This is a genomic window from Mycoplasmopsis lipophila, from assembly GCF_045276895.1.
GTDB classification, from domain to species: Bacteria; Bacillota_I; Bacilli_A; order Mycoplasmatales; family Metamycoplasmataceae; genus Mycoplasmopsis; species Mycoplasmopsis lipophila.
The window spans coordinates 576,713-634,383 of sequence record NZ_CP174165.1 but is presented as its reverse complement, the minus strand read 5'-3'; the positions used below and the strand labels follow the sequence as shown (position 1 = coordinate 634,383).

The 57,671-nt window shown below is 22.7% G+C and carries 53 protein-coding genes, 2 tRNA genes, 1 rRNA gene and 1 other RNA gene (1 of these 57 cut by a window edge); 34 read left to right on the top strand and 23 right to left on the bottom strand.

The annotated features are described in order from the left end of the window. The 4 genes in view from ACJA27_RS02820 to ACJA27_RS02805 are tightly spaced (at most 12 nt apart) and all read right to left on the bottom strand, a layout consistent with a single transcriptional unit that may run on beyond the window. A protein-coding gene (locus ACJA27_RS02820; protein WP_406617790.1) for an MYPU_1760 family metalloprotease crosses the window boundary here: on the bottom strand, positions 1 to 1,222 show its 5' portion. 746 nt of this gene lie to the left of the window's left edge; the window shows 1,222 of its 1,968 coding nt (coding positions 1–1,222); it begins with the start codon at positions 1,220 to 1,222; the stop codon falls past the left edge of the window. A 12-nt stretch (positions 1,223 to 1,234) separates the two neighbouring features. Further along, positions 1,235 to 2,188 (bottom strand): DNA polymerase III subunit delta, encoded by a 954-nt coding sequence (gene holA / locus ACJA27_RS02815; protein ID WP_406617789.1) that lies wholly within the window; start codon positions 2,186 to 2,188, stop codon positions 1,235 to 1,237. Between the two features lie 7 nt (positions 2,189 to 2,195). Continuing rightward, positions 2,196 to 3,599, bottom strand: a complete 1,404-nt coding sequence (locus tag ACJA27_RS02810) for an MAG0480 family ComEC-like protein (protein WP_406617788.1) — start codon at positions 3,597 to 3,599, stop codon at positions 2,196 to 2,198. Continuing rightward, on the bottom strand, positions 3,524 to 4,036 hold the full coding sequence (locus tag ACJA27_RS02805) for an MAG0490 family ComEA-like DNA-binding protein (protein WP_406617787.1): 513 nt from the start codon (positions 4,034 to 4,036) through the stop codon (positions 3,524 to 3,526). Before ACJA27_RS02805 ends, ACJA27_RS02810 begins: the two co-directional genes overlap by 76 nt. 132 nt (positions 4,037 to 4,168) lie before the next feature. On the opposite strand from ACJA27_RS02805, the gene rnpB reads away from it, so the two are divergent. Next, an RNA gene (gene rnpB / locus ACJA27_RS02800) (RNase P RNA component class B) lies at positions 4,169 to 4,436 on the top strand. A 79-nt stretch (positions 4,437 to 4,515) separates the two neighbouring features. Here rnpB and rpsR read toward each other — a convergent pair. From rpsR to rpsF, 3 genes are read right to left on the bottom strand one after another with little or no spacing between them, the layout of a single operon-like run. Beyond that, complete coding sequence (rpsR, locus tag ACJA27_RS02795; RefSeq protein WP_406617786.1) at positions 4,516 to 4,767, bottom strand: 30S ribosomal protein S18; 252 nt, start codon at positions 4,765 to 4,767, stop codon at positions 4,516 to 4,518. 11 nt (positions 4,768 to 4,778) lie between these two features. Then, positions 4,779 to 5,258, bottom strand: coding sequence for a single-stranded DNA-binding protein (locus ACJA27_RS02790; protein WP_406617785.1), 480 nt, complete (start codon positions 5,256 to 5,258; stop codon positions 4,779 to 4,781). Positions 5,259 to 5,287: 29 nt separating this feature from the next. Beyond that, complete coding sequence (gene rpsF / locus ACJA27_RS02785; RefSeq protein ID WP_406617784.1) at positions 5,288 to 5,734, bottom strand: 30S ribosomal protein S6; 447 nt, start codon at positions 5,732 to 5,734, stop codon at positions 5,288 to 5,290. A 260-nt stretch (positions 5,735 to 5,994) separates the two neighbouring features. Here rpsF and ACJA27_RS02780 point away from each other — a divergent pair, with 260 nt between their 5' ends. Next, complete coding sequence (locus ACJA27_RS02780) at positions 5,995 to 7,032, top strand: hypothetical protein (protein WP_406617783.1); 1,038 nt, start codon at positions 5,995 to 5,997, stop codon at positions 7,030 to 7,032. Positions 7,033 to 7,062: 30 nt separating this feature from the next. Here ACJA27_RS02780 and whiA read toward each other — a convergent pair whose 3' ends face one another. Continuing rightward, a complete protein-coding gene (gene whiA, locus ACJA27_RS02775) occupies positions 7,063 to 7,908 on the bottom strand; it encodes a DNA-binding protein WhiA (protein ID WP_406617782.1) in 846 nt (281 codons plus the stop codon). 32 nt (positions 7,909 to 7,940) lie between these two features. Further along, positions 7,941 to 8,046: ribosomal RNA gene (gene rrf, locus ACJA27_RS02770) — 5S ribosomal RNA — on the bottom strand. Between the two features lie 151 nt (positions 8,047 to 8,197). Here rrf and ACJA27_RS02765 point away from each other — a divergent pair. From ACJA27_RS02765 to nusG, 6 genes are read left to right on the top strand one after another with little or no spacing between them, the layout of a single operon-like run. After that, a complete protein-coding gene (locus ACJA27_RS02765) occupies positions 8,198 to 9,448 on the top strand; it encodes a class I tRNA ligase family protein (protein ID WP_406617781.1) in 1,251 nt (416 codons plus the stop codon). Positions 9,449 to 9,483: 35 nt separating this feature from the next. Continuing rightward, entirely contained in the window at positions 9,484 to 10,188 is a 705-nt protein-coding gene (gene rlmB, locus ACJA27_RS02760) for a 23S rRNA (guanosine(2251)-2'-O)-methyltransferase RlmB (RefSeq protein ID WP_406617780.1), read from the top strand. A 14-nt stretch (positions 10,189 to 10,202) separates the two neighbouring features. Next, entirely contained in the window at positions 10,203 to 10,814 is a 612-nt protein-coding gene (locus ACJA27_RS02755; RefSeq protein ID WP_406617779.1) for a hypothetical protein, read from the top strand. A gap of 55 nt (positions 10,815 to 10,869) precedes the next feature. Then, positions 10,870 to 11,019, top strand: a complete 150-nt coding sequence (gene rpmG / locus ACJA27_RS02750; protein WP_406617778.1) for a 50S ribosomal protein L33 — start codon at positions 10,870 to 10,872, stop codon at positions 11,017 to 11,019. 1 nt (position 11,020) lies between these two features. Further along, a complete protein-coding gene (gene secE / locus ACJA27_RS02745) occupies positions 11,021 to 11,263 on the top strand; it encodes a preprotein translocase subunit SecE (RefSeq protein WP_406617777.1) in 243 nt (80 codons plus the stop codon). A gap of 8 nt (positions 11,264 to 11,271) precedes the next feature. After that, a complete protein-coding gene (nusG, locus tag ACJA27_RS02740; protein ID WP_406617776.1) occupies positions 11,272 to 11,871 on the top strand; it encodes a transcription termination/antitermination protein NusG in 600 nt (199 codons plus the stop codon). Between the two features lie 81 nt (positions 11,872 to 11,952). On the opposite strand, the gene ACJA27_RS02735 is transcribed toward nusG, so the two are convergent. Beyond that, positions 11,953 to 12,028 (bottom strand) — tRNA-Thr (locus ACJA27_RS02735). A gap of 92 nt (positions 12,029 to 12,120) precedes the next feature. Between ACJA27_RS02735 and parE the strand changes: the two genes are divergently transcribed. From parE to ACJA27_RS02675, 12 genes are all read left to right on the top strand, one after another. Further along, the gene (parE, locus tag ACJA27_RS02730) at positions 12,121 to 14,043 is read left to right on the top strand and encodes a DNA topoisomerase IV subunit B (RefSeq protein ID WP_406617774.1); all 1,923 of its coding nucleotides are present in this window, start codon (positions 12,121 to 12,123) and stop codon (positions 14,041 to 14,043) included. A 9-nt stretch (positions 14,044 to 14,052) separates the two neighbouring features. Continuing rightward, the gene (parC, locus tag ACJA27_RS02725) at positions 14,053 to 16,896 is read left to right on the top strand and encodes a DNA topoisomerase IV subunit A (RefSeq protein ID WP_406617773.1); all 2,844 of its coding nucleotides are present in this window, start codon (positions 14,053 to 14,055) and stop codon (positions 16,894 to 16,896) included. 92 nt (positions 16,897 to 16,988) lie between these two features. Next, positions 16,989 to 17,417: a hypothetical protein gene (locus tag ACJA27_RS02720; protein ID WP_406617772.1), complete on the top strand. Its 429-nt coding sequence runs from the start codon at positions 16,989 to 16,991 to the stop codon at positions 17,415 to 17,417. Between the two features lie 30 nt (positions 17,418 to 17,447). Then, on the top strand, positions 17,448 to 19,073 hold the full coding sequence (locus ACJA27_RS02715; protein WP_406617771.1) for a transcription termination/antitermination protein NusA: 1,626 nt from the start codon (positions 17,448 to 17,450) through the stop codon (positions 19,071 to 19,073). Beyond that, a complete protein-coding gene (locus ACJA27_RS02710; protein ID WP_406617770.1) occupies positions 19,066 to 19,356 on the top strand; it encodes a YlxR family protein in 291 nt (96 codons plus the stop codon). Before ACJA27_RS02715 ends, ACJA27_RS02710 begins: the two co-directional genes overlap by 8 nt. Then, positions 19,335 to 21,182, top strand: coding sequence for a translation initiation factor IF-2 (gene infB / locus ACJA27_RS02705; protein ID WP_406617769.1), 1,848 nt, complete (start codon positions 19,335 to 19,337; stop codon positions 21,180 to 21,182). The genes ACJA27_RS02710 and infB overlap by 22 nt, the downstream gene beginning before the upstream one ends. An 11-nt stretch (positions 21,183 to 21,193) precedes the next feature. Beyond that, on the top strand, positions 21,194 to 21,703 hold the full coding sequence (locus tag ACJA27_RS02700) for an adenine phosphoribosyltransferase (protein ID WP_406617768.1): 510 nt from the start codon (positions 21,194 to 21,196) through the stop codon (positions 21,701 to 21,703). A gap of 8 nt (positions 21,704 to 21,711) precedes the next feature. Further along, complete coding sequence (locus ACJA27_RS02695) at positions 21,712 to 23,223, top strand: DNA methyltransferase (protein ID WP_406617767.1); 1,512 nt, start codon at positions 21,712 to 21,714, stop codon at positions 23,221 to 23,223. Positions 23,224 to 23,235: 12 nt separating this feature from the next. Beyond that, positions 23,236 to 24,702: a lysine--tRNA ligase gene (gene lysS / locus ACJA27_RS02690; RefSeq protein ID WP_406617766.1), complete on the top strand. Its 1,467-nt coding sequence runs from the start codon at positions 23,236 to 23,238 to the stop codon at positions 24,700 to 24,702. A gap of 422 nt (positions 24,703 to 25,124) precedes the next feature. Then, entirely contained in the window at positions 25,125 to 26,072 is a 948-nt protein-coding gene (locus tag ACJA27_RS02685; RefSeq protein WP_406617765.1) for an ABC transporter substrate-binding protein, read from the top strand. Then, on the top strand, positions 26,053 to 27,099 hold the full coding sequence (locus ACJA27_RS02680; protein ID WP_406617764.1) for a FecCD family ABC transporter permease: 1,047 nt from the start codon (positions 26,053 to 26,055) through the stop codon (positions 27,097 to 27,099). Before ACJA27_RS02685 ends, ACJA27_RS02680 begins: the two co-directional genes overlap by 20 nt. Continuing rightward, on the top strand, positions 27,074 to 27,841 hold the full coding sequence (locus tag ACJA27_RS02675) for an ABC transporter ATP-binding protein (protein WP_406617763.1): 768 nt from the start codon (positions 27,074 to 27,076) through the stop codon (positions 27,839 to 27,841). The genes ACJA27_RS02680 and ACJA27_RS02675 overlap by 26 nt, the downstream gene beginning before the upstream one ends. Positions 27,842 to 27,872: 31 nt before the next feature. Here ACJA27_RS02675 and rpmE read toward each other — a convergent pair whose 3' ends face one another. Together rpmE and rpsD are read right to left on the bottom strand one after the other, a co-directional pair. Further along, a complete protein-coding gene (gene rpmE, locus ACJA27_RS02670; RefSeq protein WP_406617762.1) occupies positions 27,873 to 28,097 on the bottom strand; it encodes a 50S ribosomal protein L31 in 225 nt (74 codons plus the stop codon). A 12-nt stretch (positions 28,098 to 28,109) separates the two neighbouring features. Continuing rightward, positions 28,110 to 28,709 carry a 30S ribosomal protein S4 gene (gene rpsD / locus ACJA27_RS02665; RefSeq protein WP_406617761.1) on the bottom strand — a complete coding sequence of 200 codons (600 nt, stop codon included), beginning with the start codon at positions 28,707 to 28,709 and terminating at the stop codon, positions 28,110 to 28,112. Positions 28,710 to 28,902: 193 nt separating this feature from the next. On the opposite strand from rpsD, the gene ACJA27_RS02660 reads away from it, so the two are divergent. The 3 genes from ACJA27_RS02660 (at position 28,903) to topA (ending at position 33,573) form a co-directional block, all read left to right on the top strand. Next, on the top strand, positions 28,903 to 30,516 hold the full coding sequence (locus ACJA27_RS02660) for a hypothetical protein (RefSeq protein WP_406617760.1): 1,614 nt from the start codon (positions 28,903 to 28,905) through the stop codon (positions 30,514 to 30,516). After that, positions 30,494 to 31,624: a tRNA uracil 4-sulfurtransferase ThiI gene (thiI, locus tag ACJA27_RS02655; protein ID WP_406617759.1), complete on the top strand. Its 1,131-nt coding sequence runs from the start codon at positions 30,494 to 30,496 to the stop codon at positions 31,622 to 31,624. The genes ACJA27_RS02660 and thiI overlap by 23 nt, the downstream gene beginning before the upstream one ends. A 101-nt stretch (positions 31,625 to 31,725) precedes the next feature. Further along, entirely contained in the window at positions 31,726 to 33,573 is a 1,848-nt protein-coding gene (gene topA / locus ACJA27_RS02650; RefSeq protein WP_406617758.1) for a type I DNA topoisomerase, read from the top strand. A gap of 39 nt (positions 33,574 to 33,612) precedes the next feature. On the opposite strand, the gene ACJA27_RS02645 is transcribed toward topA, so the two are convergent. The 5 genes from ACJA27_RS02645 to ACJA27_RS02625 are packed head-to-tail and all read right to left on the bottom strand — an operon-like array spanning position 33,613 to position 38,731. Further along, positions 33,613 to 34,233 (bottom strand): CBS domain-containing protein, encoded by a 621-nt coding sequence (locus tag ACJA27_RS02645; RefSeq protein ID WP_406618304.1) that lies wholly within the window; start codon positions 34,231 to 34,233, stop codon positions 33,613 to 33,615. 55 nt (positions 34,234 to 34,288) lie between these two features. Continuing rightward, entirely contained in the window at positions 34,289 to 34,900 is a 612-nt protein-coding gene (locus tag ACJA27_RS02640) for a DUF21 domain-containing protein (protein ID WP_406617757.1), read from the bottom strand. Between the two features lies 1 nt (position 34,901). Then, positions 34,902 to 36,323, bottom strand: coding sequence for a replicative DNA helicase (dnaB, locus tag ACJA27_RS02635; RefSeq protein WP_406617756.1), 1,422 nt, complete (start codon positions 36,321 to 36,323; stop codon positions 34,902 to 34,904). Continuing rightward, on the bottom strand, positions 36,313 to 36,768 hold the full coding sequence (gene rplI, locus ACJA27_RS02630; protein WP_406617755.1) for a 50S ribosomal protein L9: 456 nt from the start codon (positions 36,766 to 36,768) through the stop codon (positions 36,313 to 36,315). Before rplI ends, dnaB begins: the two co-directional genes overlap by 11 nt. Continuing rightward, positions 36,749 to 38,731, bottom strand: coding sequence for a DHH family phosphoesterase (locus ACJA27_RS02625; protein ID WP_406617754.1), 1,983 nt, complete (start codon positions 38,729 to 38,731; stop codon positions 36,749 to 36,751). Before ACJA27_RS02625 ends, rplI begins: the two co-directional genes overlap by 20 nt. Positions 38,732 to 38,813: 82 nt before the next feature. Between ACJA27_RS02625 and ACJA27_RS02620 the strand changes: the two genes are divergently transcribed. Further along, positions 38,814 to 38,905 (top strand) — tRNA-Ser (locus ACJA27_RS02620). A 578-nt stretch (positions 38,906 to 39,483) separates the two neighbouring features. On the opposite strand, the gene rplL is transcribed toward ACJA27_RS02620, so the two are convergent. After that, complete coding sequence (rplL, locus tag ACJA27_RS02615) at positions 39,484 to 39,852, bottom strand: 50S ribosomal protein L7/L12 (RefSeq protein ID WP_406617753.1); 369 nt, start codon at positions 39,850 to 39,852, stop codon at positions 39,484 to 39,486. A 29-nt stretch (positions 39,853 to 39,881) separates the two neighbouring features. Then, positions 39,882 to 40,379: a 50S ribosomal protein L10 gene (rplJ, locus tag ACJA27_RS02610; RefSeq protein WP_406617752.1), complete on the bottom strand. Its 498-nt coding sequence runs from the start codon at positions 40,377 to 40,379 to the stop codon at positions 39,882 to 39,884. 186 nt (positions 40,380 to 40,565) lie between these two features. On the opposite strand from rplJ, the gene ACJA27_RS02605 reads away from it, so the two are divergent. The 8 genes from ACJA27_RS02605 (at position 40,566) to ACJA27_RS02570 (ending at position 47,674) form a co-directional block, all read left to right on the top strand. Beyond that, entirely contained in the window at positions 40,566 to 41,009 is a 444-nt protein-coding gene (locus ACJA27_RS02605; RefSeq protein WP_406617751.1) for a hypothetical protein, read from the top strand. Next, positions 41,002 to 41,355 (top strand): hypothetical protein, encoded by a 354-nt coding sequence (locus ACJA27_RS02600; RefSeq protein ID WP_406617750.1) that lies wholly within the window; start codon positions 41,002 to 41,004, stop codon positions 41,353 to 41,355. Before ACJA27_RS02605 ends, ACJA27_RS02600 begins: the two co-directional genes overlap by 8 nt. A gap of 199 nt (positions 41,356 to 41,554) precedes the next feature. Further along, positions 41,555 to 42,469, top strand: a complete 915-nt coding sequence (locus ACJA27_RS02595; protein ID WP_406617749.1) for an HpyAIV family type II restriction enzyme — start codon at positions 41,555 to 41,557, stop codon at positions 42,467 to 42,469. 15 nt (positions 42,470 to 42,484) lie between these two features. Then, positions 42,485 to 42,916, top strand: coding sequence for an exodeoxyribonuclease VII large subunit (locus ACJA27_RS02590; RefSeq protein WP_406617748.1), 432 nt, complete (start codon positions 42,485 to 42,487; stop codon positions 42,914 to 42,916). Beyond that, positions 42,913 to 43,773: an exodeoxyribonuclease VII large subunit gene (gene xseA / locus ACJA27_RS02585; RefSeq protein WP_406618303.1), complete on the top strand. Its 861-nt coding sequence runs from the start codon at positions 42,913 to 42,915 to the stop codon at positions 43,771 to 43,773. The genes ACJA27_RS02590 and xseA overlap by 4 nt, the downstream gene beginning before the upstream one ends. Then, a complete protein-coding gene (gene xseB / locus ACJA27_RS02580) occupies positions 43,767 to 43,964 on the top strand; it encodes an exodeoxyribonuclease VII small subunit (RefSeq protein ID WP_406617747.1) in 198 nt (65 codons plus the stop codon). The genes xseA and xseB overlap by 7 nt, the downstream gene beginning before the upstream one ends. A 40-nt stretch (positions 43,965 to 44,004) precedes the next feature. Next, positions 44,005 to 44,979, top strand: coding sequence for a hypothetical protein (locus tag ACJA27_RS02575; protein WP_406617746.1), 975 nt, complete (start codon positions 44,005 to 44,007; stop codon positions 44,977 to 44,979). Positions 44,980 to 44,992: 13 nt separating this feature from the next. Further along, positions 44,993 to 47,674 carry a cation-translocating P-type ATPase gene (locus ACJA27_RS02570; protein ID WP_406617745.1) on the top strand — a complete coding sequence of 894 codons (2,682 nt, stop codon included), beginning with the start codon at positions 44,993 to 44,995 and terminating at the stop codon, positions 47,672 to 47,674. Between the two features lie 47 nt (positions 47,675 to 47,721). On the opposite strand, the gene ACJA27_RS02565 is transcribed toward ACJA27_RS02570, so the two are convergent. The 3 genes from ACJA27_RS02565 to ACJA27_RS02555 all read right to left on the bottom strand — a co-directional run bounded on the left by ACJA27_RS02565 (position 47,722) and on the right by ACJA27_RS02555 (position 53,394). Further along, on the bottom strand, positions 47,722 to 49,896 hold the full coding sequence (locus ACJA27_RS02565) for a hypothetical protein (RefSeq protein ID WP_406617743.1): 2,175 nt from the start codon (positions 49,894 to 49,896) through the stop codon (positions 47,722 to 47,724). A gap of 84 nt (positions 49,897 to 49,980) precedes the next feature. Then, positions 49,981 to 51,867 (bottom strand): hypothetical protein, encoded by a 1,887-nt coding sequence (locus ACJA27_RS02560; RefSeq protein WP_406617742.1) that lies wholly within the window; start codon positions 51,865 to 51,867, stop codon positions 49,981 to 49,983. A 156-nt stretch (positions 51,868 to 52,023) separates the two neighbouring features. After that, a complete protein-coding gene (locus ACJA27_RS02555) occupies positions 52,024 to 53,394 on the bottom strand; it encodes a DUF2179 domain-containing protein (RefSeq protein ID WP_406617741.1) in 1,371 nt (456 codons plus the stop codon). 134 nt (positions 53,395 to 53,528) lie between these two features. On the opposite strand from ACJA27_RS02555, the gene ACJA27_RS02550 reads away from it, so the two are divergent. After that, positions 53,529 to 54,227 (top strand): B3/4 domain-containing protein, encoded by a 699-nt coding sequence (locus tag ACJA27_RS02550; protein WP_406617740.1) that lies wholly within the window; start codon positions 53,529 to 53,531, stop codon positions 54,225 to 54,227. Between the two features lie 200 nt (positions 54,228 to 54,427). Further along, a complete protein-coding gene (locus tag ACJA27_RS02545) occupies positions 54,428 to 55,321 on the top strand; it encodes an MAGa3780 family membrane protein (RefSeq protein WP_406617739.1) in 894 nt (297 codons plus the stop codon). A 34-nt stretch (positions 55,322 to 55,355) separates the two neighbouring features. On the opposite strand, the gene ligA is transcribed toward ACJA27_RS02545, so the two are convergent. Continuing rightward, positions 55,356 to 57,329 carry an NAD-dependent DNA ligase LigA gene (ligA, locus tag ACJA27_RS02540; RefSeq protein ID WP_406617737.1) on the bottom strand — a complete coding sequence of 658 codons (1,974 nt, stop codon included), beginning with the start codon at positions 57,327 to 57,329 and terminating at the stop codon, positions 55,356 to 55,358. Between the last annotated feature and the right edge of the window lie 342 nt (positions 57,330 to 57,671).

Here is a 57,671-nt window from a genome sequence, read left to right as displayed (position 1 = left end):
AACCAATACCTAAATCAAATGTTTTGGCTCAATCTTCTGCATTTGAGAATCCCTCAAATCTTTGATAGGAATTGAATTTTGAAAAATGAGTTCCAGATCAAGAAAATAGTAATTTATTATTTTCAAAATCTTTAACTTCTTTTGTATCTAATTTAGAAATATTAAAATATGGAACATAACCTATTTTTTGTCATTCTCTTGGTATTAATTCTGCTAATGAATAATAATAAGGAATATTTTTCGAATCCAAATAATAACTATTTCCAAAATAATAATTTTTATGTTCAAACAATTTATTTCTAAAAATCTTTCCTTTTTCTACTTTGTTAGAAGCTTCAAATAATTCTTTTAATGATAAAGATAATTGATTATTAGGATTAGATAAAAATTTATAATTAGCTAATTCCTTATCTATTTCAGTAGAATTATCAAAAATTTCATAGTTTAAATTAGATAAAAAATTTTTATAAAAATAAGGATTTCAATAATTTTTTGTTGAAGTAGATTTATTATAATCATTATTTTTAAAATAATATGTATTATAAATTTCATTGTTTTTACTTGAAGCAATTTCAGCATAACAAGTGGCTCAATGATGCATATATTCATGAAAAATTGTAGGTAATATTGCTTTTACTTTGTCCTCAATTGATAAATTTTTTTCAGCATAAGAAGAACTATTTATGAACATTTCTTGAATGTTTGGAATGTACAAACCTTTTACTTTATTATTTAAAATAGTAAAGTCATTAATATTAATTGCTTTTAAAAAGTTTACTTCATTACCAAAAGTTATTTTTTGATGAAATTGTAAAGCAAGATATTTTAATCCTTGTTTTCCTAAATAAAAATGATTAACTCCTAATTTATCTATACCATAACAAAAATCTTTAAATTTTATATGTGTGATTGGATCATTAAAAGTAAGAATTTTATTTTTATTATCATATTCAAAAAATTTTGAATCATTTTTTGAATCCAATATTTCTTTTATTTGTTTTTCATATTCATTATTGCTTTTATAAAGTAAATTAACTTCTTTTAGTGAATCTTTAGAAAGATTAAAATTTTCTAATTTATCATTTATTTTTATTCCACTTTCATTATGAAAAATTTTCTTTTTTATTTGATTTTTATTTCATAAATAATATGAAAAATAAAAAGTGGCACCTATAGTTAATAATGAACCAATAATAATTCAAATTTTTAAATTTTTCTTCATTTTATTCCTATTTTAGTTTGCGAAAAATTTAATCAAAAATTGTTCAAATCCTATTTCTGGTTTAATTTTTCCTATTTTTATTTCATAATCTAAATCTGCTAAAAAAATAATGATAGCTTTTATTTTTATAATTCCATAAATTTCTAATATTTGATAGATTTTTTTAATTCTAAAAATATTTATTTTTAATTCCTTTGAAATATATTCAAAATTTTTTTTATCCAATAAAAAAAAATATATTTTAGAAGATATTACAAACAGGTTATTTATTTGAGAAATAAGATTGCTAATTTCTATATTAAAATTAATTTTTTCTGAATATTTAGATCAAATATTAAAAAAATTTTTGGAATTGAAAGCATTTGAAAAAGAATATATATCTTCATTATAGTAATTACTTATAGATGTATTTATTTGTTCTTTTGATATATGTTTATTTTCAAATAATAATTTTTGAACTTCATAAGAAATAATTTTCATATCATTAGGTAATTTATTTTGTAATAAAATTGCATCTTCAAAAGATATTTGACCATTATTTTCTTTTACAATTTTAATAATTTCATTAGGAATTTGACTTAATGAAATTTTTTGGCATCATTTTCATTCAACACTTTTATTTTGTTTTAAAAAAGAAGTAAATATATTATTATTTAATTTTTCTAAATTATCTATTTCATCTACTACAAAAATTAGTAAATCATTTGTATTTCTTTCTAATGATTTCAAAAATGCATCAATATTTTTTTTATTTTCTATGTCTATTTTTTTGGTGAAATAAGGAAATTTTTTGATAACAATTAATTTATTAGAAAAAAATAAATTTTCTGAATCTATTTCATCAATAATTTCATTTAAATTATCAAAATAGATAATTTCTTTTTTTTGATAATTGTTATATTTTTCTTCAATTTTTTTAATTGTATTTTCTATGTTAAAAATTTCTTCGCCATATAAAATAAACATATTTTTATTATATTTTAATATTTTGTTTTATTTGTTTATTTGTTTTATAAAATAGATATAAAAATAAAGAAAAAAATAAAGCATAATATAGATATAAATATTCAATTTTTATGTTTTCAAAATTTAAAAAATAACTATTCTTATAGGCAAAGTTTAATATTTTTTCTAATCCCATATAAAGAAAATTTAGTAAGTTAAAATTATAAAAAAATGCTATAGATATGCTAAACAATAATTCAAAAATAGGGCTAAAAATTAAAATTCAAAAAATACCAAAAATATTCAAATTTTTATTAACATATATTGACATTCGACTAATAAATATATAAATCATTAATAAAAAAATAAATCATTTTAGATATTTATTGATATTTAAATTTTTAAAAATAGAATTAAAAATTAATATAAAGAATGATATTAAAAAACTAAATATAAAACTGTAGGAAAATACACAATATGGATTAAATATAAAAACAAAAATAGCTGATATTGATAGTGAATCTAATAAGTTAGTTTTTTTATTTAATTCTTTTGTTTTTAATTTTCAAATTATCATAATAAAAGCTCTAAAAGCAGATATAAAACTTTTAATAAAAATTAAATAATAAAATAAAATTCAAATTGTTAAATTGTTTTTTAAATTTTGATTTTTTATTTTATAAAATAATGAATAAATTATTTTATACAAAAGATTAAAATGCATACCTGATATAGCTATCAAATGAATAATATTTAAATCAGATATTTTTGTTTTTATATTAAATTCTTCTAATTGGTATGAAAATAAAATTAATGAAAAATATTTTTTAAAATATTCAGGTTTATTTTCTATAAATTTATAAAAAACATTATGAACTGAGTTATTACAACTGTTTATTTTTAATAATTGAAAATTATTAATTATGTAATTGATTTTATTGCTTTTATAGAAAAATAATAATTTATCATTTTCTAAATTTTGTAATTTGGATGAAAACCATAAAGAATCGTCAATGAAAAAATTAAAATTAATATTATTTCTTCACAACAAAAGATTACCATATTTTTTTGTACTTAAAATATAGTATTTATTTTCTTTTTTAAAAATTCTAGCTTCTATATTTTCAATATTTCTATCTACAAATTGAGCTGAATCAATTTTATTTTTAATAATAAAAAATAAAATTAAAAATAAAATAATAAAAAAGGAAAAAATAAAATGTTTTCAATTTTTTAGTATTTGTAAAATAGAAATCATAAAAACTATAAATCCAAATAAAATTTTTGAACTTAATTTAATAGAATTTAAAGCTATAAAAGCAAAAATTAATATTCAAAAACAAAGAAAAAAATTATTTATAAAATTAAAATTCTTTTTAATTTTTCTAATGTTTTCGGACCTATACCTGATATTTCATTTAAATCTTCTCATGTTATATTTATTTTCTTTTTCCTTAAAAAAATTATTTTTTCTGAAATAGATTTACTAATACCCATATTAATTAGTTGTTCTTTATTATTTAATTCAATTCATTTTATTTTTGATTTTTTTAAAGACAAAACTTTAATTGTTAAATTTTCTTTAATTTTTTCATTTAAATTAAAAGATGATAAATCGCTATTATTTTTAATACCAACTTTTTTAAAAATTTCGAAATATGTAACATCTTTTTTGAATGTATAAGTTCCAGGATATTTTACTTCTCCGAAAACCTTAATAGTTATATATAAATTGTTTTGTTTATATTCATGATTATCTTTTTTATTTTTTTGTATATAAATTGAAGAAAAAGCACTAATTGATGTTAATGAAATGGTAAATATAATAAAAAGAATAATTATTCATTGTTTTTTAGTAAATCTTTTCATACTTATATATGTATATTTTTTTAAAAAAAGATAAAAAATAAAAAAATAGGGGCTATTTTGTTAAATTTTTATCATTTTTTTAATTTTTATTAATAAATATATAAATATTTATATTTTTTGTTATTATATTTTTACATCAGCCAACAGCTATTGAAAAATAGAGGAAAGTCCACGCTAGCACTTTCTGAAATGAAAGTAGTGATCATGCTGAGTCTAATAAACTCAGGCAAAGACGACTAGTGCCACAGAGACGAGAATTGTGAAACGCGGTAAACTCCATGAGCTAGAAACCCAAATTTTGGTAGGGGAATTCTTAATTGGGAACAATAACCAAAAGAGAAAATCGTAAGATTAGATAAATTGTTGGCACCTTAATAGGTACAGAACGTGGCTTATAGATGTTCAACTCCTTTTTTTGGGGGTTGATTTTTTAAATTAAAAAATCACCATTTTTAAAATGGTGATTAAATTTATTAAAATTATTTATTATTTCTAACACGTTCTTTAACATAAGGTAATAAAGCCATAAATCTAGCTCTTTTAATTGCGTTAGCAACTTTTCTTTGATCTTTAGCGCAATTTCCAGTAGAAGCACTAGGTTTAATTTGGCCAGTATTAGTTACAAATTTTTCTAAGAATTTAACATCTTTATAATCTACATATGTAATTTTTGAATCACATAATTCACATCTACGTTTTTTAAAATTCAATTTCTTTTTATTATTAATCATAATTCTCCTAATTAATCTTCATCAAGATCAACAAATCCATATTTATTATCTGAAGGAGCGTTGTTTATTGTATAAGTATTTGTTTGTTCCGGATTCATACTCATCATTTTTTCTTGAGTATTATTGTTTTTGTAATTTAAATTAATTGTTTGAGTACTTTCTCTCATTTCACGAGCTTTTTTAGTTTCTAATAAAGTTAAATTTTCAACCACAACTTCAATGTTTCTTACAGTTTCACCTTGAACATTTTTAAATTGCGAATTTGAAATATAACCTTCAATAGAAATTAGAGAACCTTTACCAGCATATTTTTTTACAAAATCAGCTTGATTTCTTCAAACAACAAAAGGAATAAAATCAGTTACTTCATCAGAAGCTTGACCTACTCTTCTACTTATAGCAATTGTAGAACGAACATATGTAATTCCACTTGTAGTGGTATTAGCATTTATATCTCTAGCAATTCTTCCTATTAAAATTACTTTGTTCATTTTTCTCCATTCAAAGTTAGATTAAATAACTATTTTTTAGTAAATTCTTTTTTTATGTTTGATTGAACTTTATCAGTTTTTTCATTGTTTGTAGATTTTTGATTGTCAACTCTAACTGGCTTTTTGTTAAATTCATTTGAACGTTTAAAATCTTTAAAATTTTTAAATACTTTTTTATTTTTAAATACTTTATTTTTACCTTTTTCAGTACTTAAATTAATAATTAAATGTCTTCATATGTTTTTTGAAATATTTGCTTTACGTGAAAATTCATAGATTTTTTCAGAAGTTGATTTAACTTCAAAAACAACATATTGACCTTTAATTGATTTGTTTATAGGATATGCTAAATCAGTGATATCTAATCTTTCTTCTTTAGCAATTGATTCTTTACCGAAAATTTCTTCAACTAAATTATGTGCTAATCTAGCTTCAATTTTTGGATCAAGAATTACCATAATTTCATAATTGTTCATTTTTCTCCTTTTGGACATCAGGGTATAAAAAAACCAAGGAGTATTTCTACTCATGCTTTATTATATATTATTAATATATAAAAAAATATAATTTTGTATTATTTTTGTTATTAAAAAATTAACTTTTTTTACTATAAAATAGATAAAAATAACAAAATTATTAGTTAATACACTTATTTTATTATTAATATTTTTATTTTATTCATTAAAATAAAATGATTATAATTTTAATATTATAAATATTCTTAAAGGAGAGTATTATGCAAACTATTATTTTTGATAAACATATCAAAAAATTAAATAAAAAATATGATTTTCAAAAGAAAGATCAAAGAAAAGAAATATTAAAAATTCTTTTAGATTATGCTATTTCATTAGATATTAATCCTATTTATGCTGATTCATTTATGCCTCTTCCTGCATATTATTTAGATGATGAAAATGATCCTAGAATTGTTTTGTATACATTAAGAAAAGAACTCTTTCCTAATATTGATTATGATTATTCAGAAACATTAGGAAATAAAAACTTTCCAAATGTTTCTGAATTAAAATCACAATTTAATCAAATTTATACTAAATTTACAAGTGAGTTTACAGGATTGGACTTTATAAAAGAAGAACCTCAAATTGGTGATTATGTAAAATTATTTAATGCAGATAAACAAAAAGTTTATACTGGTGTTTTAGAAGAAAATCCTAGAAAACAAATTTTTAACATTAATTGATTTGATGGAAAATCTTCGGGGGATTATTTAGAATTAAAATTTGGATCAAAAAATTATAATTTGCAAATTATTGGATATGCAAGAAAAAATGAAAACAAAAAATTAGAATATGTAGATTTGCAATGATACTTTCCATTTGATAATTTAAATTCATTAGATAATTTTTATAAAAAAATGAAACTTAAAGTCTTTACAAAATTATTACTAGATAATATTGTTTATGATTTTTTGACATATCAAATGGAATTCATAGAAATGAATTATGAATTTGAAAATTTAAATGATTTAATAGCAATGTATGAAATTCAAACAGGTTCTAAAAATGCAAAAGTTGAAATTATTTTAAAACTTATTTCTTGAATCAATTCATTTAATCATCATGATTTAAATTTAGATTTACACCAAAAAACTATTATGAAAGAAATGGCAAATGTTTATTTTGAAAAAGATGATAGATATGACGAAGAAACAGGTTTTAATACTTTCAATGAATATCTTAATTTAATTAAAATTTCTAATAAAAATGCTTATGAAACAATTTTGACTTTATTAAATGAATTTTCATTATAAATATAAAAAATAAGTAGTTTAAAAGCCTACTTATTTTTTATATTCTTCTATTAAATTATTTAATTTTATTAATCAACTATTCATTGTTGCTTTTGGTATAAAAATATCATATTCATTATTTATTATTTGTGAAAGGTTTTTTAATGATTCATAAGGATATTTCTTTTTTTGTTGAAAAAAGAAAATTTGTTTTTCATTAAAAAAATATTCTAATTTATTTGAAAAAAGCAAATTAATATTGTTTAAATGTTTTTCTGTAGAAACTGCTATTTTATTTAAATTACATATATCAATATTATTTATTCTATTTACATTATTAGTAAGATCACGTCTTATTTTTGCATCTTCAAAAGTAAAAAAAGAATTTATTGCTTCAATAGCTTTTAAAAAATCACTAATTTGCTCTTGTTTAGAAATATAAATTAAATAATGTTGTTTATGCTCTAACATTTTGAAATTAAAGTTATATGTATTTAATTTATTCATTATAAAATTTATAAATTCTTTAGAGTTAGAAGATAGTCTTAAGTGATAAGTAGTAGAAGACAAATTTTTTATGGATCCACCTCCACAAAAAACCCCAGCAAAAAAACTTGATCAATGATTAAATTTTTCGCTTAAATTAAAGTTATTTTTATCAAAAACTAGATATTGTTGATGGTTAATAAAAATTCTTTCTAAGTTTAAATTGATTTTTTTAAAAAAATAAATAATATATTCTTTTATTTCTTTAGATTTAATATTTAAATAAATTTTATTTTTATTTTTCTCTATACCTGCTGAATAAACAAAACCCCTCAAAAATTCATTTATTTGAGGAAGTGTTTTTATATTTTTAATAATTTCAAATTTGATTGTTTTTGTAAAATTTATCATTATACACATCGTTTTTATATCTTAAAAAATAAAAAAAGCGGCTCCCTATTCTCCCTTCACAGGTACCTTCGGCGTAAAAGGGCTTAACTACTGAGTTCGGAATGGTATCAGGTGATCCCCTTTGCTATGACCACTAGTAATTATTATATACCATAGTTAAAAAAATTTTTTTATTTTTTTTAGAATATTTTTTTATTTTCTAATATACATAAAAATAATATAGCACATTAGATAAAATAATATTTTTAACTAAAAAAATATTATTCATTGAATAATATAATTAAAAGATATGATAAAAATTTATGTATGTGGTCCAACAGTTTACAATAGTATTCATATTGGTAATATTCGTCCAATAGTTACAATAGATTTAATGTTAAAAGCAGCTAGATGACTAAATATAGATTTTAAGTTTATTCACAATATTACTGATATAGATGACAAAATAATATTAGAAGCAAAAAAACAAAATATACCTGAAGAGCAATTATCAAAAAAATATGCTGATGAATATATTGAAATATTGCAATTATTAAATGTTGATACTATTACTAATTTGGAATATGTGACTAAAAATTTAGATGTTATAAAATCTTTTATTAAAAAATTAATTGATTTAAAAAAAGCGTATAAAGATAAAGAGAATAATGTTTGGTTTGATATTCAAACTAGTTTGAAAGAATATGGAAAAATTTCTAATAGAAAATTAGATGAAATGATTTTTGAAGAAGAAAATTCAAAATTAAAAAAACATCCAGCTGATTTTGCTTTATGGAAAAATACAAATATAGGAATTAAATTTGATTCTGAGTTCGGAATGGGAAGGCCTGGGTGACATACAGAATGTGTAGCTTTAATAAATAAAGTTTTTAAAGGGGAAACAATTGATTTTCATGGAGGAGGAATAGATTTAACATTTCCACATCATGAAAATGAAAATATTCAGCATTATGCTGTAAATGGAAAAAGTTTAACAAAAAAATGAATTAGGACTGGACAAATTAATTTAAATAATATTAAAATGTCAAAATCTTTAGGAAATGTCATTTTAGCTAAAAACTTTTTATCTAATGAACATTATGCTGATTACTATAAACTTTTTATTTTAAATTCCAAATTTTCATCACCTATTAATTTCAATGATGAATTTATGAATAATATAACTAAAATTTATAAAAAATACAAAAAAGCTTATTTTAAAATAAGTACATTTTTTTATAAAAAAAATAATTTAAAAATAAATAAAAATATAGTAAATAAAACTTTAAATGAATTATTTAATGATATTTATAGTCTTAATTTTTCTGATTTTAATTATAAATTTAATGAAATTATTAAAAATATAAACAAAGAAGAAAATATAGATAATTATGAAATTTTTAAAACCATTACCAAAGTTTTCCACTTTGATTTTACAAATGATTTATACCTTAATAAATACTTAGATATTTTTGATAAATGAGCCTATTTTATAGATAAAAAAGAATATTCAGAAGCGGATAAATTAAGACAAGAATTAATAGAAAATGATTTAATTTAGAGTTTGTAAAATTTAATAAAATTCAAGGAGAAAAAATGGAAAAATTATACATGTGTGGTCGAAATAGTGTAATTGAAGCCATACAAAGCAATTACCCAATTGAATGTTGTTTTGTATCTAATGAAAATGCTTTACAAGAAATAAAAAAAATAAACAACAACATTAAGGTTATTGTTCAAGATAAATTAGAATTAAATAAAAAAACAAGTCAAAATCATCAAGGATATATTGCTTTAATTAGAGAAATAAATTTTTATGATTTTGAAATTTTAAAAAAAGATCTGCCAAACAAAGTATTAGTTCTTGACCATTTATATGATCCTCATAATTTTGGAGCTATTTTAAGAACAGCTAATGCTTTTGGTATAAAACATATTATTTATCCAAAAGATAGAAGTGTTGAAATAAATTCAACAGTTTTAAAAATAAGTAGTGGTGGTTTTATAGGTATTAAATTTATTAAAGTTAATAGCATTAGTGCTACTATAACAAAATTAAAAAATATGAATTTTTGAACCTATGGAACAGTTTTGAATTCAAAAGCTAGTTCTTTATTAAAAACAAATTTTAATTTTCCTTTGGCGTTAGTAGTTGGAAATGAAGAAAAAGGCACTAGTAAATCAACATTAAGCTTGGTAGATTCATTTATATATATTCCTCAAGAAGGAACTGTACAATCTTTAAATGTTTCTGTTGCAACAGGAATTTTACTTTATGAAATTTCTAAACAACAAAAATAAAAGTAAGGAAATTTATGAATTTATTGAAAATTAAAAAAGAAGATGACAATTTAATTGCTAATTTTTTAAGAATAGCAAATAATGATAAAATTGTCAAATTTTTAACCATTAATTATGATGATGAATTAACCAAGTTATCTCAAGGAATTTACAAAAGATATTCTAATGTTCCATTTCAAGAAAATGATTTTTATAATATTTGTTTATATCAAGCAACAATAGTTGCTAAAGAATATAATGAAAATTTAAATGTTCCATTTATAAAATATTTATTATTTGCTACAAAATTATTATTAATGACTGAAGCAAAATATTGACTCAGAAAGAAAAGAATTCATAATAGTATAATGATAAATTTAAGATATGAAATTACTGTTGATGATGCTGAAATAGATGTTGTAGATCAAGATTCTTTAATTGAAATTAATAAAAATATAAATTCAATTGATTGAAATAAATTTGTTTTAAATTTATCTATTAGCCAAAAAAGAATTACTTATGATTTGCTTTCTAATGATTCAGAAGGAATGAAAAAACTATATACAACTTATAAGTTGAATAAAGTTAGAAAAGAAATATTAAATTGTTTAACTAATTTTTATGGAAATGATGATAGATACATATAAAATTTACTTATATATTTATTTATATTTGTAAGTATTATTTATATAATTTATAAATATGTTAAAGTCAAAAATTTCATTATGTTGTGAAGAATGTTGCATAAAAAATTATGTAACAAATAAAAGTCATACATCAACAAAAAGAATAATGGTAAATAAATATTGTTCAAGATGTAAAAAACATACACTTCATAAAGAGGAAAAATAATATGAGAAAAAAAGAAAATTTATTAGATCAATCTAAAAAAAATAAAAAAATTAGGCAAAAAAAATATTATTTTAGAAAATTTGTTAAAGAATTAAAAAGAGTAAGATGATCTAAACCTAAAGATAATTGAATTGCTTTTTCACAAATATTATTATTTACAATTATTTTTACCATTATTATCGTTCTTTTTGCTACTGGAATTACTTTAATTTGAAAACAAATAGGAATTGAAACTAACCTATAGGAGAAAAAATGGAAAAATTTGCTTGATATATGATTTCTACTGTTTCAGGAAAAGAAGATTTAGTTATAGAATCTTTGAAAAATAGAATAATAGCTGAATTAGTTGAAGAATGTTTTGATATGACTGCTACAGAAGAAAATGGTGCTTTTAAAATTTTTAAAAAACCAACTTTAACTTCTAGAGAATTAGTTAAAAAACAAAATGGTGAAGATTATAAAATTAAATGGGTAAATATGTATGGTGGATATATTTTTATAAAAATGCTTATGACTGATGATGCATGATTTGTTATTCGTAATACCCAATATGTAACTGGTTTAATTGGTTCATCTGGAAAAGGAGCAAAACCAACTCCTGTTTCTCAAAAAGAAATTAACAAAATGTTTGATGCTGAAAAAAGAGCAATGGAAGAATTTAAATTGGAAAAAACTTTTTCTAAATTTAAAAAAGATGATCTTTTAGAAGTTGTTGAAGGACCTTTTAAAGGTGAAATTGGTAAAGTTTTAGAATGTAATGATGTTCAAAAAACTGTTCAAATAGAACTTGAAATTTTTGGTAAAAGAACCCCAACTGATTTATCTTATGATGTTGTTAAAAAACATGAATAAAAAACGTTTTAGCCTATAAAACAGACTAAAACGTTTTTTTATTGCATTTATATTTGGTGCATATTTGTTAAAATATGCAAATGGTGCCGACAACTGGACTTGAACCAGCGACCCCATCCTTACCATGGATGTGCTCTACCGACTGAGCTATGACGGCATATTGCTTTATTATATTAAAAAATATAAAAAAATAAAATTTTTATTTTAATAAATAAAAATAAAAAATAATTGTTTTTATATAATAAAAATATGTCAAATTCTAATAATAATTATGATGAAAACAGTATACAACAACTAAAAGGTTTAGATGCTGTTAAAAAAAGACCAGGTATGTATATTGGAAGTACTGATGTAAATGGTTTACATCACTTGGTTTGAGAAATTGTAGATAACTCAATTGATGAAGCATTGGGTGGTTTTGCTACAGAAATTAGTGTCGTATTAACTAAGGAGGGTTCAGTACGTGTAGCTGATAATGGTAGAGGTATTCCTGTTGGAAAAACTTCATCTGGAAAAACAGCAGTTGAACTTGTTTTTACAGAATTACATGCTGGTGGAAAGTTTAATGAAGGTGCTTATAAAACTTCTGGAGGATTACATGGAGTAGGTTCTTCAGTTGTAAATGCTTTATCAACAAAATTAAAAGCAACTGTATATAGAGATAAGGGAATTTATGAAACTATATTTGAAAAAGGTGACAAAATAGTACAAAGGACTAAATTATTAGGACCTACAAACAAACATGGTACAGTGGTTGAGTTTTGGCCAAATTATGAAGTCTTTAAATTTGCAAAATTAAGTTTTGAAGTTATTTCTGAAAGATTAAGAGAAAGTAGTTTTTTAGTTGGTGGATTAAAAATCATTTTATTAGAAGAAAGTACTGGTAAAAATAATACTTTCTTATATGAAAATGGATTACAAGCATATATTGAATTTATAAATGATTCCAAAAATGGATTGGGTTCAATTTATACATTTAAAGAAACAAAAAATGATATAGAAGTTGAATGTGGTTTTCAATATACAGATAGTTATAATGAAACTATTGTAAGTTTTGTTAATAATGTTAAAACTAAAGATGGTGGAACACATGAAATTGGATTAAAAACCGCTTTAACAAAAGTTTTTAATGAATTTGCTTTAGAACAAAAAGCTTTAAAAGGAAAAAATACTTTTGATGGAGAAGATATTAGAGAAGGTATTACTTTAATTCTTTCTTTAAAAATTCCTGAAAAATATTTAGAATTTGTAAGTCAAACTAAAGAAAAATTAGGAACACCCGAAGCTAAAGGTGTTGTTGATGAAATTGTTTCTAAACATTTAAGAATTTGAATTAATGAAAATAAACAATTAGCAAAAGGAATTTTAGAAAAAATTAAAAAAGCTTCTGAATCAAGGGCTGCTGCTAGAAAAGCAAGAATTGAAGCTAGATCAAATAAAAATGCTTTAAAAGAAAAACAAATTTTAAGTGGTAAGTTAACTCCAGCACAAAGTAAAATTGCTTGAGAAAAAGAATTATTTTTAGTTGAAGGTGATTCTGCTGGTGGTTCAGCTAAATTAGGAAGAGATAGAAAATATCAAGCCATTTTACCCTTAAGAGGTAAGGTTATTAATACTGAAAAGGCAAGACTTTTTGAAATTTTAAAAAATGAAGAAATAGCAACCATAATTAATACTATTGGTGCTGGTGTTGGAGAAGATTTTGATATAGAAAAAGCTCAATATGGAAAGGTAGTCATTATGACAGATGCTGATACAGATGGAGCACATATTCAAATTCTTTTATTAACTTTCTTCTTTAGACATATGCGCCAATTAATTGAAAAAGGAAGAGTATACATAGCAATGCCTCCTCTATTTAAAATTTCTTCAAAAGTTAAAAAAGATAATATTTACGCTTGAGATGAACAAGAATTAAGAAAAATTTTGGATAAACCAGGTTATAAAGCAGCTGAAGTTCAAAGATATAAAGGTCTTGGTGAAATGAATGCTGAACAATTATGAGAAACTACTATGAATCCTAAAACTAGAACTTTAATTAAAGTAAAAATTGAAGATGCTGCCTTAGCAGAAAGAAGAGTTTCTACTTTAATGGGTGACAATGTAGAACCTCGTAAAGAATGAATTAATAACAATGTTGAATTTTCATTAGAAGATAATTTCATAATTTAAGGAGTTTAGATGGCTAAAAAAAATAAAACTAATGAAGTTTTAGATGATCAAACTTTATTAAATTTGCAAGATAATGAAAATAATGTTATTAAAGAAAATTTAGATTCTATAATGTCTGACCGTTTTGGTAGATATTCAAAATATATTATTCAACAAAGAGCTTTACCTGATGTTAGAGATGGACTTAAACCCGTTCAAAGGAGAATTCTTTATTCAATGTATGAACTAGGTTTACAATACACTAAACCATATAAAAAGTCAGCTCGTGTTGTTGGGGATGTAATTGGTAAATATCACCCTCATGGTGATAGTTCCATTTATGAAGCTATGGTACGTATGGCCCAAGATTGAAAAATGGGTATTACTTTGTTAGATATGCATGGTAATGTTGGTTCTATTGATGATGATCCTGCGGCTGCTATGCGGTATACAGAAATAAGATTAGCTAAAATAGCTGATTATGTTATTGGAGATTTAAAGAAAAATACTGTTAAATTTGCTCCTAACTTTGATGATTCAGAAAATGAGCCTACTGTTTTGCCTTCACTTATTCCCAATTTATTAATTAATGGTGCAAAAGGGATTGCAGCAGGTTTTGCTACAGAAATGCCTCCTCATAATTTAGGAGAAGTTTTAGATGCTGCTATTGCTAAGATAAAAAAACCAAATTTACCTAGTTTACAGTTAAATAAGTATATTTTAGGTCCAGACTTTCCTACTGGTGGAGTAATTTATGGAACTAAAGGAATTGATGAAGCATTTGAAACTGGTAGAGGAAAAATTACTTTAGTTTCAAGATATGAAAATCAAGAAGATGAAAATAATAAATATATTGAAATTAAAGAAATACCTTTTGGAGTTATTAAATCAAAATTAGTACATGACATTGATACTATTATAGCTAATGAATCTGTATCAGGATTATTAGAAGTTAAAGATCAATCAGATAGAAATGGAATTAGTATTTTAATAACTTTAGATAAAAGTGCTAATGAAAAAGTTATTTTAAATTATTTGCTTCAAAAAACTGAAATGCAAGTATATTACAATTACAATAATGTTGCAATTGTAGATAATTCACCTAAACTTTTAAATTTAAATCAATTATTGGATAGTTATATAAATCATATTAGAGATATTAAAACAAAAGTATTAATTTTTGATTTAGAAAAAGCTAAATTAAGATTAGAAATTGTTTTAGGTTTCTTAAAAGTTGCTGAAATTACTGATGAAGTTATTAAAGTAATTCGTCAAAGTGAAAATGGAAAACAAGGTGTTATTGAAAATCTTATTTCACATTTTGATTTTACTTTAAATCAAGCAACCGCTATTGCTGAATTAAGACTTTATCGTTTAAGCAAAACCGATAAAGAAGCATTTTTATTAGAAAAAGAAGATTTAGAAAAACAAATTGCTTATATGGAATTACTTTTATCAAATCAAGATGAATTTGATAAATACTTAATACAAACTTTAAAAGATATTAAAAAGGAATTTGCTACTCCTAGAAAAACAAGTATTGAAGATGAAGTTTTAAAAACATCATATAGTGAAGCAGATTTAGTAAAGCATGAAAATACCATTATTACAGTTTCTAAGCATGGATATTTAAAAAGATTTAGTAAAAAAGTTGAAGAAACTAATGATTTAAGAGTTATTGGTGTAAAAGAAGATGACAAAATTATTTTTTATGAAAATACTGCTACCACCAATAATTTATTAGTTTTTACCAATTTAGGGCATTATGCTATTATTCCAGTATTTAAAATAGAAGAAACAAAATGAAAGGAATATGGAATTCACTTAAGTGATTTTGTTGAGCTTTCATCTGGTGAAGAATTAGTTTCTGTAATTAATGTTACTGATTTTAATATTTTAAATTATGTATGTTTATTCTCTAAAAAAGGTATAGGTAAAAGAGTACTATTAAGTGATTTTATGGTTTCACGTACTAGCAAAACTTTTACTGCTATAAGTCTAAAAGATGGAGATGAATTAGTAGATGCTAAATTATCAAATGGATATAAGGATGTTTTATTAGTTTCAAGTATGGGATATGCTTGAAGATATTCAGAAAATGAAGTTCAAATTTATGGACCTAAATCTGGAGGAACAAATTCTTGTCATCTTTATCCAGGCGATTATATTTGTGGTTTTGTTACAGCTTTTGGTAAAGAAACTATTACAATGATTTTTAAAGAAAAATCAATTAAAAGAATTAAATTCCAAGATGTACCTATTACTACAAAAAAAACAATTGGAATTCCTATTTATTCTAATAATAAAAATAAACCTTTACATATTACAGGAATGAGTGTAACTCGTTCATCAACAAAAATTTTAGTTAAAAATGCTGATAATGAAACATTTTTAGAAAAAGTTAGTGATTATCAATTTAGTAAAATTCATGATGGTGTTTCAAAAATTAAAACCAATAATGTTGAATTTTCAACTCTTAAAATTTTTGATACCACTTTATCAATAGATGATGAAATAAATGATCAAACTCAAACAGTTGAACTTGACATTAATGAAATAATGAATAGCAAAGCTGAAGAAGTCCAAGAATTAAAAAATAAAACTAAAAAAGTTAAAAAAGAATCAATTATTAAAAATCAAGATAATCAAGTTTTAGATTTAGAAACAATTGAAGAAACAAAAAATAAAAAAATTGATGTTAATATTGCTAGTGAAAATAATAAAAAATTAGAAACTAAACAAGTAAATAAAAATAAATATGAAAAATCTAATTTAACTGAACAACAAATTATGGAACAAGCAGAAGCGAAATTGGATGCGGTTTTAGATTTTGATATTGATAGTATTCTAAATAAATTAAATAAAAAGAAATAAATTATTATATAATGAATATGTCAAATTAAAAATAAAAGGAGTTGTCAAGGTTTGGCAACTCTTTATTATTCTTAACTAAAATAGGAGGAATATTGGATTATAAAGAATCACTTATTAAAGAATTTGACTCATTAATTTTTGATGCGTATTTAGTAAAAGAAAATAATTTAAATAGCTTAGAAGTTATTTTAAATGAACATAATTTTGAAAAAATTTCAATTTATACTAAAAGCATAAATGAATTTATAGATAGAACTTTTCCTAATAATAATTTAGATTTTATATCTGTTTTATCAAAAGGAATAAATTTAGAATATCAATATGAAGAACTAAATATAAATAATGAATTACTTAAATTTTATTTAGATAAAAGTGTTAAAGGTAAAAACATTTATATTGGAAAAATAATAGAAAAAAAAGTTGATCAAATTTTAATATCTTGAAATAATCATGGCCGTTTTCAAAAACAATTATTAGATAAAAATAATCTTAAAAAAATTGAAAAATATATTAAATTATAATTTATTTATTAACCTATAAAGGAGTGGAATATGGAAAAAAATAATAATCATAAAGAAGAACAAAATGAACTTTACAAAATTATAGAATTGTATGAAAAAAATGAAAAAATAAAAGCAGAAGATTTTATAGAAATGTTTGAAGGCTCATTAACAAGAATTTTAGCTAAAGATATTGATCCAGAAATTGAAATTAAATTGGAAATTAATCGTAAAGATAAAATTGCCAATATTTATAACATTAATGGTGAAGTTGTTGAGGATAATGAAGCGCAAGACCTTGCTACTTCTACATTTTTAATTGGTATAACAGAAGCTAAAAAAATTGATTCAAATATACAAATAGGGGATAAATTTAAAATTCTTATTAACCTAAGCGATCTTAAAAAAATCTTTGCAAATTCTGAAGTTTTAGCAAACACCAAAAAAGCAGAAGAAAAAGGTAAAAGAATATTAAATGCCATTTATAATGCTTTTAAACAGAATATTTCTGAATATAAGAAAAAGCAAATCTTTTTAAAATTTTCTCCAAGAATTGGTGAAGAATTTGAAGCAAAAGTTTTAGATAAAAATAATGATGGATCTTTCAATGTAAGTTTACGCCTAGAAGATGATTTAGTTTCTGCTTATTTACCAAAAGAAAATATTTCTTCAAGAAAAATTTTGAAAAATGGAGAAAGTCTTAAAGTAATTTTAGAAAGTGTTTCTGAAGATAGCAAATTATCACAATTATGTGTTTCTGTTGATTCACCAAAAATTTTAGAAGAAAAATTAAAAAGAGAAATACCAGAAATAGCTGAAGGTTATGTAGAAATTGTTTCTCTTGTTAGAAAACCAGGTGAAAGAACTAAAATTGCTGTGGTAAAAACTTCCAAAGCACCTGCAGATATGGATGAAATTGGTTCTATCATTGGTAATAAAGGTGAAAGAATTAATGCTGTTTCAAATGATTTGGATGGCGAAAAGATTGATGTTATTCGTTATTCAAATGATATAAAACAATTTTTAAAATCTGCTATGAGTCCAGCTAAAGTTATTGATATTGTGGCTAAAAAAGATGAACCTGATTGTAAAAACTTTTTTGTTATAGTAGAAAAGAAAAATTTAACAAATAGTATTGGTAAAAAAGGAATTAATGTTTCTTTAGCATCTGCTTTAACTAAAACTAAAATTGATGTTATTTCAATTGAAGAAGCAGAAGAGAAAAAATTAAAATTCACTAAAATAATTCCAAATCCTGAAAGAATATTTGTTCCAAGAAATAACGCTCCTAGAAAACGTAAAAATTCTAATAGTGAATATTTTGGAAATATCGATATTGATATGACAGATTTTAATTCTGATTTAGAAAGTTTTAAAGAGAAAGAACAAGAAATGTTTGAAACTCAAGATATTTACTTAATGGGCAATGAAGATTTATATTCAAAACATTTAGATCAAGAAATAAATGAAAATAAAGAAGAAGATGAAAATACTGACAATCTAATTTCAAAAGAACAAGAAGAAAACAAAACTAAAGAAGAACCAAAAATAAAAACTAATTATAAAGAAGTTAAAGAAGCTATTAAAAACTTTAAAGATGATAAAGATTTAGCAAATTTTGGTCTTGATAGTGATATTAACTTAGATGATATAAATAATGCTGATTGAGATGAATAAAAATAACACTTTTACAAGAAAATGTATAGTTACTAATGAAATTAGAGATGTTAATGAATTAATTCGTTTTAACCTTTCAAAAGTACAAAAAAAAGTTACTTTAGATTTAAAAAGAACTAAAAAAGGAAGAGGAGCTTATTTTTATCCTACATATAACAATTGAGAAAAAATAGTTAAAGGTAAGGCTTTAAATAGAACCTTTAGAATAAATGTTCCTAAAGAAACTTATGAAAAAATATATAAAGAATTGGAGACAAAAAAATGCCTAAAAAGAATAGACTAAGTAATGTAGAAGATGTTAAAAATCAATTATTTGAAGTTAAAACAGAAGTTAAAGATGGGGTTTTTGTTTTTACAAACAAAATGTCTATTGTGGATTTTGCTTCAAAAATTAAACAAAATGCTAATGAAATTGTTAAGAAATTTTTCTTAAAAGGAAAAATGTATCCAATTAATCACATTTTAGAAGAAGAAGAAATTGCTGAATTATGTTTTGATTTTGGTCTTGATTTTAAAAAAGAAACCAATGTTGATGCTAGTAATTTTCTCAATACAGTTGAATTTATTGATGATGAAAAATCTTTAACTGTAAGACCTCCTATTGTTACAGTTATGGGACATGTTGACCATGGTAAAACAACTTTAATTGATAAAATAAGAAAAACTAATGTTGCAAAAACCGAAAGTTCAGGAATTACTCAACACACTGGTGCATATCAAATAGTTTATAAAAACAAAAAAATAACTTTTATTGATACTCCTGGACATGAAGCTTTTTCAGAAATGCGTTCAAGAGGTGCTAAAGTAACTGATATTATTATTTTAGTTGTAGCAGCAGATGATGGGGTTATGCCTCAAACTAAAGAAGCTATTAAACATGCTAAATTAGCAAAAGTACCTATTATAATTTTTGTTAACAAAATGGACAAAAAAAATGTTGATTTAGACCGTATTAAAGGTGAATTAGCTGAAAATGATGTTTTAATAGAAGAATATGGCGGTGATGTTCAAATCGTTTATGGTTCTGCTTTAACAGAAAAGGGAATTGATCAATTATTTGATGCAATCAATTTATTAGCAGATTTATTAAATCTAAAAGCCAATAGAAATAGATATCCAATAGGAACGGTTATTGAATCTAAAATAGATAAAGGTATAGGACCTGTTTCAACTTTAATAGTAGAAAATGGTACCTTATATAAAGGTGACTTTTTAGTAGCTGGTTCTGCTTGTGGAAGAATTAGAACTTTAGTGGATGCTTTAGGAAACCCATTAGAAAGAGCACATCCTGGAACTCCTGTTATTGTTTCTGGATTAAATAACTCACCATTAGCAGGTGATAGATTTATAGGATTCCAAGATGAAAAATTTGCTAAAAAAATAGCTAATGAAAAAGAAACTGCCGATCGTAAAGAAAGACTTTTAGAAGCTACTCAAACTATTGATTTAGATGGTGATAAAAAAGTTATCAATGTTATTATTAAATCAGATGTGCAAGGAACTGCTGAAGCTATTAAATCTAAAATTCAAGGTTTAGATAATGCTGAAGCTTCAATTAATGTTATTTCTGCTGCTGCTGGTCAAATTACTAATAATGATTTATTATTAGCGCAAGCTTCAAAAGCAATTATTTTTGGTTTTAATATCAAACCTACACCAAGTATCAAACAAGCTGCTAAAAATGCAAAAATTGATTTAATTGTTCATGATGTTATCTATAACATTTTAGAAGCAGTGGATTTAATTTTAGAAGGTCAAAAAGCACCTGTATATGAAGAAAGAAAAATTGGTACTGCTCATATTATTAAAATCTTTAAATTTTCAAAAGTTGGTAATATAGCGGGATGTATGATGGATGAAGGAATTGTTAAATCAACCGCTAAAGTAAAACTCATTAGAGGCAAAAAAATTATTCATACCGGTTCTTTAGATTCTTTAAGAAGAGATGTTAATGATGTTAAAGAAGTTGAAAAAGGCAAAGATTTTGGTTGTCATTTCAAACACTTTGAAGATATTCAATTAGATGATATTTTAGAATTTTATGAAGACATAAGAGTGGACAACATTAGTTCTTCTCTTGAAAATTCAAAAAATAAAAATAAAAAATAATCGAGGATAATATGAATTTAGAACAATATATTCGTGATGTTAAAGATTTTCCTATTAAAGGAATTGATTTTAAAGACATTTCTCCTTTATTAGCAAATGGAGAAGCTCTTAACTATACTATTGCTAAAATGGCTGAAATAGCAAAAGATTGTGATTTAATTGTAGGACCTGATGCTAGAGGTTTTCTTTTTGGAACTCCTACTGCTGCTTTTTTAAAAAAACCTTTTATTATGGTAAGAAAACCAGGAAAATTACCAGGAGAAACTATTTCTATGACATATGATTTAGAATATGGATCAAATAAATTAGAAATTCAAAAAGGTTTTATAAAAAAAGGACAAACCGTTGCTATAGTAGATGATGTTTTAGCAACTGGAGGAACCACTAATGCAATCATTAAGTTATTAGAATCCCAAGGTGCCGTTGTTAAAAAAATAATATTACTTTTAGAATTAAAAGCATTAAATGGAAGAAAAAAATTTCCTGCTTCTATTGAAGTTAATTCATTAATTCAAGTCTAAGGAGAAAAATGTTTGGTGATTTAACAGAAAGAAAAATAATTGAAATCATTGAAGAAAACAAACTTCAAATCACTAATAATTTAATTAAATACATTGCTAAAAATCCTCTTTTATTAGATAAAATTGAACTTTATCAATTAGCTTCTTATGCTAATGATTTAAGAATAGGAAACAAACCTTCTTATATAGAAACTAATTTATTAAATTCTATTAGAAAAAATTTACCTAGTCTAAATAAAAGAACTTTGGAAATTACAGATCCTTATTGTGGAGTTGGAATCTTTTTACCTATTTTATTAGAAAGATATGAAGATAGCAAAAGCATTATTAATTTTACTTTTATTGATAATGATAAAAATACTATTGAAGTTGCTAGAGCTTTAGCGAAACATATAACTTTAAAAAGAGGGAGAAATGTAAGTTTTAAATTAGGTGAATTTTTAAGAAAAAGAACCTTAAAGGCAGATTTATTAATTAGTAATTTTCCTAATTACCGTTCTTCATATGCGTCTTTAAGAAAAGAATTTCCAGGTTTAGCAAAAGATTTACCAGGAGTTCAAAGTATTTCGGCTTTATATTTGAAAAAAGCATTAGTTTTTGCGAAATATATTGTTGCAATTTTACCTAAGAGTTTATTGTTTACAAGTGAATTTAAAAAGCATCGTGCCCATTTATCGAGAAGAAATATTTATGCGATTGTTGATTTAGATAATCGTGGAATTGTAAATCAACAATATGAAAACATTTTATTATTTGCTCAATTAGATAAAAAATTAGACTTATCTAATAATGTGGAAATTTATAATGTAAAACAAGAAAAATCTCATATTGTAAATCAAAGATTTATGACTTCTTCTACTTATCCTAATTGAATTCTTTATAGAAATACTTTTTTTAATTCTATTGCTAAAACAATGAAATTTAATATTTTTTCAAGTGGAAAACATAATATTGAAAAGCCCTCAATAAATAATAATCCAAATGATTGTTGATTAATTCAACCCTTTAATATAAACAACAAAGGAAAATTATTTCATACAGAAAATGATATTTATTTTAACAAAAACGAATTAAAATCTAATACGAATGCTGCTAAAACTATTGATAAAGAAACTTTTATTGTGAATATTACCAATAGCAAAATTCAAGTGGTTAAAAAACCAATTAATGCAGCTATTTCAGATAAATTATATGAATTAGAATTAAATGAAGAAAATGAAAAAACTCAAGTTTTAAATAAACATATTGAATTTTTAAATTCTTCAGAATTTTATGATTTTTATCAATTAGCAACTAATTATTCTTCAAAAAGTAATGCAATTGATTCTAATACCATTTTCTATTTTGGACTTAAAGAAGATGAAACAGTAGTAAAAAATACTGTTACTCAAACTTTAAATTTTGAAAAAGAAAATGAATTTAATCTTATTGAAGAAGAAAATATTGAAACTAAAGATTTTGATGAAGATGATTTTCAAGATGATGAAGAATTTGATGATAATGAAAATGAATTTAATTAATTAGAGGTAAAAATGAATAAATATACTGATCAAGAACAAGCTAGAAGGAATAAATTAGATTTTTATGCTTTAAAAAATATTATTCCTTTTAAAAAAGCTTACAAATTAGGAAAAATCACTTATAGTGATGAAATTATTAAAAACTTTAATAAAAAATCACGTGAAGATTTAGAAAAGAATGTTTCTATAGTTTCTATTGCTGGAAGAATTATTGGTTTAAGAGGTCCATTTATAATCGTAAAAGATTATCATGGAAAAATTCAAACCTATTACAATAAAAAAACATTCCCTAAATATAGTGAATTGGTTAATTCTTTAGATTTAGGTGACATTGTATTAATTAAAGGTGAAGTAATGAAAACTCATACTAATGAAATTTCATTACGTGCCACTAAAATTGAACTTTTAACTAAGTCTTTAAAACCATTACCAGAAAAATATCATGGTTTAACTGATGTTGAAGAAAAATATAGACATAGATATTTGGACTTAATCACTAATGATGATTCGGTTAAAGCTTTTTGAACAAGAACTAATATCATTAAAATTATTCGCTCATATTTTGATAATTTAGAATATATGGAAGTTGAAACCCCTATTTTAAGTGATTATTTATCAGGCGCAGCAGCTAGACCTTTTACTACTCATCATAATGCTTTAAATCAAGAATTTACACTTAGAATTGCTACTGAAATTGCATTAAAAAAATTAATTGTAGGTGGAATTGATAGAGTGTATGAAATAGGAAGAATCTTTAGAAATGAAGGTTATGATACTACTCATAATCCTGAATTTACTTCTATAGAATTTTATGAAGCATATTCAAATATTGAAGGCATGATGAATAGAACTGAAAAACTATTCAAAGAAATTGCTAAAACTTTAAAAGTTAAAACCGTTATAAATAATGGAATAGAAATTGATTTAACTAAACCATTTAATAAAATTGATATGATAGATGCTGTTTCTAAAGCAACTTCAAAAGATTTTAGAAATATTACTTTTGAAGAAGCTGTAGAAATTGCTAAAACTTACAATATTAAAATTGAAAAATTCTTTACAACAGGCCATATTATCAATTCTTTATTTGAAGAATTAATTGAAAAAACTTTAATTCAACCAACTTTTGTTTATGGACATCCTATTGAAATTTCTCCTCTTACAGCTAAAGCAGATGATCCTCGTTTTGTAGAAAGAGCAGAACTATTTATCAACACTAAAGAATACGCTAATATGTATACAGAACTTTCTGATCCCATAGATCAATTAGAAAGATTTGAAAGTCAATTAGAAGAAAAAAATAGTGGAAATGATGAAGCAAGTGATATAGATTATGATTTTATTGAAGCTTTAGAATATGGAATGCCTCCAACAGGTGGATGTGGAATTGGAATAGACCGTTTAGTAATGCTTTTTGCTAAAAAATCTTCAATTAGGGATGTTTTACTATTCCCAACTTTAAGAAGAATAAAAAAATAATTTTTTAAAAACAGATATCTTTTTTATAGAAAATACAAGGTATCCGTTTTTTAAAATATTGTTATTTAATTTAAGTAGATGTAACTTATGATAAGTCCTTTGTATGAAAACTTTCTAATTTAGGAACCCTTCTATCCAAATTATCTATTTTGTTTTCAAGTCTATTAATTTCTTTTTTAAACTCATCTTTAGTAACCATTAAAAATTTAAATAAAGAAAAAAATTTATTTATAATAAATCAATTTTCTAAAATTAAAAATATAATTATAATATTATGAAAAAAGAAGAAATTAAAAAAAATAAAACATTACTATTGAAAAACATTATTTTTAATGGTTTGTTTGCTTTACCTTTAATAACATTTAGTTGTAAATCAACCCCCCCCCGAAACTAAAAATATAAATAAAATAACTATACAAGATATGCTAGGAGAAAAAGTTACTATAAATAAAAATCCTAAAAAAGTCGCTTGCATTTCAAGAACTTCATATGATTTATTAGTTGCTTTTGGACTAGAAAAAAATATTGCTGGAGTATTTGAAACAATTAAAAATAATCCATGAACAAATATTTTTGATGAAAATATTAATAAAAAATATAGTTTAAAATATAAAGAAAGTTCTGAGTCATTATTATCTAAAAATATTGATTTGGTTTTTTCACCAGAACAATATTTAACTAAACAATGAAAAAATGATGGAATTAATGCCGCCAATATTTCTCTTTACCATAAAGATGGATTTAAAAATTACGTTTATTTTTATGTTGATTTAATAACCAAAATTTGAGATGATCCAAAAGTAAAAGAAAAAGCAAATCAATGAAAAGCATTAATGCAAAAAGCTATTAATACCATTGAAGAAAAAATCAAAAATAATAATTTACCTAAAAAATCAATTTATTATATTAGAGGTGATAGAAATAGAGGAATAAACTATACCGATAATGGTAATTCATTTATTGAATATGCTTATAATCTTTTAAATTTAAGATATTTAGGAAAAGAATTTAAAAATAATCAGCCTTCCATTGAAGAAATTATTAAATTAAATCCTGATTTAATTTCTTTAGGAGGAATTTTTCAACATCAATTAGAAAAAGAGTTAAAAAAACATAACTATTTAAAAGCTGTTAAAGAAAATAAATATTTTAATATTCCTGTTGGCTTAACTCCCTTTGAACAATTAAATGTATTTTCATCTGCATTTTTATATGATCAAGCTAATAAAATTTATCCTGAATTATTTAATTTTGATGTAAAAAATGAAATCCAAAAAATATCTAAATTATTTTTTAATAAAGAATTAACAAATCAACAACTAAACTATATACTTCAAGGTTTATCACCTGATGGAAAAATCCAAAGTTAAAAAATACTATTTTATAGTGTTTTCTTTTTCAATAATTGTTTTACTGCTTTTATTTTTTGCTTCTTTATATGCCGGAAGATATAAATTTAAATGGTTGTATTTTTGAAATGGTTTATTTCAAAGAGAAAATTATGAAAATGAATCAAAAATTATTTTAAATTTAAGATTACCTAGAACCATAGGAGCAATAATCATTGGTTCTAGTCTTAGTTTAGCTGGTTATTTATTTCAAGAAATATTCAAAAATAAACTTGTTTCTCCAAACTTATTAGGTGTTTCTAATGGAGCAGGTGTAGGCGCTATTCTAGCTATTTTAATTGGCTTACCTATTTTATGAATTAGTTTAATGTCTTTTATTTTTGGAATTGTAACTGTTATTTGTACTATTTTTTTATCAAAAATATTTAATAAAAATACAGGAAATTTAACTTTTGTTTTAGCAGGTATTATTATTGGAAGTATAACTAGTTCAATTATTGGATTAATTAAATATATTGCTAATGAAAACACTACCTTACCTACCATAACATTTTGGCTACTAGGTTCTTTACAAAATATTAATTTAAAAATGGTTTTACCAGTTCTTTTTATAAATAGTATTTGCATATTAATAGTTTTTTTCTTAATAAAACCTATATCTCTTTTATCATTGGGTAAAAACGCTTCAGAAACCAAAGGATTAAATTATTTTTTAATTATGAGCATAGTTATTATTATTACAACTATTTTCACTGCAACTTCTGTTTCTATTTCGGGGACCATTTCTTGAGTAGGATTAATAATCCCTCATATTGTTAGAATATTTATTCAAAAAATCAATAATGGTAAAAATTATTTGATGGCATTTTCATTATGCATTTTATGAGGTGCTATATTTATGCTTATATCTGATATTATTTCTAGAACCTTTACTAGTTCTGAAATACCAATTTCAATAATAACAGGAATATTTGGGGCAATAATTTTTGTAATTACAATTATTTGAGAAAGGTTAAAAACAAATGGAACCAATATTAGAAATAAATAATTTAAATTTTAAATATTCTAAATATCAAAAGGAAATTTTAAAAAATCTAAATTTTAAAATTGAGCACCAAATAAATTTTATTCTAGGCCTAAATGGAATAGGTAAAAGTACATTATTAAAAATAATTACTGGTATTGAAAAAAAATATAAAGGTGAAATAATTTTAAAAAATACACTAAATATAAAAAAATTATCTAACTTTAAAAAGTCAAAAATAATTGCTTATGTTTCTCAATTAACAGATGACAATAATGATTTTTTAGTAAATGATTTTTTAAGATTAAACTTATATAATCAAAACATTAAATCTTTAAAAAAACAAAATGAAATTATTTCAAAATATGCTAAACAATTTGAAATAGAAAGTTTAATTAATAAAAACTATAATGAATTAAGTGGAGGAGAAAAGCAAATAGTAAATATTGTTAGTGCTTTTGTTCAAAATTCTGAAATTATTATTTTGGATGAACCTACATCTGCCTTAGATTTAGCTAATAAAGAAAAAATTTTAAGCATTATAAAAAATAATGCTGATAAAAAAATTTTTATAATTTCTTCTCATGAACCAAATCATGCTTTATTATTAAATGCTTATGTATATATAATCAATAATTCACAAATTCAAATTGAAGGATTCGCTAAAGATATAATAAATAAAAACAATATGCAAAAAATCTATGGAGATTCAATATGTTATTCTAATGAATTAGAATATAAGTCAATAGATATCAAAATAAAATAAAAATCTTCACCATTAAATGAAGATTTTTTTGTTATTTTGAAGATTTTTTAGTTTGAGTTTTAGCCAATCTTTGATTAAATTTATCAATCATACCAGTTGCTTTTGTTTTAGCTTTATCACCAGTATAAACTACATGACATCCTGAACAAACATCAATAGAAATATTTTTCTTAGTTGAACCAAATTTAAATTTTTTACCACAAGTAACACATACCGCATCAATTGTATAATATGCTGGATGAATATCTTTTTTCATTCTTACCTCTTATTATTTTGAGTAATACTCAACAACTAAGTTTTCTTTTATTTCTGGATGAATTTCATTTCTTTCAGGTAATCTATCAAAACTAATAACGAAATCTTTAACTGTTAATCAATTAGCTGGTTTTCTATCTTTCATATTTTCAACAATTTGAACATTTTTTCTAGAACCCTCTTTTAAGGTTATTTTATCATTGATTGAAATAATCATAGATGGAATATTAGCTTTATGACCATTTAAAGTAAAATGACCATGTGTAACTAATTGTCTAGCTTGTCTTCTTGTATTTGCTAAACCTGAACGATAAACTAAATTATCTAAACGACTTTCTAATAATTGTAAAAAGTTAGTACCTACAATACCTTTAATTTTGGTTGAACGTTCAAAAAACTTACGTAATTGTTTTTCATTCATACCAAAAATATTTTTGATTTTTTGTTTTTCGTATAAGTGTAAACCATAATCAGAAAGTTTAACTTTTTTCTTTCCATGTTGACCTGGTGCATAAGTTCTTTTTTTACCTTTAGCAAATTCTTTACCAGATTCTAGAAAAGAGTAACCATAACGACGTGCTTTTTTAAAAGCAGGTCCAGTATATCTTGACATAATACCTCTTCCTGCAAAATAAAAGTTAATAATCTCTAATTATTTAATGAAAATTTTAATAATTTCGATTTAAACAGCTAATCTACTTTTAACTTTAAAACAAAATTTTCATTTTATAATAACTATGATTATTTGCTGATATAATGCCCTTATATTTTACAATAAAAACATATTTTATTTATAATTAAATAATATGAAAACTAAGTTTATATTAGCAATTCTAATAATTGTATTATTTATTATTTCAATGATTATTTTATATTTTCTAGCAAGAAACTATAAATTATCTGAATACAATAGAAAAATTAAACAAATAGAAAAACAAATAACAAATAATAATTCAGAGTTTAAGATCGCAATTATAAGATATGAAGCATTATCACAAAATCAAAGCAAATATGCTAAAGATTTGAAAAATCTTAAAAGTATTTATGAAAATATAAAAGATTTAAATAATGAATTAAAAGAAAAAATAAATTTATTTAAAACAAATAAATCAAAATATAAATCATTAGCATGCAAAAGAGAATACAATGAAATCCAAATTATTTATTCTTCATATCAAGATTTTGAAAGTAGATTTAAATCTATTTCAGAAATTACAATTAAAAATTGAAATCAAATAGATGAAACATCTACAAAGGTTTTAAACATTATTGTAAAACTAGAAGAATATATTAATAAAAATGAAAGTAAATTAAAAAATTCTTGTTTATATTTAAAAAAGGAATTAAATACATTAAGAACTGAAATTCATATTTATGAGAATGAAAAAATATCGAATAAAATTATTGATGTTAATGCTAAAATAAATGATTTTCAAAATAAAATTAAAACCTATATTAATAAAATTGATTGTATGTCTAATTTTGAATGAACTATTTATTACAATCTTGAAGGTTTAATTCAAACTACTTTAACTCAAAATCCAAATAATAAAACTATTCAAAAAATAAGAAAAGAATTTAATGAGTTTAAATGAAAATGATTAACATTACCCTATCAAGAAGTTATTGCATACTTAAAAAATACTTATCAAAATGTTTACCTTATTAAAAATATAGGAACAAATGAAAAAATATGAAGAGAATATTGAACAAAAGAAAAAATTGATTTATTTATAAAAAATATAAATGATATTAATAGTTTTATAGAAATAAGAATTCAAAATAATAATGTACTTTCAAAAGGAAAAACCAAATCAAATGATTTATTAAAACTTTTTTCAGAATTTAAAGATAAGAAAAATAAAACTATTGATGAACTACAAAAAAACACTTCTGAAATTGAAAGTATTGTGGAGCTTATAAATATTTCTAAAACTTTATTAAAGCATTTTGATGAATTTATGAATTTAGTTTCAATTGAAGAAATACTTACAAATTTTAATGTTTTGATAATGAAAACATATGAATTTTGATATTTATATATATTAGCTTCTCGAGATTTGTTAGAAAAAAATATGACTAATGAAGAATTAATTTATAACTTTGAAAATAGTTTTAATGAATTAAAAAAAGAAGTAGATGATAATCAAACTAATTTCTATGATTCAGAAAAATTAAACAAATTTATAGGTTATTTTACTGCTGCTTATAAATTAATTAAAACTAATGAAATTTATAAAAATATGTTTGAAGAAACAATTTCAAAATTAATTAAAAAACAAAAAGAACATCCTGAATTAATTGAAATTATTAATTTAGCTTATGAAGAAATTAAAAAGAAAAATTATAAAAATGGATATGAAACATTATCAAATTTTATGAAAAAAAGGAAAATAAATGTACAAAAAAATACTAATTAGGTATGGGGAATTAGTTCTTAAAAAGAAAAATAGACAAGATTTTATTAATATTTTGTCTAATAATATAACTAGGATTTTAAATGAAAAACCCATTTCTGAATTTGATAGAATGTTTGTGGAATATAATGAAAATAATATACAAAATTTAAATTATGTTTTTGGAATTAGTTCATTTTCTCCAGTTGAAGTTATAGAAAAAAATATTGAATTAATTAAACAAAAATGTTTAGAAATGATTGATTCAAAATCTTTAACTTTTAAAGTAGCTGCTAGAAGAAATGATAAAAATTTTAATTTAAATTCAAGTGAAATTAATAATATAGTTGGAGAATTTATATTAAAAAACTCTAATTTAAAAGTAGATGTCCATAAACCAGATCAAACCTTTTATATAGAAATTAGAAAAAACAATGTTTATATTTTTACAAAATATATTAAAGGATTGGGAGGGTTACCAGTAGGTTCTGCTGGTAAAACTTTGCATCTTTTATCAGGTGGAATTGATTCTCCCGTTGCTGCTTTTAAACTAATGAAACGTGGAATGAGAGTTGAATATTTAAGTTTTATTACTCCACCTCAAACTGATCAAAAAACTATTGACAAATTATATGCTATTGTAAAAATTTTGAATAAATATCAAAATCATTCAATATTGCATTTAGCAGATTATTCACATTTAATGAATTATATTGCTTTAGTTTCTAAACCAGCTTATAAAATAACTTTAATGAGAAGATCGTTTTATAGAATAGTAGAACAAATAGCTGATAAATATAAAATTAAAGTTATTTCAAATGGTGATAATTTAGGACAAGTCGCTTCTCAAACACTAGAAAGTTTAACAACAATCTCTAATGCTACCAATATGCAAATTTTTAGGCCTTTATTAACTAATGATAAAGAAGAAACGATTTCATTAGCAAAGCAAATTGGAACCTTTGATATTTCTATTATAAAAGCAAATGAAACTTGTGAATTATTTGCGCCTAAAGAACCTGTAACTAAACCTAAATTAGAAGATGTTTTAGTTTTAGAAAAAGAATTAGACCTTTTAAAAAAATTAGAAAACGAATGTATTCAAGATAAAATCCAAAATATTAAAATATAGATCAAAAAAATATTTTTTGCTTTTTTAATTAAAAAAATTAATAACAAAAAAATAAAAATTATTTCATAGTATAGTTTTTTGTGATAATATCAATTATTAATATGGAAAATACAAGTAAATTAGTAATTGTCGAATCTCCAAACAAGGTAGAAACCTTAAAAAAATATTTAGGTAAAGATTTTGATGTAATGGCTTCAGTAGGTCATATAACTAAATTATCTACAAATGGTAAACATGGGTTAGGTATTGATTTAGAAAAATGAGAACCTAACTATGTTTTAGATCCTACTAAAAAAAATGTTGTTAAAGAATTAAGAGAAAAAGTTAAAAAATCACAAATGATTTATATTGCAACTGACCCGGATCGTGAAGGTGAAGCAATTGGTGAACATTTAATTAAATTTTTAAAATGTAAAAATTATTGTCGAATTAAATTTAATGAAATAACTAAAGATGCAGTTATTTATGCTGTTGAACATCCAGGGCAAATTGATGAAAATTTAATCAAAGCACAAAAAGCTAGAAGAATGCTAGATAGAATTATTGGGTTTAGATTATCTCAATTAATGAAGAAAAAATTATCTAATTTTCCTACTATGCCTAGTGCTGGAAGAGTTCAATCTATAGCATTAAAATTAACTATAGATAGAGAAAAAGAAATTGAAAAATTCATTCCTGAAGAATACAATAAATTAAGTGCTAAATTAGAAAATAATTTAGAAGTTAATTACATTAATCCTAAAAATTCTTCAGATAAAAGAGAATGAATTTTACCTAATGAATTAGAAAATGTTAAAAATGAAATTTCTAAGGAACCATCTTTAGAAATGCAAGTAGTTGATATTAAAGAATCACAAAAAAAATTAGGAATATTAACTCCTTTAAAACAAGCAGTTTTATATAAAAAATCACCTTTTAATTCTAGAATTACTCAAACTTCTGCTCAACATTTATATGAAGGTTATGGAGATGGCGGACTTATTTCATATCCTCGTACTGATAGTACTAGACTTAGTGAAAGTTTTTTAAAAGTAGCACGTGAATATATTAAAAATAAATGAGGAAAAGAATATATTTTAGAGGAAATAAAAGGTTTTGCAGGTGATCAAGATGCTCATGAGGCTATTAGACCTACAGATATTAGTTTAACACCTGAAATGGCAAAAGCTAAATTTAATTTGAGCATTCATGATTATGGTGTTTATAAACTAATTTATGAACACACTTTACAATCTCTTATAAATCCACCCATTAGAAGTAATAAAACTTATTTATTTAAAAAACATAGTTTAGATTTTAAAGCAGTTATAAGTAATATTATTTTTAATGGATATTATGTAGTTAAAAAAGAATTTGAAAATGATGTAGATCCCAATTTATCTTTAAATCAAAAAGTTAAAGTTTTAAGTTATGATTTTCAAAATTGTCAAACTAAACCACCTGCTAGATATACTGAAGGTTCTTTAATTGAAGCTTTGGATGAAATTAAAGTTGGCAGACCTTCTACTTTCGCTACTACTGTAAAAACTATTTTAGATCGTACATATGTTGAAAATCAAAATGGTTCATTGGTTCCTACTGAATTTGGAAAAATTGTGATGGATAAATTACTATTTAGTTTTTCTAATATCATTAATGAAAAATATACAGCTCAAGTTGAAGAAGAATTAGATATGATAGCTAAAGGTAATTTAGATATTTTTGCTACTATGCAAGATTTTTATGATCGTTTCGAAACAACTTTGTTTGATGCAACACAAACTATGGAATATACAAAAATGCAAGACATTGAATTGGAAGGTATGTGTCCTAATTGTCATGTTCATTTAGTTCAAAAAAGATCCCGTTATGGATATTTTGCTGGATGTCCTAATTATCCAGAATGTAAACATCTTGAACCGCTCAACAATAAGAAATTTATGGATTTTAATAAATATCGTGAAAAATAAAAAGTTTAAATTAAAAATTCAAGTGAAACACTTGAATTTTTAATTGCTTAGTTCATTAGTATTAGTAGAATTATTTGCTAATTCAGTTTTATAACCTAATTCAACTTCAAATTTGTAATCATTTACTTTATCATTTGGCATTTCAATGACAGAAAAAGTTATGTCATTATAAGTAAATTTATTTGATTTTTTAATTTTATGTCCTATTTTAGAAACTAATCAATTAGTTAATGTTAAATTTAATTCTTCTTTATTTAAATCTAAATCTAATTCTAATTGTTTAATTATTTCTTTCATTTTAGTTTTACCCATTATGTGGAAGAGTTCAAGAGAAATTTCAAAAATCTTTTTATATTCATCTTCATCATATTCATCATATATTTCACCTACAATTTCCTCTAAAATATCTTCAATAGTTATAATACCTATAACTTCTTGAGTGTTATTATTTTGAGTTACAAAAGCCATTTGGGCTTTAGCACTTCTCATCTTTTCTAAAGCGTTAGAAAGGGAAATATTAATAGAGATAAAGGGAATTGGTTTAAAATAATTGATGATTTTACCCTTTTCTAAAAAGAATATATCTTTAAGATGGACTATTCCTATAAATTGTCCATCTTTTTGAACTGGTAAACGAGAATAATTGGTTTCTTTAAATAATTCTAATGTTTCTTTAATATTATCATTAGCTTGAATATAGTCAGTATCTTCAATTTTAATATAATGTTTTTTTAACTTTGGTACTATCTAAATCTAAAGCATTTTGTGCCATTAAAGATTCATTTGTTTCTAAAACCCCTTCATTTTGAGCAATATCTAAAATACTTTTTAATTCATCTTCTGAGTTGGTAATATAGATTTTTTTTCCTATTTTTTTAAGAGGTCAAGTAAAAATAAAAAACACATAAAATAATATTTCTAGTAGTCAAGCAAAAGATTGAGCAAAAAGTTTAGGATTATTTTTTGCTAAAAGTTTAGGTAAAATTTCACCCATTAACACCAAAATAGGAGTCATAATTCCTGTAGAAATTAAAACATTATATTCATTATGCTTACCTTTAAAAATCAAACTTAAAAAATAAGATAATAAAGTTGAAGCAGCGATGTTTACTAAATTATTAACAATTAGTAAAGTTGATAAAGTTTGATTAAAAAATTTATGTTGTCTAGCAATTAACTTAGCAAAACGAACTTTATTTTCAATCATAGTTTCAATTTTTGCGGTATTTAAAGTTGTATAAGCAGTTTCAAGACCTGAAAAAATTGCACTAAATAGAATTAAAATAGCAAAAATAACAACAAAAATTACATACTGATACACTTGCATTTTAATCTCCATCTATATTTTTAAATTTATCAATCGCTTCTTTTCAATCTTCAGGTACCGATTTAAATAAACTATTATTCATTTTAAATAGTAAAATAACTGATCCTGTTGCTCCATTACGATGTTTTGAAAAAATAACAAATGTAGGAGAACCAAATTCTTGTCCAAATTCTATAGATTTCGGATCTTCTTTTTTTTTGTAATAATCAGGTCTATAAAGAAAAGTTACAATATCAGCATCTTGTTCAATAGCTCCAGATTCTCTTAAATCTGACATTAAAGGTTTTTTATTTTCTCTTTGTTCAACAGAACGAGAAAGCTGACTTAAAGTAATAATAGGAATATTTAATTCTCTAGCTAATACTTTTAATCCTCGAGAAATTTTTGATACTTCATTTTGTCTATTATCACCTTTAGTTTCTTTGATTGAAATTAATTGTAAATAGTCAATAACTATTAAACTTAAAGGATTAATTTTATGTAATCTTCTACATTTTCATTTAATAGCTTCTAAATCATTATTTGAAGAATCATCAATGAATAAATTCATATCTTTAATAATTTCATTATTAGTTGCTTGTAATTTATAAAATTCATTTTCTGAAAGAGTAGAAGGATTTTTTAATTTGGTTCCATCTATTTCAGTAATAGAACTAATAACTCTAGAAATTAAATCTTTAGCATTCATTTCTAAAGAAAAAAAAGCAACACGATGTTTTTTTCTAGATACATTAGAGGCGATATTTAAGGCAAAAGCAGTTTTTCCCATTGCAGGACGAGCAGCAATAACTATTAACTCTCCATTGCTTAGACCAGAAGTAATTTTATCAATATCTTGAAAACCTGTTGATAACCCTTTTAAAATATTATCTCCGTTTTTTCTTCTTTCTTCAAGTTCTTTAAGATAATTATTTGCTGCTTCATGAGCACTAATAAAATCTTTGTCATTTGAAGAACGATAACCAGAATTAACAAGTTCATTTAATTCTGTAATTAAAGTTTGATCATTTATATTTTTATTGGTATTTAAATCATTTAAAATTTTTTGAACCCCATTTTCAATTTTTCTTAATCCAGTTAATTTTACTAATTCTTTAATGTAATCATCTAAACTTGAAGAAAAACCAGAATTAGAAATTAAAAATGATAAATATGAAGGACTCAAGAAAGTATAATTTTTTTCTTTTGCTAGGTTTAAAATACGATGCTCATTAATAGTTTCATTTTTATTATTTATTTCTTTAAGAATAGAAAAAAATTGTCTATTTTCTAAAAAATAGAAATCTTCTTCTAGTAAGTAATTTTGGACATAATCCATATATTCATTATTTACAACTATTATTCCTAAAACTGCTCATTCTATTTCTTTATTAGCATGTTTTGAAGAACTATTATTACTAGTTATAGGTTCATTATTTTTCATCAACAATTATTTCCAATCTTAATTTTGCAATAATATCTTTATATAAGATAACATCAATTAAATGCACTCCGCTTTGTACTAAACGTATATTTTGCACAGCATATTTATCTAATTTATAACCTAATGAATTTAATTGTTTTATAACTTCTTTTGTTGATACACATCCATGAATAATTTGATTATGGTTAGCATCAATAGTGGCCTTTAAATTAAATTTAAGAGTTTCTTTTTCAATTTTAGTTTTTAATTCTAAAGCTTCTTTTCTTATTTCCATTTCATTTTGAACTAAAGAATCTAATCTTTTGTCTAATTGTTTTTTAGTATTTTCATTAAATGGAACTGCAAAACCTTTATTTACTAAAAAGTTTTGTCCGTATCCATCGGAAACTTCAATAATAGTATTTGCTTTTCCATCTTTGCAATCTTTAATTAATATTACTTTCATCTTTTTCACTCACAATCGCTTGAATTATATTATCAATAAATACATCTAAAGGTTCATTTGTTGAAGCAGCCGCTGTTCCAAAATGGCCACCTCCTCCAACTTGTTCACAAATTAATTGAACATTTGTATTTAAACCACGTGCTGATAATTTATAGTTATTAGTTTTTTCTTCTTTAGCAACAACAAAACTTGCTTTTCTTCCTGATATTCTTAATATTTCTTCCGAAGCAATAGAAATAATATCATTTGAAACAGGAATATCTTTATATGCTAAAAAATAACCTTTTTTTACTTCATTTAAATTATCTAAAATTTCTAAAACTTTTTTATATGTTTCATTATCTATTTTAAGAACTTCTGAAGCTAATGAACTAATAGCACCTTTATTTTCTAATCAACCTGCTGCTTCAAAAGTTCTAGAAGAAACTTTCTTTTGAAATTGTAAAGTATCTAAATATATTCCGTTTAAAAGCATTTGTGCCAAAATGGCATTAGTTCTAAAATCTACATTTAAAAACATTATCATTTCTGTAATGATTTCAGCTGCTGAGGAAGCATTTGAATCAATATAGGCATTGTTTTTGGAACAAAAATCTAAGGATCTTCCTTGACGATGATGATCAATAATGAATACATTATTTGGTGAAACATTTACAACACATTCAGGAAAATCAGTTCTATCTGGTTGTGAATTATCAACTAAAACCACTAAAGTATCTTTATCAGTTATTCTAGCGGCGTTTTGAGGTTTAATAATAAATGTATCAATATCTTTTAAAAATCTAGAAATAGCATTTTTAGTAGTAAAGTCTTGAGTACTAGAACAAATATAAGCATCTTTTCCTAAGTCTTTAACAATTTTATAAATTCCATAAGCTGAACCAATAGCATCTAAATCAGCATTTTGGTGTCCATATATAATAACTTTATTTATTTCAGGTCTTAGTAAATTATTTTTAAAATTCTCAGTAAAAGTTTTAATTTTTGTTCTATTAATATCAGCTAAAATTTCAGAAGAGGTACCATAGTATTTAACTGGTTCATTATCAGAAAAAATAGTTATTTGATCACCACCTCTATTTTGAGATTGCAATAATGCCTTTTTAGCAAATTGAATTTTCTTATTTAATAAATTTCATCCCTTGGCAAATCCTAAAGAAACCGAAATAATACTATTATTTTCTCCTAAGATATTAGGTAAAGAATTAAAAAATTCAAATTTTAATTTTTCTAGTTTTTTTAAGGTTTCATCATTAGTTAAGATAATAAATTTTCCATTAGTATATTGACGGTAAATTAAATTGTAATTAGTCATTAAATTATCTAATATCGAAATAACTTCTTTTTGTACTATAAAAAGTTGTTCTTCTGATAATGATGATTGTAATGATTGATAGTTGTCAATTTCTAATTCACCTAATACAGGTAATTCTTGATTATAAGTTTCAATAATTCCTTTTTCTATTGAAATATCTTTAATTAATAAACAATTATCAGAAGAAAAGATTTCCATTTCATAAAAACTATTATCATATTTGAACTCATATTTGTAAACATCATTTTGAGTTTCTAAATTAATATTTTTAAGAAAATCATCTAGATTATTACCGACTCATTCTCTTCCAAAACGATCTTTCATAAATTTTGAACATCACAAAATTTGTTGATTGCTATTGAAAATTAAAACACCTACATAACTTTTACTTAAAATGTTATCTATGTAACTATTAAAAGATTTTTTTATTACTTTTTGGTTATATAAATATTCCTTAATCATATAATAAGAGGAAATAATAAAAATAATAATAGAAACAATAAAAGTTAGAGCAATGATAATTGTTAAAAACTTTTCATATTCATTATGTAGTAATTTAATAAAAAACATTGTCATTGAAAATAAAATCATTAAAAATGAAGTTACAAACAACATTATGTAAGTAATAAGTCTTTGTTTTCTTGTCATAATATTAATATTATAAATATTAATATATTTAAATATGAAATATACTTATTTTTTATTGTTATAATTTAAAATATTATTGTGTGGAACAGTACTCAAGTCGGTCGAAGAGGCGGTCCTGCTAAGACTGTAGGGGTGGTAACACCCGCGGAGGTTCGAATCCTCTCTGTTCCGCCATTTTTTTATACACTTTTTAGATAATATTATTATGCAATTAACCTGTATAAATAAATTTGATTTATTAAATTTATTTATGGTTTTTATACTTTTTTATATCTTCAATATCAAATGATTTAAGCATTTTAATATTGTTTTCAATATTTATCAAATGTTTATCAATAGGTTAAATTTCTTCTTTAAGAATAGTTTTAATAATACTAGTTAATTTTTAAATTGTTAAATTACCAACCGTCATATTAGTCTCCTTTGGAGGTTCTACTATTTTTAGTTTATTTCACCTACAATCAATAATAAATCTTGTAAGCCCTTTTTCTTTAATATTAATCATATAGTATTCAACATCACATATTTAGAAATTTCTTTAAAAACGCTTGTTTTATTTAATTTATTTTTATTTATAAAAACCTACTTTTTAGAATATTAGTTATTTCACTTATATATATGTGTATTTATTTATAAAATCTTAAAAAAGAGAAAAAATTAACAAAAATGGGTATTTTTTATTCATTTGTAAAAAATAGCAATAAAAAACAAGTCAAATTTTTTAATGACTTGTTTTTTATTTTTGAATTTAATTATTTAATTTCAACTTCAGCGCCAGCTTCAACTAAAGTAGCTTTAATTTGTTCAGCTTCTTCTGGTTTAATATTTTCTTTAACAACGGCTGGAAGATTTGAAACTAATTTGTTTGCTTCCATTAAAGGTAAGTTTAATAAATCTTTAACAACTTTAACGATTTGTAATTTTTTACCACCGTCTCCTTTAATGATAACTGTAACTTCTGATTTTTCTTCAGCAGCTGCAGCAGGAGCGGCAGCAACGGCAACGGCAGCAGCTGGATCAATTCCAAATTCTTCTTTCATTGCTTCTACTAATTCCATAACTTCTTTAATTGACATTTCTTTTAAAGAAGAAATAAATGATTCTTTGGTTAATTTAGCCATAATAATTTTCCTTTCAAAATATAAATAAATTATTGTTCTTCTTTTTCACTATAAAGTTTAAGTGAAAGAGATAATTGTTGTAATGGAGCCATCATTGAACGAGCAAGGATTGTAAGTGCTTCTGAATAAGTTGGTAAAGCAGCAATTGCTTCAATACCTTTAGCATCTATAGCCTTGCCTTCATATGTACCAGCTTTAATAACTAACATTTTATTATCTTTAGCAAATTTAGATAATAATTTAGCAGCTGATAAATCATCATTTTTACTAAAAGCAAAAATATTTTGTCCAACTAAGAAATCATCTAAACCATCAATTTTAGCATTCTTAATTGCTAATTTAAATAAACGGTTTTTGAATACTTTAATTTCAACATCCATTTTTTTAGCTTCAATTCTCAATTGTTTTAATTCAGCAACTGATAAACCTTTATATTCTGCTAAAGCAATAGCTTGTGAAGATTTAATTTTTTCTTCAATTTCTTTAACTAATGATTTTTTAGCTAGTTTATTTGCAGATAAATGCATTAAGTCTCCTTTCATAAATATTAAGTAAAGCAATACAAACAAAAGAAGTCAAATGACTTAAGAAAAGTAACATACATTAGGTAACATTATTAAGTTATAAACCGTTACTGTCTTTATGTATTGCTAATCTAATTGTAATACAAAATAGCTTACTTTAATATAATTTGTATATTAAAAGGAGATAAAATGACCAAATTTAAAAAATTAAAAAGTTATGCAAAATCTTACATTCCCATTTGAGTAATAATAACTATTTTTAGTATCATAAATTTTGCTATAAATTTTCCAAAAATTATAGCTATTTTAGAAAGGCAGCCCATTCAAGAAGTTAATTCTACTTGAAGAAATATAGCTTCTATATTTTCATGACCTTATATTGGTTTAGTTATTTCTTGTTTTGTATTAAATATTTTAATGATTATTAATTTTGAAAAAGATTGAAATACTACAATTTTTGTTTTCTTAATACTCGGAATTGTTTTACTTGGTATTTTTACTTTTGTAGCAGCAATAATGATTATTAAAATGAAAGAACCAATTACAGAAGAAAAAAATAATGAAAATCAAGAATTTAAGGATAAAATTTATGCATTAACAACACCTAAAAATGATAAGGAAAATAATGATTAAATTATCAAAATTAAAAAAATATGCTGATAAATATATCAAATTTTGAATTCCAAATATTGTTTTAAGTTTTTTTGCTTTTATATTACTAATTCCTATAATAGTTTTTGCTGTTAATTCATATAATCCTAATGCAGGAATAACATTTACAAGCTCTATACCGATATTAATTGTAGAAATTTTATTTTTATTACTTGCTATATCAGTAATTATAATGTCAATTTTTTTACTTGTATATGCTATATTTATCTTAGTAAATTTGGATAATAATAAACAAAATACAATTTTTATTTTAATGTTATTAGGTATTAACAAATATTTTAGGTCTTATAGCAGCTATAATGGTTAAAAAATTAGAAGAAGAAAAACTAAAAGATGAACATATATTAGAAGATAAAATGAATAATATGAATTCTAATTAAAAAGTTAAAAAGAAATTTTAAAAATAGATTCTTACTTTAAAGGATCTATTTTTAAATATTTAGTATTACTAAATTTTTAATATATTATCATTTAATAAATTATTTCAAGAAAAAAAGGGGACAAATATGGATTTTGATTCATTTAAAATAAATTTTAAAGAAAATGTAAATAGAGGTATTCATAAAAAAATTATTTATAAAATTATAGATACACCATATAGATTTAAGTCAATTTTTAATCCTATTAACTTAATTAATAAAATTAAACAATCAACATTAAGATCACAAGAATTTGCTTTTAATAAATTTTTAAAATCACTAACTAGTGATGAACTTAAAAAACAAAAATTTGAAGAATTAGAAAATAAAAATAAATATATTGTTTTAGTGGATCAAGAAAAAGATCAATATTTAGAAAAAAAAGTAAATTTTGATCACATTTTTAAAAATGAAGAAAATAAAATAATTTATTTAATAGACCAAAAAAATAGAGACATATATAGTTATAAAAAAGCAAATGAAATGCTTGAAAAATTTATAGATAAAGCATCTTTATATCAAAAACAAAATTCAGATTATAAAATTCATGCATTTATTTGATTTATGGATGATGAATATAAAGTCAATAAAGATTATTTTTGTAATGTTGTAGAGAAAAAACAAAATGAAAACATTGTATACCATATTTTTTATGGCGACCAATTTTATAGATTTATGAATATTGAAAATGAATGAATAGAAACTATTCATAATTTAGAAAATATTAAACGAGTTGAACCTAAAGAATTATTTGTAAATATAAATCTCGACAAAGATCCGGAAGCATTAGAAGTTTTAATCAATCTATCAAATACAAGTTGAGAAAAACTTAATAGCGATGATGAAACTTATAAACAAATTAGAACTCAGATTTTTGATGATAAAAATCCCAATTCTAATTTATTAAAAGCTTTTGATTTAAGAGAAATAAAATCTAAAAGTAAAGATGAAGATGAATATAAAAACAACTTAATAAATTACAATAAAAACCATCGGGAATAAACATCAGGAATAAAAATGAATAAAGAAAACAATAAAAAAATATGAACCATTGATGAATTAAATTCATATTTAAAAGATTATCTTGAAGGAAATTATTTTTTAAACAATTTAAAATTGCAATGTGAAGTATTAAAAGTTTCGAAAGATAAAAAAGGTCATTATTATTTTGAATTAAAAGGAAAAGAAGCTAGCATAAAAGGAACTATTTGAAATTCAATCTCTCAAAAAATATCTTATATTCCAAAAGAAGGAGATAGCATAATAGTTAAAGGCAATATCTCTTTATATATTCCTCGTGGCGAATATTCAATTAACATTATTGATGTAGAAAATAATGATATTGGAAAACTATTTTTAGAATTTCAAAAATTAAAAATTGAACTTGAAAATAAAGGTTATTTTGATGTAACTAAAAAGAAAAAATTGCCTGTATTTCCTAAAAAATAGGAATAATAAGTGCTCTTAAAAGCGCTGCTTTAAAAGATATTTTAGAAAGTATAGAAAAAAGATATACATCAGCTAAAATAATTGTTTTTCCATCGATTATGCAAGGAGAAAGCACCAAAAAAGATGTTTGTGACCAAATATATAAAATAAATAAAAACAAAAGTGTTGATGCAATTATTATTTCACGTGGTGGCGGATCTTTTGAAGAATTAAATTCGTTTAATTCAATGGAAATAGTTGAAGCAATCCACAATTCAAAAATTCCAATTTTGACTGCTATAGGTCATTCTACAGATACAACTTTAGCGGAATTAGTTTCTGATGCTAAAGCTATTACTCCTACTGAAGCTGCTAATTTAATTGTCCCTAATAAAGATGAAATTGGTAAAACTTTAGATTTTTTTAAAATTAAAATTAAATCTTTGTTTCAAAAAACTTTTAATGATTTAAAAGAACATTTTCTAATTTTACAAAATGAAATCAATAAACATAATCCTTATGAAAAAATTAAAAATTCTATTGAATTTATAAATGTTAATAAAAAGCAGTTAATTACTAATTTTATAAATCTTTGTCAATATAAATCAGAACAATTAACTAACCTTAAAAAAGATTTAAAAAATAATATAAATAATCTTATAAAGCATAAACAAAATAATTTTTTAGTTCTTTGTGCTTATTTAGATAATTTAAGTCCATTAAAAATAATGAAAAAAGGATATGGAATGATTACAAGTGATAAAAGAATCATTACATCCATAAAAGATATAAAGCTAAATCAAAATCTAGAAATAAATTTACAAGATGGAATTTTAAATACCACTGTAACGGATAAAAAGGAGAAAAAATTATGTTAAAAAACAATAATTCTATTGATGAGATTTTAAAAGAATTGACTAAAATTGTTTCAAATTTAGAACAAAAAGATTTGCCTTTAGATGAAGCTGTTAAAAAATTTAAGGAAGGAATTGAATATGTAGAGCAAGGTAAAAAAATTCTTGATGAAGTTAACAAATTGATTGTTGAAATAGATAATTCAAAAGAATAGATTTTTCTATCTTTATTATTAATATAATAAAATATTAAATATGTATGATTTAATCAATTTTATTAGAACATATAAAACAAATATTAAACTTTCACATATATTTTCTGAAATACATCTTTTTATTGTATTTTTAATTATTACATTAGGGATTATTTTAGGATATATTGGTAAAAAACACAAAAAAACAAAGCAAATAAATGATAAAGTTTTAATCCTAATTGTAAGTTCTACTATTTTGATGGAAATAATTAAAATCATAGATTTTTATGCACTTATTGATAGGTTAAATTATGTAATACATATAGATTTTATTTCTAAAATAAGACAAGGTAATGTATATGCCCCAACTTTTATTTGTTCAATATTTATGTGGGCTTTACTTCTATATTTGATATTACCTACAAAAGAATTAAAACAAGCGGTAATGGAATTTTATGCTTCTTATATGCTAATTTCAGGTATTTCCATAATTATTAAAATAGATAATATTGTTTCTCTTAATTCATATTTAAGTGTAGGAGAATTACATAGCATTATTTATCATGCTTTAATGGTTATTTTAGGTATATATTTAATGCTTAAATATTCATTATTTATTAGTATAGGTGGAATTTTAAGATCATTTGCAGTATTGTTATTTTTTGTTCTTATTAGTTTATTAGCAAATGCAATTATGAATGCTAGAACATATGAGTTTTATAATCGTCCTATTGCTAATTTATTTGTAATTTCCCCATATGAAGAACCTAATGTAGGTATTTATGCAATGATTAAATTATTTAAAATTCAAGATTATTCAAATAAATTAAATCCTATTGTTTTCACCATTATGATTTTCTTTGGTTCTAATTTAATTTGATTTATTTTAAGTATTCCTCATTTTATGTTTAAAATAAATAATTATTTTATTATTCGTTCTGTTTTTAACAAGAATTATCAAACTTTAACCAAAACAGATTTAGAAATTTGTAAAGATTACAACCATTTAATGGATTCTTTACAATTAAATAAATAGAAAAGAGTAAATTATGCAAAATTCAATTATTCAAACTTCCACAAAAACTGGATTAACTAATGAACAAGCTTTAAAAAATCTTAATCAATATGGTAAAAATGAATTAAAAACTTCTAAAAAGATAAATCCTTTTATAGCTTTTTTAAAACAATTTTTAGATCCAATGGTTATTTTATTGATTATTGCTGCTGTTATTAGTTTATCATTAGCAATATTTGAACAAGTTAAGTCACATAAGAACCTAAGTGAAATTATTGTATCTTATATTGAACCAGCAATTATTATGCTTGTTATTATTTTAAATAGTATTTTAGGGGCTTATCAAGTTGTTAAATCTGAACAAGCGGTAAAAGCTTTGGAAAAAATAAATAAAATTAATACCAAAGTTATTCGTGATGGAGAAATTAAAAATCTTCCTTCTGAATTATTAACTGTTGGAGATATTGTTATTTTTGAAGCAGGAGATAGCATTACTGCTGATTGTAGAATAATTGAAGCAAATAATTTAATGGTTGTAGAATCAAGTTTAACTGGTGAAAGTGTACCGGTAGAAAAAAATGCCAATTGAGAAAAAGAAGATGATAAACTTTTAGCTAATAACAATCATCTTTTATATTCAGGAACTTATGTTACTAATGGAAGAGTAGTAGCACAAATTATTGCTACTGGTACTAACACTCAAATTGGTTCTATTAACCAAATGATCCAAAAAACAAAAACTGAATTGAGTCCATTGCAAATTAAACTTAATAAATTAAGTAAAATTTTTGGATATTTAGGTGTAATTTTGCTTTTTGTTGCTTTTTTTATTCAAATAGCATTAAATGGTTTTGGAAGAAATTATCAAATATATACAAATGCCTTTGTAACTGGAATTTCTTTATCAGTGGCTGCTATTCCAGAGGGTTTAATTACTTTTACTACTGTTATTCTTTCTATTGGAATTACTAAAATGTCTAAAGAAAATGCTTTAATTAAAAATCTTTTAGCTGTTGAAACATTAGGTTCCACTTCTATTATTTGTAGTGATAAAACAGGAACTTTAACAGAAAATAAAATGTCTATTTTAGATTTATATACAAAGGGTAAGCTTTTATCAGAACAAAGTGAAGATAAAACAGATTTTAAAAATTTATTAACTTTAGCCATTTTATGCAATGATGCTAGTTTAACCCTTAAAGATAAAGAATTTATAGAAGTAGGTGATCCTACAGAAACAGGGATTTTAAGATATGCATATGCTTATGATCTTAAAAAAGATGAATTAGAAAAAAATAATCCCAGAATAGCATCTTTACCTTTTGATAGTGATCGTAAATTAATGTCGGTTTTAGTTAAAGAAAAACAAAATAATGTAATGATAGTTAAAGGCGCTCCAGATGTTTTAATTCAAAGATGTAAAAATGTTAATTTAGATGAAATTAACAAAATCAATGATTTATGGACTAATAAAACTTATAGAGTTTTAGCAGTTGCCAAAAAAGTTATTAAAAAGCAAACAATAGATTTTAATGATGAAAATAATTTAGAATTTGTTGGTTTAATTGCAATGATGGATCCCCCAAGAGCAGAAGTTGCTTTAAGTATTTATGAAGCTCAACAAGCAGGAATTAAAGTGGTAATGATCACAGGTGATCATATTAATACAGCAAGAGCAATAGGCAAAAATTTGGGAATTTTTAATGAACAAACTGATTTATCTATTACAGGTGAAGAATTATCTAAATTAACTGATGAAGAATTAAAAGAAAAAGTTAAACAAATATCTATTTATGCTAGAGTAAATCCTGAAGATAAGTTAAGAATCGTTAAAGCATGACAAGAAAATAATCAAGTTGTTTCAATGACGGGTGATGGAGTAAATGATGCTCCAGCTCTTAAAAAAAGTGATATTGGTTGTGCAATGGGAATAACAGGAACTGATGTTTCAAAACAAGCGGCTGATATGATTTTAATTGATGATAATTTTTCAACTATTGTTAAAGCAGTGAAAAATGGACGTTTAATTTATGATAAAGTAAAAACTGTTATTATGAATTTATTAATAACTTCCTTAACCGAAGTAATGTTAATTTTATTGGGAATGCTAATATTTTATCCATTGTTTAAAAATTATATTAACCAAAGTGAATTTTATATTTTTGGTGCTTCACAATTATTATGAATTAATTTATTAACTCATGGTTTACCTGCTATAGCATTAGGTTTTGTTGATTCAGGTAAAAATGTTATGAAGCGTTTACCATTTAATAAAAAAGAATCCATTTTTGCTAGAGGTATGGGAATAGAACTTCTTTGACAGGCAACAGTTTTAACTATTATTTCTATGATTTCTTATATTGTAGGTGCTTATTATGCTATTCATAATTTTATGGATGTATTACAAGTGGCTTCTACTTCCGCTTTTATTACAATGGGATTAGCTTCAAGCATTAATAGTTTAAACTTAATGAGTGATAAATCTATATTTGTTTCAAGCATTAAAAAATATTATTTAGTTTGAATTGCTTCTCTTTCATCGGCATTCTTCATTTTATTAGTTTCATTAACTCCTTCTATAGCTAGATTTTTTAGAATGAGTTCAGAATTTACTAATAATTATCAATTACCTTTAATTTCAATTTTACTTTCATTTACTTTAATCTTTTTAAATGAAATTAAAAAAATCGGAAATAAAGTTTTAATAAAGAAATAGAAAAAAATATTTACCATAATTTTTGTGGTAAATATTTTTTAATTTAATTAACCTAAAACCATTGAAATAGTTCTAGTTGTAGTTAAAGTTGTTTCTTCATTTGTTCCAGCTTGTTTATTGCTATTAACATTAAATGAAAGTTCAAATACAAATTCACAAATTAATTTTCCATTATACATTTTAAATTTATTGATTTTTGTAAATTTAATACCGATTCCATTTAATCAATATGATTCAACTTTTGTTAAACCTTTTTCTTTTTCAAAACCAGTTTGAATAAAGTCTTGACCTGTTGGTAAATAAATTAAACTTCAAATTTTACTTTCTTGGAATATATGATCATCATTAAGTGAAGCACCTGAACGTAAAATATTTCAAGTAAGACTTTGTGATTGGAAATATTTTTTTAATTTTTCAGGATCATTTATTTCAAAATTTTCTTTATCATTAGATTCATTGTAAGCTTGTTTAAGTTCTTGTTTTATTGTATTTCATTTTGAATCAGCAGGATTTTTTTCAGCAATTAAAAATTTGTTTTGAAAATAATTTTGGTCTAATTTTTTAAAACCTTTAATAGTTATATTTATCGGATCAGAATAATAAGTTTGATTATTTTTTTGCATTCCTAATCTAAGAGTAGCAAATATTTCCCCTGTAATATCATTGTATCCATTAGAAATTATTTCTGGTATAAAATGAGCAACTTTTAATAATTTAAGATATTTGTCATGATTCTCAAAATTAGAAAATCTTAATATCGAATCTTTCTCATCTTTTGATTTTTCAAAATAATATTTATTTTCAGATGCATATGTATTTTTGTGGTCTTTATTATTTGAAACATCGTTTTCAAATTTAAGTTTATTTTTTAATAAATAATTTAGAATTTCTTTTTCATCATATCCAGTTTTTTCTATTACTTGTTTTGAAGCATCTACTATATCTTTTTTAATATCAGTTTCAGTATCATTGGCAAACATTTTTAAAGATAACTCCATTTTTACTACAACAGTATTTTTATTTCCATTTTTTTCAATTTTTAATTGAGTAATTTTATATTCAGGATTTTGTTTAACAAAATCTATTAAATTAATAGGATTATGATTCTTATCATTTATATTTAATTCTTCAAAATATTTTAATAATTCTTCTGTAGACATTTTTTCTAAATCTTCTATAGATTTTATTTCATCTATCATTTTAGAAATATTTAATTTTGGAGAAGCTTGAGTAATTAAATATGAAAGAGGAGGTTTTTTAAATCTATCACTAATAGTTAATGAATCTACAGAGAAATTTTTATTATTAAATGTACCTTTAACTGAAATATTTGTAGTTCCATCTAAATCATTATATGAATTTACTTTAATGTCAGTTAAATTAAAATTAGTATCTTTTTTATCATTAACATTAAATAAATTTTTATTTTGAGAAGCATATTTGTTTTTATCTAATCTAAATAAATCTATCAATTGTGCTGAATGTTTGTTTATATCAAATTCATCAGTTGTAGGTGATTCCTTTTTAAATCCATTAAATTTTTGTTCATATATTTTTGATTCTAAATTATTTAGTTTATCTTTAACACTATATTGAATAGAAATTTTGTCTTTATTTTGTTTTTTAATAGATTTTAAAATTAATTCATAGTTAGAAGAAAGATTATAAGTATATTTATTAATTTCTAATGCTTGATCTATAAAATATTTTGAAGTTTCAATATTAAGGTTTAAATCTTTTGCAATTTTTTCTAATTCTTTTTTTGCTTTTTCTAGTTTTGCTTTATTCTCTTGTTCATTATTTTGATTATTTTCTTTTTTAAATCCATTAAATTTTTGTTCATATATTTTTGATTCTAATTTATTTATTAAATCTTTAACACTATATTTAATGGTAACTTCATCTTGATTAGTTTTTTCTATTGATTTTAAAATAAGTTCATATCCTGATTTTAATGTGTAGGTATATTTTTTAATATCTAAAGCATCTTTAATAAAATAATCTGAAGTTTTAATTTTAAATTCTAATTTTTTTGCAATTTTTTCTAATTCTTCTAATGCTTTTTCCAATTTTTCATTATTTTTATCTTTATTATTTTCATCTTGTTGAGGTTTTGGCTCAGGTTTATTTTTCTTATCACAAGCACCCGAAACCACCAAACTAGAAGTTAGAGTAGCTAAAGGTAAGATAGTTAAACCTAAAAATTTAAGTGATTTTTTCATTTTTCTCCTTATATAGTTTTTATTATTTTTAATAATAAAAATACTTATGTATTATATAGATAAAAGAAAAAAATAAAATATTTTTTATATTTCCATTGTAAAAGTTTTATTTACTTTAATTGTTTTTTCTTCTGTTGTAATAGAAGAAGAATTATTATTAATTATGAATGAAATTTCAAAAACAAAATCACAACTTATTTTTCCATTTTGTTCTTTAAAGTTATTAATTTTAACAAATTTTATGTTTATACCATTTAATCAATATTGACTATGTACTAAACTTTGTTTTTTATCATAAGCTTTCTCAACAAAATCAGAAATATAATTTATAGATTTATTATTATAGGTTAAAGTTCAATTATTATTACTTTGTAATTTGAATTCATCTTTATTAGAATTACCAGGACGTAAAACATGTCATATTTCATTTCCAACTTTAAAGAGTTTTTTTATTAAAGTTGGTTCTGTAATTTCAAAATTTGGTTTTTTATTTGAATTTAAATATAATTTTTTAATTTCTTCTTTTACTGTTTGTCATTTTGAATCATTTTCATTTTTTTGTTTAATTTCAAATAATTCATTAAAAAAATCATAATCTAGTTTTTTAAATCCTTTTATTGTTATATTTATAGGGTCTGAATAATAAAATTCATCATTTTTAAACATCCCAAATTGAATATTTGCAAACAATTCACCTGTAACATCATTGTATCCAGCTGAATTAGTTTTAAATAAAAATTCCTTTATACCAAATTGTTTTTTAAATTTTTCTTCTATTTGTTTATCAAAAATAGCATAACCGCCTGATATATCAATTCCTTGTTTTTCAAATCAATATTTATTTTCAGAAGCAAAACTTTCTTTTTTATTTGGATCATTTTCTATTGTTTTTAAAAAAGAAATTTTATTTTTCAATATATAGTTTAGGATATCTTTTTCATTATAACTATCTCCTTCAAGTGGTAATTTTGGAGTATCTATAATATCTTTCTTTATATCTGTTTCTTTATTATTAGAAAATGTCTTTAATTGCAATTGAACTTTTAATAAAATTGCATTTTTTTGACCATCTTTAACTAATTTTAAATTTGTAATTTTATATTCAGGATTGTCTTTAACAAAATTAACTAAATTGATTTTATTATTTTGTTTATCATAAATAGTTAATGTTTCAAAAAATGTTAACAATTGATCGATTGGATAAGTTTTTAAATCTTCAATAGATTTACCATCTTCAATCATTTTTTGTGTATTAAGTTTTGGATTAACTTGATGAATTTCATCTATTAATGGAGGTTTTTTAAATCTATTATTAATAGTTAAAGAATCAACGGAAAAAGTTTTTTTGTTAAAAATACCTTTAACAGAAATTTGTGCTGTTCCATCTAAATCATTATAAGAAAGTAATTTAACTTCTTGCAATTCAAAATTAATATCTTTTTTATCATTAGCATTAAATAAATCTTTATTTTGAGAAGCATATTCGTTTTTATCTAAATTAAATAAATCTATTAGTTGTTCTGAATGTTTGTTTACATCAAAAACATCAGTTATAGGTGCTTGTTTTTTAAACCCATTAAATTTTTGTTCATATGTTTTTGATTCTAATTTATTTATTGAATCTTTAACACTATATTTAATGGTAACTTCATCTTGATTAGTTTTTTCTATTGATTTTAAAATAAATTCATATCCTGATTTTAATGTGTAAGTATATTTTTTAATATCTAAAGCATCTTTAATAAAATAATCTGAAGTTTTAATTTTAAATTCTAATTTTTTTGCAATTTTTTCTAATTCTTCTAATGCTTTTTCCAATTTTTCATTATTTTTATCTTTATTATTTTCATCTTGTTGAGGTTTTGGCTCAGGTTTATTTTTCTTATCACAAGCACCCGAAACCACCAAACTAGAAGTTAGAGTAGCTAAAGGTAAGATAGTTAAACCTAAAAATTTAAGTGATTTTTTCATTTTTCTCCTTGTATATTTTTTATGAATAAATAAAAAATGCTAATTTATTATATATAAAATGGTGTTTTTACATATTTTTTATTATTTTTACATAATTTGTTTTTTAAAAAATAAAGCTCATAGTAAAAAACCATGAGCTTTAATAAATTATTTAGATTAATTTATTTTTGATTGAGGAATATATATATTTCCATCAACATTAGTTATATTGTTAATTGCTATAAATGCTTTTGGATCAACTTTTCTAACTTTATAAATTAATCTTGGTATTTGATTGTATAAGGTTATTGATGAAATAATACTTAATGGTCTACCTGAATAACCACCAACACCTTCTGTAATTGAAAAACTATTCATTGATTTTTCATCTTCATTAAGTTCATTTTTAATTTCTTCAAGATGATGAGTATATATTTTACATTGAACTATTTTATATCTTGGGAATAATTTATCAAGATAAATAGAAAAAACTACGTTACAAATATAAGTAGAAACAAAGTTTGGTGAGAAATATAAAGAAGGTTGTCAAGTTAATTTTTGTAAGTATTCTACTTCTTCTTTTAAATTATCCCATTCAGTAGGTAAATTATCTAAATTAAGTGATTTAATATCATTTAATAATAATGAAGCTGGAAGATAATTACCTACAACAACGGATGCTAAAATAATAATTAAATTAATGTAAGCGTTAATAGCACCAAAGTTTTTTTGTTTGTATACAGAATAATATTCTCCTATAATTCCAGTGACTCCAGCAGAACCACCAATAATAGCAATAATAGCAAAGAAATATGCTAATAAAACTCCATAAACAACAGCTAAAAGAATTTGAGCAATGATATTTCCTCCACTTTTATTTCAATCAAGAGGAATTTGAGATCACATATCTTTATGATTTCAATGTTCATCAATCATATATTTTTTTAAATTTTGTGAAATTTCTGGATGATTAAAATCTCCGATTAAATATAGTTTATTTACTCCTGGTATTTGTCCTAAACCAAAAGAAACAAAACTTGAAACTACTAAAAATAATAGAGTTAAAAGGGTAAATTTTTTACCCAATTTTTTTCAGCCAAATCAAAAAATTGGAATACTTAAAACTAAATACATAATTCAGAATAAAGCATGATCAATAATATTAGAAATATTTGGTGTAATAGCTTTAACTTTTCTTAATAATACAACAGTTAATTTAGCAATTGCTTGACCAAAAGCAGCTAAACCAAAGTTATAAATTCCAGGATTTTTAACTAAAAACACTCCAATAATTCCAAAAATAATTGCTAATCCACAAGTAATTAACATCAATTTTCAAAATGGCATAGGACCATAAAAACGTGAAAGTTTTAATATGAAATTTGACATTTTTGTGTATTTATAATTAACATTTTTCTTCGAAACTAATCTTGGTCTTGTAGTCATGTTTTCATTATTAACATCTTCTACAGAAACACCATCCGGATCAAAATGTTCTTCTTTTTTAGAATCATCTTGTTCATTAAAAAGTTCTTTTTCTTGTTCCATTTTTCTCCTTTCTTTTTTTAAAATAAATAAAAAAATAAAGCAAGTTCTAAAAAAACTTACATTTTTAATTATATGTTATAACAAAGAAAATAATATTATATTTTTACTAACGCTATATACCTTATAATTTTGATATGAAAAAATTTATTGTTAAAAAAGACTTTTTTGAAATATTTCCTAATGCTCATATAGCTGTAATTATTGCTAAAAATATAGATAATACAAAAAATATTGAAGGACAAAATTTATTAAATCAAGGTATCGATATTTCAGAACAATATATAGACAATTTTATTTGAACTGATAATAAAGTTATTAAATATTGGAGGGAAGCATTTAGAAAATTTAAAAGTAAAAAAGGTGCTAGATGTTCTATTGAAGCTTTATTAAAAAGAGTTCATAACGGAAATAAAATAAATAGCATCAATCCTTTAGTTGATATCTATAATTATATTTCATTAAAATATGGAGTACCTTGTGGAGGAGAAGACATTAATAAAATAAAAGGAAATATGCTACTAACTAAAGCTATGGGAGATGAAAATTTTATAACATATGGTTCCGATATTTCTGAACCTCCATATTCAGAAGAAATTGTATATAAAGATGATTTAGGGGCAATTTGTAGATGTTTAAATTGGAGAGAATGTACTAGAACTTTATTGGATGAACAAACTAAGGAAGCAATTTTATTCATTGAATCTATAGATGAAACTAATTTGGAAAACATAAAAAATGCCTCTTTAGAAATGGAAAATCTAATAAAAGATAAACTAAAAGGTAAAACAATATTAAAAATATTAAATAAAGAAAATTTTGAAATTGAATTTTAAATAAAAAGATTGTAATGCTTAAATTAACATTTACAATTTTTTTATTTATTTTAATAAAAATATTTTTAAAAATTAAATAAATATACATATTAAATTTTTCTTTTTTACCTATAAAATAGCAAAATAAATAAAAAAATACTTTTTATTATTCTTTATATTTATAAAGTTTTTATATAAAAAATATCTTTATAATTTTCTTTATGAAAAAATTAACATTTAAAGAAAAATTATTAAATCTTCCATTAATAAAAAATTTTAATTCATGAAAATTAACTTATAAACTTATGTTTATTTTTGGTTTCATTATGGCCTTAGTTAATCTTTCAAGTTTAATTGTTTATTTTTGATGAAGTATTGAAAAAAATTATTTATCTCTAAAAAATAGTGGAATTCAAAATCATTTTAAAGATTGAACCAAAGCAAACCCAACATATCGTCCAGATGCATTAGCATTAATGTGAAGTAACACTTTAACATTTAATATGATTTCAAATTGATTATTAACAATTAATTTGTTGCTCTTACCTTTTTTTCAAAATTCTCAAAGAGCAAAATCAATGTTTTTTACAGCAAACGTAATAATTACCATTACCTTTTTAATTTATTGAAGTTTAATTTTCCCAACATACTTTAAAGGTAAAAGTGAATTATTAGATCATTGATATTTATTAATGTATAGTACCATATTACATGCTATAAATCCTTTAGTAGGTTTTATATTTATGTGATTTATTAGAAAAGAAATTCAATTGAAAAAATGTCAATTATGAATGACAAATATTTTTGTTCTTGCTTATTTCACTTTTGCATTGGTAACATTCTTTATAGGAAGTAAATTCATTAATTTAGAAACTAAAAATAATCAAAATCCTTATGGTGCTTATCATATTACTATTTATGGCTTCTTGAATTTTAAACAACCTTTATTCTATAAAGGTGGGAATACAGCAGTTATTATTCTTTTAGATATATTAATGTTTTTAGTTGCTTTCTTTGTTATTCCTGGAATTGCATATTTATGAAAATTAGCATATAGAATACAAATTATTAAACCCAATAAAATTAATAAATTAGAAGAAAAAATAATTGAATAGAAAAATAAAATCTGCTTTTTATTGGAAGCAGATTTTATTTTTCTAAAAGTTTTTTAAATTCATTTTCACCAATAACTTTAATATTATATTTTTGTGCTTCTATTAATTTTGAACCAGGATTTTCTCCGCAAAGTAAATATGAAGTTTTTTTAGAAACAGAATTACTTATTTTTCCACCATTATTTTCAATATCTTTTTCAAAATAATTTCTTGGTTTAGATAAAGTTCCAGTAATTACAAAAATTAAATTTTCTAATTTGTTAGTTTTATTTTCTTTTTGTTCATAGTTTAAATATTCATCTAAATAAAATAAAAATTCTTTATTATTTTTTAAATAGGTAATAAGACTTTCTACACTTTTAGGACCTATATCAACAATATTTATAAATTGATTAGAATCATAATTTATAAGTTCTTTAAAACTATTAACTTCTTTAGATATCAACTTAGATGCTCTTATGCCAATATGTTTAATACCTAAAGAATATAAAGTTTTGTGAAAACTTATATTTTTTACTTCTTCTATATTATTTAATAATTTTTCAATAGATTTTTTACCCATATTAGGTATTTTTTCTAATTCTTCTTTATGTTTATACATTACAAAAAGATCTTCAATTTTTTTAAGATAACCTAATTTATAAAATAATCTTATATTTTTTTCACCTAAAGTATTTATATTAAAGGCTTCTCTTGAAGCAAAGTGGATAATTTTCTTTATTTCTTTTTCTTCGCAATAAGGATTGATACAGAATTGATCTACATTATCTTCAAATTCTTTTAATTGACTTTTGCATCCAGGACAAAGTAAAATCTTTTTAAAAGGGATGACATTGTCATTTTTATGTTTAACTACATCTACTACTTTAGGAATGATTTCACCAGCTTTAATAATTTTTACTTTATCTCCTATATTAACTTTTAAGTCTTTAATAAAATTATAATTATGCAATGTTGCTGCTGAAACCATTGTTTGATTTAATTCAACTGGTTCTAAATTTGCTACATAAGTTATTTTTCCAGTTCTTCCTACAGTGGCAAAAATATTTATTACATTTGTTTCAGAAGATTCTAATTCATATTTATATGCTATAGAATGGTGAGGAAATTTAGAAGTTTTTCCTAATTTATCCCAATAATTTAAATCATTTAATTTAATAACCAAACCATCAGCATCATAATCTAATTGGTTCTTTATTTCTGTAAAATTTAAAATTTCATTTTCTAAATCATCAAATTCTACTATTTGATGAAAATTATTAGTTGGAATATTTAAAGTTTTTAAAAAAGTTAATGCTTCATTTTGTTTAAAAATATTATGTGATAATGGATCTTGTATTTCATAAAAAAATGCACTTAAATTTCTTTTTTCTACTATTTTATAGTCTAATTGCCTTAAAGTACCACTTGCTGCATTACGAGCATTTGCAAATTTTTGTAAATTATTTTTTTCTAAATTATTATTTATTGTTTTAAAATCTTTCTTTTTAAAAAATACTTCTCCTCTTACTTCTAAATGTTTAGAATAATTTATTATTTTAGGGATACTTGAAATTGCATAAATATTTTCAGTTACATCTTCACCTTCAATGCCATTTCCTCTGGTTAAAGCTTTAATTAAATATCCATTTTCATATATAAGACCTAGCGATAATCCATCTATTTTTGGTTCTAAAGAGAATATTAATTTTTCTTCTGGAACTATTTTTTTTAAGTTATCTATATATTTTATAATATCTTCAAAATTGTAAGCTTTAGCTAGAGATAACATTGGATTTTTATGAATAACTTTTTTAAATTTTGAATCAGCAAATGACCCTAAATGTTGGGTTGGAGAATTTGGGAACATATATTCAGGATATTTTTTTTCTAGTTCTTCTAATTCTTTTAATGCTTCATCATAAACTAAGTCATCTACAGTGGGATTATTATCTTGGTAATATTGTTTATTTCATTCTCATATTTTTTTTGTTAATTGTAAAATTTTGTTTTTTATTTCTATATTCATAAACACCTTATTTTCTTAAAAATTATAATAAAAAACCGCCTTTTTAAGGGCGGTTTTGTTTTTATTATTTTTAGAAAATTTAATTATTACATTATTATTTGAGTTTAAATCTAGAAGAAAGGAGCACCTATATAAAAATGGAAAGGTTTGTAAAAAATGTTAATAGATTATATAAAAAAAGGGAATGAGAGATAAATGATTAACAAAATTTTACTTTATGAATACACAAACAATAAAGAAAGGAGGTAGTTTGAAAATATTAAATGTGAAAAACCATTACAAAATAAAGAATTATAAGGAAAACCGAAAAATGTAATAATCAAATTTATTTTTTAAATAAAC